The following is a 40,482-nucleotide window of genomic DNA, read 5'->3' as shown; positions in this document are numbered from 1 at the left end:
TGGTTCGGGTTCAGGTTCTGGCTCTGGTTCGGGTTCAGGTTCTGGCTCTGGTTCGGGTTCAGGCTGAGGTGTTGGTTCGGGTTCTGGTGCACTAATTACTTGCTCTCCACCAACATAATTTATCGTCACATCACCCTTAGTTGGGCCAAAATTAAAATCAACAGTATATTCTCCAGCTAGTTTCCATAGAGGACCACCAGCAACTATACTTTTTTCAAATGAACCATCAGAATTTACAGAAATTTGACCTATGCCCACAATATTGTTATCGGGAGATGTAATCACAAATGTGAGTCCATGTCCTGCTGTAGCATCATAATCTGCAATAGTTCCAGATAGTTTGACTGTGCCACCATTTCCAATAATTTCTAGGTCTGTAGAGGCCTCAATGAATGAATTTGCTGCAAAGGCAGAACCACTTATACTATAAGATAGAATTGAAATTGACAATAATGCAAACGCTAGGATACTTGCTAGTCTCATTTTCATTTTGATTCATGGGTTGTCAGTATTTATGTATTCAATGAAAGAAAAATTGACCAGATTATATTCGAATTATACCTTTTTTGACCAAGTATTGAATCGATTTTATAAAATCCTCTTCAGAAATTTCATCATTGGCCCACCAACGGGCATTGTTTTTAATCCAATCAGGAATTTCTTGTTCCAGGGTAATTTTTTGAGAAGATTCAACGGAAATTATCCCAGTTTCAATCAGATGTTCTAGTCCGCCAATAAACTCATCATCAGAAATACTATTAGAAGACCACCAACGGGCATTGTTTTTAATCCAATCAGGAACAGTTTCAGAAATTACATGAAATGAGAGGATATCAATATTTTTTCCATCATAAGAAAGATTAACAAAATACATTCCAGGCAAAGCATCATCATTTACAGTAAAAATGGAACGATATTTTCCACTGCTAGTAAGTGTTGCGCCAAAGTTTTGTTTTGTCCCATCAGGATTTGTCAGTTCTATGGATAATGGCACTCCCCGCTTATGATGTTCAATACTTCCTGTCAAAACTATTTCTGTAGAAGAACCATCTGTTGGAAGTAAGACTTTTTCTTTACTAAGTTGAGCAGTAATGTAATAAGATGTGGATGGTTTTGAATCTAGCAAGCTGAAAATATTCTCATTTCCAGAATCATCACGCGAATCATAATATCTTACATCAAGGCTGCCACCAGCAGTATAGATCAATTTTGAGCCCGTTTTATCACAAATTTGAGATGGCATTTTGAAAACTCCTGTAAATATTCCAGTGCTAGGTCCAGTTTCTACTAGTGTAAACCCAGTAGATGCTAAACCCCCATGTTCAACTCCATTAATAGTACATCGCTTGTAACGAATATCTTTGAGTTTTATCTCTAACAAAATTTCCCCGTCTTTTCCAACAGTATCAACATTGTCAGAGTTTGGATCATTTACCACTTGGTAAATTTCAATGGTATCACTTTTCAAATTAAGATCAGAGTCACTTAGGGTAATTGTTACTGGTTGACCAAATCGGAATGTAGTTGATGCAGTTGAAACAATCCCTGAATGAGTTGGAACATTAGATTTACTTGAAGTTTTAGTTGTTACACCAACTGAATCTAAATCAGCGTAAGAGATTGCCACGCCTTCTTCATCGATTAATTTATCAGTAATGATAATTTTTATTTCATCATTGATTGTTTGTATGGTTTGAATAAAATCAGGGTCGAAAATATTTAGTTGGTTTGCAACTGCATATTCAAAAGTGCCTTCAAAAACAGATGAGTTATCTTGAGTTTCTTCTAATTCAAAACGATAAATAGAATTATTTATGCTGTTGCCATTATCTAATCCAAAAGAAAAGAAGTCAAAAACTATTGGTAGTTTATTTGTCTCATCAGAAACAGTTACTGTATCAGAAGTAGAAAAATCAATTATTAGAAAAACACTGCCAGTTTTTCCTTTAATGGCTGTTACATCATCATTATCTATCTGAATAAATCCTTGAGATGAAGATACATCACCATTATCAGATATCACAATTTGAGGGGCTGAATCACGGGTTCCAAAAGAAAGGGCAAAAGTTGTACTGCTAAAATCAGAGATCCCCAAGTTCTTTTCAAGTGATCTTAAATCATAATTTATCCAGTTTGTCCCATCAACACCAGATTCTGAAGAATCAAGTAAAGATGCTGCCAATGAAGATGCAGATATGCCCAAATTTATTGAGATCATCTCATATGCAGCATTAGATACATTTGATGTATCAATTAGCAATATGTCAGAATTTGAATCAACCACGGCAGACTTGGAATCATCTCCGCTAGTCAATGTGGGTGAAGATGAATGAAATTCAACACTATGTGCCTGTTCGAGTGTGACAGGATTGCCAATAGTAATCGTAGGAATAAGTGCAGTATCTCTAAAAACATTCAGATGGTCTCTAGCACCAGTGTTAAGGTTTTGATCTGGATCCTCCAAAATAACAGGGTACTCTGTGCCAGGTCTTAATGATTGACCATTTCCAATCCTCAAAACAGGTTCGCTACCAAAAGAAACAGAAGCAGTAGAAAATCCAGTTAAAACTGAAATAGATTCATTGTTGTATGTGATTTTTCCTGTTTGACCTCTTGGCGCATCATCCAGTATTCCAATTACAGATTGATCATTAGAGTCATAACTGGTAAACATTCCAGAGTTTGGTTCTTGTTCAACTAGAGTAACAATTTTAGAAAAAGTGTTTGAAACTCCATCAGCATCAACAGAAGAATCAGGTTGATCATTGTTTGTTTTTAACTCCATAATATTGCCTAGAGTTAATGATAATTTGCCGTTATCTTCAAAACCTAAATTGGATAAATGTGGAACAAGATTCACTAATCCTGCATTTCCATTAGCATCATTATTTCCAGCACTATCAAATGCTTGATAGAATGTACTTTGAGAATCAACATTAAATGTCCATGAATCTTCATCGGTTGGATCTTGATTTAATTGGATATCATGTATAGTTAGAAAGACTTCAGAGTTTTCAGGATATGTTTCTCTATCAATTTCTAATGTAATGTTTTGAATTTCATCATAGTCAAGACGTACCTGTTGTGAAGAACCACCAGGATTGTATTGTATTGTTACATCATCAAAAGAAAATAGTTGAATTATTGGCCATGCATCAGCATCTAATCCAATTTGACCAACTGGAACATTAGAATTAGAATTGATTGATTTTGCTTTTCGAACAACATTGTTTAGATTTGCAGAATCAGTTGGGGAACCAGTACATGCACTAAATGAGGAATCACCATTTACAAAACCAGTCAAACCAGCTGAACGTGGAACTGCAATCCCATCAGTTTCAGAAAAGGAAGTACCAAAAACAGAAGACGAGGTATCTCTACCACAAAAGACTCCAAAATCTAATCCCTTTCCAGATAAACCAACTGTAGCATCTGCAATTTTTGCCTTGTCAATATTTGCAAAATAGGCATACCAATTTCCATCTGTTGCTTGAACCATACGAAGTGTTTTTCCATTAATAGTGACATCAGGTTCACCTTTTCCTTCACCCGTATCAGAAATATTGGAATCTCTGATAACAACTTCAATTACCATAGAACCTGCAAAATGGTTATCAAATTCTGAATTTTCAGCAGAGACAAACAAATTAGGATTACTGGAAGCATGAGCATCCATTGCTGGAATAAACATAATTGAGAAAAATCCTAATAAAAATAACCAATTTTTATTCAATATTAAAAATCACGGTCCTTTACAAATAATGTTATCGTAGGACTTCTTCTTAGAAACCTGTAATACATGATAAAAATTATTAAAAATAAGAAAATGTTTGTACAAAGAACCAAGGTTTTACAGATTTCACTGGTAGCTATTTTTTCTGCATTTTTAGTGGAGTTAATCTTTGGTCTTGTCTCCAATAGTTTAGCACTTATCACAGACAGCATTCATGCATTATTGGATAGTGTAGTTACCCTTGTTTTGTTGCTAGCGGCAAGAATGGCAATTAAACCTCCAGATGCAGAACACACCTATGGACATGGAAAAATAGAATCACTGGGAGGATTAATTGGCGGAATAGCAATTTTTTTGATTGCATGTTTTTTCATATACGAATCAATTCACAGAATTCAAAGTCCTCCACCAAGTATACTTCCCGGAATGTTTGCAATAATTGGAGGGTTGTACACAATAGGAGTAGACATTTTTAGAATAATTCTTTTGAGAAGATCGATTCAAAAAATAGGGGGGACAACTCTCAAAGCAGATTTCTATCATGCGTTTATGGATCTTGGTTCAACCCTAGTTGCAATCATTGGAATTGTTTTGGTATCTTATGGTTTGTATCATGGAGATTTTGTTGCAGCACTAATCTTAGGTGGTCTATTAGCTGTACTTAGTGTAAAACTAGTTTACAAAACAGCTCTTGATTTAACGGATATCATTTCACCAGAACTTGTTAAAAACGTCAGAGATATTGCTGCATCAACTCAGGGGGTAATTGATGCAGACCCCATACTAATGAGGCGCTCAGGGGATACAATATTTGCAGATGTTACAATATCATTGAGAGGGGATACAAGCTTTGACAAGGCACATGAGATAAGCAGTAATGTTGAAAAAAATATCAAAAAAAAGATTTCAAATGCTTCTATTACAATTCATTTTGAGCCTGATTGGGAAGATGTCCCACTAGATGCCAAAATTTTAGACATTGCTAAAAGTGTTGAAGGAGTAAAAGGAGTACACAATGTGAATACACATAGAACAAAAGGAAAGACATTTTCTAATTTGCATGTAATGGTAGATAGAGAGAAGAATCTTTCATCAGCTCACAAAATCTCCGAAATTATTGAGCAGAAAATTTATGATAATATTCCCGAAATTGAACATGCAACAATTCATTTAGAGCCATTTGTAACAGTACCAGAAAATTTTAACCTAGAAGACAAAGTAACTGAAGAAAAAATAAAAAGAATCTTAGAAAAATATCCTGAAATTAAAGAAATAGGAAGAATAGTATCCTTGAATTTTGAAAATATACTCAAAATCGACATTGATTGTTCATTTGATAAAAAATTATCAATTGAAAAAGTTCATGACTTAACATCAGAAATAGAGCACATCATAAGATCAGAAATTAAAAATGCAGTTATTACAATTCATCCAGAGCCCATATAACAAAAAAATTCTAAATGCATAGATCAATGAGGCGAGTAAGACTTTACTTTTTTATTCCCACTTGCAGTAAGATGTAGATTTTGTTGCTCATCTACTTCTATTAATTTTCTATCTTGTACAGATTTACATATTTTTTTAGAGTATTCAGTTGTCCAACCCAAAGCATCAGACATACTTGAAAGAGTCACAGAATGTTTTGATTCAATTTCATTGTAAATATGGGTTATCAAAATACCAACATCTATTTCAAATCGTTGTTTGGATATCCTTCTCCATCTGCTAATCAAACCACGATTTGGTGCAAACACCCAGATTAACCCAAACACAGCACCTGCAACTGCAGCCATTGAACCAGCTATCGATACATCAAAAAATATTGCAAGCATATATCCTGCAATAGCACTAATCATACCTAATGTAACAGATAGAATAATCATATGAGATAATTTATCAGTTAGTAAGTAAGCCCCAGATGCAGGAACTATAAAAAATGCAATCACAAGTACCGCTCCAACAGATTCAAAAGCAACAACTGCTGTTGTAGCAACCATTATCATCAACAAATAATGAATAAGCATAGGCATTAATCCAACACTAACTGCAACTGACGCATCAAAAGTGCTAATTTTTAGTTCCTTGTACAAAATTGCTATAAAAGAGATATTTGCAATTGCCAAAATTCCAAGAACCCAAAGAGATTTGGATCCTATGTTAATTTCATCAACATACAAAGTATCAAATGGAACAAATTCAATCGAACCGTACAAAACATGTTGTGCATCTATGTGTACGTTACCAGCTTGTGTAACAAGTATCACACCAATAGCAAAAAGAAATGGAAAGACTATACCGATAGAGCTATCCTGTTTTAGTTTACCTGTACGATAAAGCATCTCTACAATTGACACAGTCAATATACCAGACAAGACACCACCTACAATTACTGAAACAGTTTCTCTACCTCCAACCATAAACACAGCAATTACTATACCTAACAGCACGGCATGACTTATGGCATCAGACATCATTGCCATCTGTCTCAATACTAGAAATGCGCCAATCGAAGCACAGTTTGCTGCAACTAACACAGCAGTTCCAATAATTATTAGATCACTAGATATTTCTATCAATTTCTTAGATTTGCTCCTGAAATAGTACTAATTTCATCTAGATTTCTTTGACGTTGCCTTTTCCTACGAATGTACTGGAAAAGATATCCTTGTTTTGGAGAAAAGAATAAAGAAATACCCAATATAGTAGTAATTGTAATTACAATTACAGGACCAGTAGACATTCCTTCTGTTGTACTACTTATCATGGAACCAATTACGCCACTTATACCCCCAAATATTGCAGAAAGAATCAACATGCTTTTCAAACTAGAGATCCATTGTCTAGCTGCAGCTGCTGGAGCTATTAGCATTGAAACCATTAGAACTACACCAACTGTATGTAATCCAATAACAACAGCTACAACGATTACTGACGTTAATAATGCACTAAGATATTTTGTTGGAAAACCTAAACTTTGTCCAAATGCACTATCAAATGTTGCTATTTTGAACTCTTTAAAGAATAATATCAAAACCACAAAACAACCAGAGGCTAAAATTCCTAGGTTTATGACATCTTTTTCTATTAAAGCTGCAGCCTGCCCGAAAAGAAATCGATCTAATCCGCCCTGACTTGCACCTCCAATACTCTGTAGGTATGTAAGGAAAACTATTCCTAGTCCAAAGAAAACTGAAAGAGTTATTCCAAGTGCTGCATCTTGCTTAATTCTTGTGGTACTTGTGATAGCTAATGTAATAATGCCTCCAAACCATGCAAACACCGCAGCACCCAACATCAAGAACATAGAGTCTTTTGTTCCAGCAAAAAGATACGCCAAACCAATTCCAGGCAATGCAGCATGAGACAAAGCATCTCCAAACAAGCTCTGTTTTCGTAGAACAGTAAAACACCCCAACGCACCACTAGTTATTCCTAAAATAGCAGAACCAAGTGCAACATACCTTAGAGTGTAATCAGTAAAGATTCCAATAAAGGTAGTCAGTATTTCTTCAAGAACCATATTTACATCTGTTTTATGTTATTGAAGAGATACACGCTGTTTTTCTCGATATGCAATATCCAAATTTTCTTTAGTAAATACTTCTTTTATTGGTCCAGCAGATATCAGGCTTCTGTTTAGCATTACAACCCAATCAAAATATTTATCCACAGTTTGCAAATCATGATGAACCATCACAATTGTTTTCCCTTCTTTTCTCAGATCTTCAAGTATGGAAAGTATTGTCTCTTCAGTTACTGCATCAACTCCATTTAGAGGTTCATCCATAAGGTAAATTTGAGGATCTTGTGCAAGAGCTCTTGCAACAAATACTCTTTGTTGTTGACCTCCAGATAACTGACCAATTTGTCTGTCAGCATAGTCACCCAATCCAACTTTTGTCAGACAATCTCTTGCTTTTTCTCTTGTTTGGGAATTGGGACGCCGTAACCATCCAAGTTTTCCATAAAGGCCCATCTCTACAACATCTAATGCATCAGTAGGAAAATCCCAATCAACTGATCCGCGTTGCGGAACATAAGCAACTTTGTTTCTCTGTTTTGAATATTGTTTTCCATAAATGCTCACTTTGCCGGCAGTTATTGGAACCAATCCCATTACTGCCTTTATGAGAGTAGATTTACCTGCTCCGTTTGGGCCAACAATTGCAATTAGTTTACCCTCTGGAAAACTCAGATCTATATTCCACAATGCAGGTTCAGTACGATATGTAACAGATAGATTTTTGATTTCAATTGGAGGAAGGTGTACACCATCTAGATTTGTATGGTTTGATTTTTGTTCCATCATTTTAGTGCATTAACAATTGTTTCAACGTTATGTGTAAATGCTCCAACATAGGTTCCTTTACTAGTTCCTTTTTCACCTATTGCGTCTGAAAATAATTTACCGCCAATTACAACATTATGGCCTTTATCTTGAACTGCAGCTGTCAAAGCTTCAATTGTTGCAGGAGAGATTGAAGTTTCTACAAATACAGCTTTTATCTTTCTCTCAGTTATTTCGTCAGCTAAATTCTGAATCTCCCTAATTCCAGCCTCACTATCAGTACTCCAACCCTGAATTGCCATCTCTTCTAAACCATAAGCATGACCAAAGTATTGAAATGCATCATGAGCAGTTACAAGCACTCGTTGTTCCTGAGGAATAGAATTCATCTTCTCTAAGCTAGTCTGATGAAGATCCTCTAAATGAGTCATATACTCTTTAAGATTTGATTCATATGTTTTAGAATTTTCAGGATCATATTCACTCAATCCTGTTGCAACAACTTTAGCTGCTTCCATCCACAGTTCTGCATCCCACCAAATATGGGGATCAAAATGGCCTGCATCATCAAGACTCAATAATGATTCTTGGGGAATGTTTTCAGAAACTGCCCATACTGCAGTGCCTTCTCGTCCAATTTTTACAAAAATATCACCCATCTTACCTTCCAAATCCAAACCATTGTAAAATACAATATCTGCATCCTGAAGTTTTTTGACATCACTTGCGCTAGGTCGATACAAGTGAGGATCCACTCCAGACCCCATCAATCCTGTTACATGAACATGCTCACCCCCAATATTTTCAACTAGATCAGTTACAACATTAGTGGTAGTTGTAACCATGATTTTTTCAGAGTTGTCTGAAGATTGTTTTATGTCGTTGAGAATAATTTCATCAGTATTATTATTTTGAACAATAGTCGAGGATAACCCTGCCACTATTACCACAATTGCTACAATTACAGCAGATGCCATAATGATGGATTTTTTCATTTCTAAAAACATGTGCAATTAGCTTTATTTAAAGTTAGCATAAGCTAACTTTCTTGCATCAGTCTAACTTTGTTAAATCAAGTTAAAATCTAAAATTGAAAAAAATTAGGTTTAAAGTAAAGAAAGAAAAATTCAAAATATGCAAAAGGCAGGAATTATTCTAGTTGTCTCATGCGCATTAATTGTAATTGGATTAATCTTACTTGCAGTAGGGAATCAGATTATTCTAGAAGGGGTCTTTCAGGGAAATGGAATTGTTAATTCAAACCAAGATCTTATCATTTCAGGTGAATTTGATGCAGAGAGTTCATCTGTAGGTGTTTTTGCAGTACAAATGATGGAGTTTAAAGAAAATACAATTTCTGCCAAAGTATTAGATCCATTTGATATTGAAATAGCATCTAAAAAATTGGATGCTGAAACTATTGAGGAAGAATTTGATATTTTTGATACTGGTGTTTACAAACTAATTATCCAGAGCAATTCCGATGATGATGTTCAAGTATTTGGTGCAATAGGGCCCCTACCAGATGCAGGAAAGAAATCTCTTAGTTTTGTTTCAGCATATGTCTTGATAATTGGAATGGTAGGGTTGGTAGGTTCTGCAATTTATAGAGTCAAAAATAGAAAAAAATCAATTTAGATAACTATCCATTTTTTCAAGACCGCTAATAGTTTCATCGAAGTTATCACCACTTTCAACAATACTACTTAGTTTTTCAGAATTAGCAGATAACATAATTTTGCCATTAGTCTTTTTGATAATGAATTCATGCTCTATCAGATAGGATAGTCTTTCCAATACTTCAGATTCAGGAATGGAAGACTGTTTGGATAGAAAAGAGCATGATTTTTCACCATCTTCTAACTCTGCTAAAATTGAAGAAGTTGTTGGATCAAACATGCAATCTATAACTTTTTCGCGATCAAAAGTATCTGTCATTTCAATAAAGAGATAAATTAGAAAGTTATAACTTTAGCCAATAATATAATTAAGAAAAAAACATACTCAAATTATGCAAAAACTTTGTGGTAATGACCCATCTGGGAAGGGAGTACATTGTTTCTGTATTGAGATTGATGTCCAACGAGGCGTGAAAAAATGTTGTCAGTGTAATCAATGGAATGTTCAGGGTAATGATTGGACAGAAGATGAGGACTTTAGATAAATGCCTTCAACCAGATATTCTGACTAAACATACCAAAAATCACTCAAAATAGTGCCTAGCATGGTTTTTATCGGGGTTTCTTTGAATTTTGGAATACTTGAGCACTCAAGAATATAGACACATTGTTAGGATTGTGGGAAACGATATCCCAGGAGAGAGAAAAATGCTCGTTGGATTGACCCAGATAAAGGGTATTGGTTATAATTTTGCCACAGCAATTCTAGACACACTAAAAATTGATTCAAATGCCAACATAGGTCATCTTACCGATGAAAATGTTCAGGCAATTGAAAAATTAATTTCAAATCCAGTTGAAGGGAATTTTCCAACATGGTTCCTCAACAGAAGAAAAGATATTGAAACTGGAAACGATTTACATTTGTTAACATCTGATATTCCATTTACATTAAGAAATGATATTGAAAGAGAAAGAATTACTGCAAGTTGGAGAGGCTATCGTCATCTTAGTGGTCTTAAGGTAAGAGGTCAGAGAACAAGAACATCTGGTAGAAAAGGTGGAGCAGTCGGTGTTGCAAAAGGTGGCATGGCAGCTCCTGCAAAGAAATCATCAGATGCTCCGGCAGCAGAAGCAGCTCCGGCAGCAGAAGCAGCTCCGGCAGCAGAAGCAGCTCCGGCAGCAGAAGCAGCTCCTGCGGAGAAAAAGGAATAGGTGTATTGAATGGGAGATCCAAAATATCCACGTAGAGTTTGGAGAAAACCAAAGAGACCTCTTAATTATGAATTAAAAATGGAAGAGTTGAAAACTCTTGGTACATTTGGATTAAGAACTAAAAGAGAATTGTGGAAAGCACATACAGAATTATCCAGAGTAAGACATCAAGCAAGATCATTACTTGCTTTAAGACAAGAAGACAGAGAAGAGAAAGAACCAATTCTAATGAAATCTTTAGCCAGAATAGGATTAGTTAGTGCAGATGCGACATTAGATGATGTACTTAACCTGAATGCAAATGATTTGCTTTCAAGAAGATTACAAACTGTTGTTACAAAGAAACTTGGATTCAAAACACCATATCAAGCAAGACAAGCAGTTATTCATGGTCACATTATGATTGGTGAAAGAAAAGTAGACATTCCATCATACACAGTTACAGTAGAAGAAGAAGATAGCATTCATTTTGCACCAGAATCAAAAATTCCAGAAATGCTAGAAAAAACAAAAACTGAAGATCCTGCTGAAGAAGCAACTCCTGAAACTACAGAAATACCTGCTAAAGAAACAACTGAGACTCCTGCTGAAGAAACCAAAGATAAAAGATCTTCAGAATAATATCCTTATCAGTAAAATACTCCCAATTATCAGATAGAATAGTTATGTGTTCAATTATCGGATATTATGGAAAAGATGTTGCAGCACCCATCATTGTAAAGGGATTAAAGAGAATGGAATATCGTGGATATGATAGTGTTGGAGTTGCAACAGAATCAAAAAACCAGATTGAATTAAAAAAAGGAACTGGAAAAGTACATGAAGTAAATTCAAAAGTGCAATTAGAGACATTGCCGGGAAAAGTTGGCATAGGCCATACAAGGTGGGCAACTCATGGAAAAGTTACAGATGCAAATGCACACCCACACCCTAGTAATTCAGGTAAAATTGCAATTGTACATAATGGAATCATAGAAAATTTTGAAGAGTTAAAGAAACAATTAGAAGATGGAGGTTATACTTTCAAAAGTGAAACAGATAGTGAGATAATTGCAAATTTGTTACAAAAAAATTATGAGCAAACAAACAATGTTAAAGAAACAATTCTAAAAACAGTTTCACAACTAAAGGGTCATTATGCATTTGTTGCAATGTTTGAAAACGGACAATTAGCCGCTGCAAGATTTCACGAGCCACTAATTATTGGTGTAGGAAAAGATGACTTCTTTTTGTCAAGCGATGTTTTAGGGTTTATTGAATTCACAGACAATGCAATTTACATGGAAAATGGAACTTTTGTAGTATCAGAGAAAAACAAGTTCCAAATTTTAGATTTTGATGGAGAACATGTAAAATATGAGATTACCAAAGTCTCAAAAGAATTTGCAGATGCATACAAAGGAGATTATGCACATTTTACATTAAAAGAGATTTATGAACAGCCAGAAACAATTTTGAGTGCAGGAGAAAAAACTGCAGATAGTATCGATAAAACAGTAGATTACATCAGACATGCTAAAAATATATACATTACAGGAAGTGGATCTAGCTATAATTCAGCATTAATTGCAAAGCAAATTTTATCAAAATATGTAAAAATCAAGGTTGAGCCAATTATGTCAAGTGAGCTTCAGTTTAACCCGGAGATTATTGAAGAAAATTCAATATTAATTGCAATTTCTCAAAGTGGAGAAAGCGCAGATGTTTTAGAGGCAGTAAAGATTGCAAAAAGTGCAAATTGCAAGATTATTGCAATTGTCAATCTACTGACATCATCACTTGTTCGTAAAGCAGATGTTGTAATAGGATTGAATTGTGGACCAGAAATTGGAGTAGCTGCAACTAAAAGTTTCACATCACAACTTGTAATTCTATACAAAATTGTGCAAAAATTGAGCAATAACAAGTTAACAATTAATTTTGAAAGTTTTGCCAAATCAATTTCAAAGACATTAGACAATCCAACTAGTATTCAAGAAATTGCAAAAGATCTAAAGGAGGTTTCAGATATTTACATTCTAGGGCGTGGAATTAATTTTCCAATTGCAACAGAATCTGCACTCAAACTTAAAGAACTCACATATATTCATGCAGAAGGAATTGCAGGAGGAGAGTTAAAGCATGGACCTCTTGCCCTGATGGATTCTAGTGTATTTGTAATAATTCTCAACCCAAATGATTCAACTTATTCAGATACTCTAACTAGTGCAAGAGAAATCAAAGCTCGTGGCGCAAAAATCATAGGTGTGTCAGATGTAAATAGTGATGTGTATGACTATTGGATTGAAATGCCAAAAATTAGTGAAATACTATATCCAATTTCAGAGATAATTCCAATTCAATTGTTATCTTATTACGCAGCACTTGAAAAAGATACAGATCCTGACTATCCTAGAAATCTTGCAAAATCAGTTACAGTCAAGTAAATAATCGTCGATATTCTTTTTCAGCCAACTCCAAAAATTTTGCAGAATTATTACCAGTTTTTATCATTGAAGAAATAATGGCACCGCCTGCGCCAACACCCTCTTTTGCAAATCCTTCAGAGAATGCCTTGAGGCCAGAAAATTCAGAGTTTTTCATACCGGGATCTACTGAGAGAACAGGAATATCTGCAATGTTTTGAACAAGTTCCTTGAAATTTGCACTTTTATCATTTGTAATATACGATGTAGTTCCAATTGCAGTGCTTTCCTCATTAAATCCAATTTTTGATGCAAATGCTAAAACAGCAGCCATCTGTGTTCCGCCAGCCAACATAACCTTAGATACACTAGAAGCAGAGCTCAGCATTCCTGCAACAAAAGGTATCATTGGATCACCAATTTGCGCAACAATGCTGTACGGATGCTCTGAATTAACTCTTTGAAGAGCTGAAGTTACAATTTGATTTTTTAATTCAACAGGATTATCAGGTATACTTGAACTAACTTTAGCATCATAATCAAATGCCTTTAGCAAAGCTAATGCAGTAGTTGTCCCACCAGGAATGCATTCACCAATTATCAAACAATCAGTTAATGATGCTAAACTTCTTCCAATGATTTGTCCATATTCAACTGCATGAGAAACTATAGAGTCAGTCATGGCATCTTGAATCGAAATATTTTTTCCAAAAGGCAAACCAGATTCAATAAATGGTAATTGGGGAGTAACTTTACTTCCAGCATTAATTGTCAAATGAGAAATACTAGCAGATTCAAGAGCAGTTTTAGTCAACAATCCAGGAGTTGGCTTACCATCTGGAGTCATTGGGATTTTGTCAATAGTTTTACAATACCCATAGTGAAGATATTCTGCATCAGCAGGCGGAGTAAATTGGATTGAATCTCTGTCTGCACCAGCAAAAGTTATACCAGGAATTTCAGATGTTTCAGTATAAGAAATAACAAACGAAAAAAGAAATCTGCCAGGTTTTATAAAATCAATAAAATTTTGAGCCCGATTAACATTTCCATATAATTCAAAATCTTCCAACAAATCACTGACCCATCATATCAAGAAATTGTTGTTCGGTTCTTTTTTGCATTACCATGTTAGTCATTTTTTCTTGTCCTATTGTAGATGTCTCTGAATGACCATAATTGTGCCCAGGATACAGAACCAAATCATCATCTAATGAATAAAGAACATCAAATAAACTATGATAGAGTTCCTTTGCGCTTCCACCAGGCAAGTCAATACGACCACAATTTCCTACAAATAGAGTATCACCTGAGAAAATTTTTCCATCACCTATCAAGCACATACTGTCCTTAGAATGTCCAGGGGTATGAAGAATTTTGAGTTTTGAAGTCCCAAATTCTATAAAATCTCCGTCCTTTACAGAAATATCATGTTTTAATTCTGAATTTTCATGTTGAATAATTGGGGCTTTGGTAGATTCAGCCATTGCCTCATTTCCAATAGTATGATCAAAGTGATGATGAGTGTTTACAATGTATTTTATTTTTAAATTATTTTTTTTAATTAGCATCTCTAGTTCAATAAGATCCCATGATGGATCAATTATGATAGATTCGTGAGTATCTTCATCTTCAACAACATAACAGAAATTTTGCATGTTTCCAACTTGAATTTGATGAACAATCATAGTATTCCCTCCTCTGCTTCTGGTGGGATTCCAATTTTTTCAGCAAATAGTTCACCAGTCAAATCCTTTCTTTTTGGAATTCCTTGTTTCATTTTATGAAATGTGACAGTCATATCACATTTTGTGTAAATATTAGCAGTCTCACCTGTTTGCGGATCCAATCCAGAGGGCACATCTACTGCAAGTTTGTAACAATTTGTTTGATTGATGTAGTTAATTGCAGATGCATATGGTTCTCTAATTTCTCCAGATATACCAGTTCCCAAAATTCCATCAACAATTATGTCTGGGTTGAAATTAAAATCAGTTGAACCGCCAGTCATTAATTTCACAGAAGGCATTTTTTCCAAAATTGACCAATTCCAATTACTTTCTTCGGTTTTGATATTTTCAGGAGTTCCAAGTAGCATAACAGTAACTTTTGCCCCATATCCAGCAAGATGTCTGGCCATTACCAATCCATCACCACCATTATTTCCCATTCCCACAAAAATCAGAATGTTTTTTGATTCTACATTTCCAAATTTTTCAACCAGTCTTCTTACTGCAGCGGCACCTGCATTTTCCATCATGAATTTTTTTAAAAAGCCCATATCATGACCTTTATTTTCAATATTGTACATTTGTTCAACTGTAATTTCCATAATTTACGTGAAAATCATATCCAAAATAAGAGCTTTGAAAGTACGAATTATGGCTAAAATGGACCCAAATTAATCAATCATGGCATAAAAAACCATAGTGACACAATTTTCAACTGGATAAAGTTCAATGTCTTTGAGATCGGGATATTGTTCCAAAGTTAATTCAGCACATCTGTTTGCCAAATCACCAAAGTAATTTGCACTTGGTTGAGTAGTTTGCATAGCAGTAATTGCATTATCCAATACTGACAAAGTAAATTCTTTATTGAATTTTAGATGTTCAGGAGTTCCCAAGATGGGTTCATGTCCTGAAATTATTATTTCCCAGTCCATTGCTAAGAGTTTGTCATGTGCTGCAAGATGTTCACCCACATCCCTTGCAATTCCCATGAATTGAAATGGAGCAGCGTTTGGATGAAACAAGTCTACTGCCATAATGACTTTGTGTACAGGAGAGGAAATCACAATATCTCCTTTAGAGTGAAATGCTCCAATATAGTATAATTCCAGAACTTGATCATCAACTATCAAAGTGTATTGATCTTCAAAAGTAACTGTTGGAACAGGTCTTTGAGGATCATTTTTCATTGCAAGATGTTTGGCAGTGTCAATGTGGGAGATGTATACAGTATCTTGTGGAAGCAAGCTAGCCGAGCCAACATGATCTTTGTGAATATGCGTGTAAATGAAATGGGTTATTTTTTCTGAAGTTACTTCAGATACTGCTTGCTGAATTTTTGTTCCCATTCCCATAGGGGCATCTACTAAGATTACACCCTCGCCTGTAGTCAGAAACATTATTTGATACATTCCATCAGTAACCCAGTAAAGACCATCACCAATTTCGATTACAGCATATCCCTTTTCAGGATTAATTTCAGGTCCAGTTACAGTATAATCCATTGTAGATGGGAATAATCCTTTTTGAGAAGTCATTATTGTAGATTTGTTAATTTCTTTTTTATTATCAGTAATTTCTGAACATAGTTTATCTCCACAAACCTTCTTTGAATTTATCTCTGTCAAAGAATTTCCTTTAGATTTTACTGCTTCAGCATTAGGAATCATCTCTGTTTGTAAGGCTGGAGTTATTCCAAGGGATAAAACAATAGGAATTAGCACAATAGTAAACCAATAATTCATAGAATCACTAAGTTGTGATTTTATTTAAAAATGAATACAAAAATCCTATTTTGGGAATAGGTTTTGTAACATTCCTAAGAGTTTAGAAAACGGCTTTATCCGGGTTATTATGAAGACCACACATGACATTAAAAAATGTTAAATCATCATTGAATAAAATTTCAAAAACTTTGGCAGATACTCAAGATTCAAGAGAATTTTTATTAAAAAATACTAGAGAGATAATTGTTCTTTGCAGTAGAGCAATAATTGCAGTTCACAAAAACGACACAAAGGCAGGAAAAGATAATCTAAAAAAAGCAGAATTACTCTTAAAAAAATACAAGAAAAAAGCCACAGGAGATCTTAGAAGATACATGATTACTCCTGAACAAGAATTTGTAGAGGCTGCATGTCTAATTGCAGTTGTAGAAAAAAAAGACATTCCATCAGATAAAAAATTGTCAATAATGCCAGAATCGTACGTTCTAGGTTTGTTAGATTGTATAGGAGAGTTGAAGAGAATGGTATTTGATAAGATCAGAACTGATGAAATTGAAGAAGCTACAAGAATTTTTGAAGTAATGGAGAGTTTGTATCTTCAATTGTATACTTTTTCGTTGTATGATAAAGTTGTAAAAGAAGCTAGAAGAAAAATTGATGTAAATAGAATTTTAGTAGATGATGTCAGATCAGCAATTACTGAAGAAAAGAGACGAAATGAGTTGATCAAAACCCTACGAAAATTAGAGAAATAGCTTTCAAATTTTGTATGCGGGCGATGGGATTTGAACCCACGAACTCCTGAGAGACTAGCCCCTCAAGCTAGCGCCTTTGGCCAGGCTGGGCGACGCCCGCAACGGATTTTCCATGTATGGTTTTTATAATCCTTGATTACTTTTTCGTTCGTATGTTAATTCCTATTAGATGTTTTACATGTGGAAATCTAATTGCTGATAAGTTTGAGGATTATCAAAATAAAATCAAAGCTGGAGAAGATCCAGAAAAAACTCTAGATTCTGTTGGAGTAGAGAGATATTGTTGTAGAAGAATGTTATTGACTACTGTTGAAACAATTCAGCAAGTAATTCCATTCTATGAAGCAATTCAGAGAAGAAAACAAGAAGTTCAATCTGAGTTAGAATAACTTGGCTAAGATCACTTCAATTGAAGGACGTATTCTATACAATAGTAGAGGAAGTAAAACAATCGAAGTTGATGTTAAATCAGATGGTAAATTTTTAGGAAGAGTTTGTGCTCCATCTGGTGCAAGTGTAGGAAAATATGAAGCAGTTAGTTTCCGTAATGGAAAGCCTGAAGATAGTCTAGAGATTTTAAAAGAAAACTCTCAAAAATTTATTGGATTAGATTCATCAGACCTAAAAGGAATTCATGATACTCTGAAAAGTTTTGATAACTCATCTAATTATTCAGGAATTGGAGGTGCACTTGCTTTTGCAGTAACAATCGCATCTATGGAATCAGCATCAAAAGCACTTGAACAACCGCTGTTCAAGACACTATCAAATGAATCATCATTCAAATTTCCATTCCCATTAGGAAATATCTTAGGAGGTGGAGCACATGCAGGGCCAGGCACGCCAGACATACAAGAAATTTTGATTTGTGCAACAGGTGCTAAGACTATTGAAGAAGCAATTGAAACTAACTTAGCCGTACATAAAGAATTGCGAAGTGTTTTAGAAAAGGAAGATCCTCACTTTACTAACGGACGTGGTGATGAAGGGGGGTGGGCACCAAAGTTAGAAAATCAAAAGGCATTAGAAATTTCTGCAATGGCTTGTGAGAACTTGGGATTCACTTTAGGAAAAGAAGTGTCATTAGGAGTAGACTTTGCATCATCAACACAATGGAATGAAGAAAAATCAAAGTATGTGTATGATAGGGCAGGATTTGAAAATACATCATCTGAACAAATTGATTTTGCAGCAGATATTATTGAAAAATTCAAATTAATTTATGCAGAAGATGCAGTGCATGAAGAAGCATTTGAAGACATGTCAGAATTAACAGCTAAATTTCCAAATACCTTGATTACAGGAGATGATTTGACAGTTACAAATAAAGACATTCTTGTAAAAGCTATTGATATGAAATCATGTAATGCAGCAATTTTGAAAGTTAATCAAGCAGGAAGTCTTTTTGATGCTCTAGAATTTGCAAATCTCGCAAATGAAAATAATATAAGATTAATCACATCACATAGATCAGGCGAGTCGACTGATTCACAAATTTCTCATATTGGTCTTGCAACAAAGTCAAAAATGCTCAAAGTTGGCGTTGTAGGAGGAGAAAGAGTGGCAAAATTAAATGAATTATTACGCCTATCAGAGCATGATTTAATACGCGGTATGGCAGAGATTTAAAATCGCTATGAGCCAACAAGCAGAAACAACAGACATCAAGAAGAAGATCCTATCTACAGGAATTAGGGTAGGAACTCAAGTTAAGACAAAATTCATGAGACCATTCATCACAAAAGCTAGCCCAGAAGGACTCTACATGCTTGATTTAGATATCACATTAGAGAAGATCAAAACTGCAGCCAAATTCATCAACAGATTAGGTGTAGAAAATCTCATTGTTTGTTCAGGTAGACAATATGCAGAAACCCCGATTGAAAAATTCTGTGACATATTAGGTTCAAAGAAATTGCTTGGAAGATTCATGCCAGGAACACTAACTAATCCATCATTACCATATTACATAGAACCAAAATTAGTATTGATTTCAGATCCTCAAGTTGATGAACAGGCAATTACTGAAGCAACTAATGCAGGCATTCCTGTAATAGGAATTGCAAATACAGATAACATCACATCAAATCTTGATGTAATTATTCCTGCAAACAATAGAGGAAGAAAAGCATTAGCTACAGTTTACTGGTTGCTGGTACGTCAAATCCTCATTGAAAAGGGGGAACTTAAAGAAGACGATCCAATGAAGATGGAAATCGATGATTTTGAAACAAAGATTACCGAAGAGGAAATCGAATAAATAAATCAGAATCTTAAAGTGTTTACTTGAAATCTAAAGCATCTGCTCCAGGCAAAGTCATTCTTTTTGGAGAACATTTTGTAGTTTACGGAGTTAAAGCAATTCTTTGTGCAATTGATAAACGAATCACAGTTACTGCTGAAAAAATTAGTGAAAGAAAGATTTTCATAAAATCTAACATAGGAGAACTTGAAATACAACCAAACAAATTAATTTCAGAAATTAATTCTCCGCTAAAGCCATTTTATTATTTGGCAAATAAAATAATTCAAAATAAAAATTTTGGACTCAAAATTAATGTTGACTCAGAAATTCCATTAGGTGTAGGTTTAGGTTCATCATCTGCATGTTGTGTAGCAGGGGCTGCAGCAATTTCAAAATTGGTTGGAGATATCTCAAAAGAGGAAATTCTAAAACTTGCAATAGAGGCTGAAAAAACAATTTTTGAAAATACATCTGGTGCAGACTGTACTGTATGCACTTTTGGAGGCTTGATGGAATATGACAAGAAAAATGGATTCTCCAAAATAGAGTCTGAACCTAATTTTCATCTAGTTATTGTAAATTCAAATGTAGAACACTCAACAGAAAGTGTTGTTGGAGAAGTAAAAAAATACAAAGAGAATAACAAAGAAAAATTTTCAAAATTGTGTGAAGATGAATCAATTCTTGTTGAAAATGTTTTAGAAATGTTAAAAGAAAATAATGTCAAAGGGTTAGGTCAAAAAATAATTCAAAATCAAAAATTTCTAGAGACAATTGGAATTTCAAACAATAAACTCAGAGATATGATTCAAATTGGAAATAAATCATCATTTGGGGCAAAAATTACAGGAGCAGGTGGGGGTGGATGTATTTTTGCACTTACAGATGAATCAAACTTAGAAGATACCATAAAAAAGTTCAAAGGAAAAAAATACGAATGTTTTTCTGTGAAGATTGATTTCAAAGGACTGGATACTTTTTAATTATATAGGTAGTTTGGAACAATATGATTCTCATAAAATTAGGCGGTTCAATTATCACAAATAAAGAAAAACCACTATCACCAAGAAAAAAAACAATAGATAATCTTGCAAAGAACCTAAAAAAAATCAAAGAACCCATAGTGATTGTTCATGGAGGAGGATCCTATGGGCATTATTGGTCTGTAAAATATGATATGCACACTAAAGAAAAGAAATACGATTTGAAAGGAGTTGCAATTGTAAAAAACTCCATGATAGAACTAAACAAAATAATTTTAGATTCATTTTTAAAAAATAAATTAAATCCATATTGTCTTCCACCTACTGATTTTATGACAGGAAACAAACCTATTATAAAAAAGGTAAGAGAGATTGAAAAAATTGCAAAATCAGGCTTGATTCCAGTGACTTTTGGGGATGCATTATGGTATGGCCAAAACAAGACATTCATTTTATCAGGAGATAAAATAATGACACATCTTGCAAAAACTCTAAAACCTAAGATTTGTATTTTTGCATTAAATGAAGACGGAGTGTATTCAGATCTAAAATCTAAGAAATTAATTCATGAATTAAAAGGAGAACACCCATCAATTTCAGAAAATAAGATGGACGTAACAGGCGGAATGACTAGAAAGATACAAGAAGCATCCAAGATTTCAAAAATGGGAATGAATGTATTTTTTGTTAACGGGAACAAACCTAAAAGAATAGTGAAAGCGGTTAAAAATAGGAAATTTGAAGGGACATTGTTTAGAGGAAAATAATGGCTGAAGAATTTGTTATCTTAGTTGATGAAAACGATAATCCAATTGGAAAAGAAGAGAAAGTAAAATGTCATTTACCAAAGGGAAAACTACACAGAGCATTTACTGCATTACTATTTGATGATGAAGGAAGATTGGTTCTTACAAGAAGAGCGAAGGAAAAAATGTTATGGCCAGGAGATTGGGATGGAACATTTGCAAGTCATCCTAGAGAATCTGAAACATATGTCTCATCTGGAGAGAGAAGAATGCCAGAAGAATTAGGAATTGAAGGTAAATTAGATTATTTACACAAATTTGAGTATCATGTACCCTACAAGGATGTAGGTTCAGAAAATGAAATCTGTGGAACCCTGATTGCAATTATTGATAAATCCACAGAATTAAAAAAAATTGAAGGAGAGATAGATGAAATAAAATGGATTTCATCTACTGAATTACTCTCGGAAATTAAGAAAAACCCTCAGATTTATTGTCCATGGATGCTAATCGCATTAGAGTTACTTGACAAATCGGATAAATCCATGCTAGAAAAGCATGCAAATATTTTATCTACATGGATGACTAGTGATGTTCATGAGGGGTTGCAAAGTGCAATCAAAACTCATTTGCCACAAGAAAAATGGAGATTAGTAAATGCAAAAAACTAAGCAAATTGAAAAAAATGCAAAAATTGTAAACAAATTTCTTAAATCAAAATTAAAAGGAAATCCAAAAAAACTCTATGATGCTGCAGGTCATCTAATTATTCACGGTGGAAAAAGACTCAGACCATACATGGTAATTAGAAGTTGCCAAATTTTAGGTGGGAAAGTAAGTGATGCAATGCCAGCTGCTAGTGCAGTAGAAATGGTTCATAATTTTACTTTAGTCCATGATGACATAATGGACAATGATGAAATGCGTCATGGAGTTCCAACAACACATAGAAAATATGGAATGCCAATTGCAATTCTTGCAGGAGATGTATTATTTTCAAAAGCATATCAGGTAATTTCTGATACAAAATTATCACCTACTGCAACAACACATATTATTTCAAGACTTGCAAAAGCATGCGTTGATGTTTGTGAAGGACAACTGCTAGATGTGAAAATGGCCGAAGAGAAGAAAATCCCAACACAGTCACAATACATTACAATGATTGGAAAGAAAACAGCAGCACTTTTTGATGTCTCGTGTTCAATGGGAGCAATATGTGCAACAAGTAAAGATAAAGATATTTCAAATCTTTCTTCATTTGGAAGGAATTTGGGAATCGCATTTCAAATTACTGATGATCTGATTGGGGTAATGGGAGATCCAAAAATTACTAAAAAACCAGTAGGAAATGATCTAAGGGAAGGCAAAAAATCGCTTCCAATCTTAATGGCAATAAAGTTTGCAAAAGGTAAAGATAAAAAAATTATTTTAAAGGCATTTGGAAATTCTAAAATTTCAAGAAATGATCTCAGTAAGGCAGTAGAGGTAATTCGTTCTCTTGGAATCGAGGAAAGTGTTCGAAAACAGGCACTAAAATACGCTGAAAAAGCTGAAAAATCGCTATCAAAATACTCGGGTTCGGCAAAAAATGAACTTATTGCACTATTAGATTTCGTAGTTAAGAGAAGTGTCTAGACACCATTAGGTAGATTACAATGGATGAAGAAATTAGAAAAGAAATTAGAAAAATGGCGCTCCAAAATGCCTTTGAACACGGAGGTCAAACTCAAGATAAAATAATTTTGGGAAAAATTCTTGGAACAAAACCAGAGTTTAGAACAAAAGTAAAAGAAATCTCAGAAGACATATCAGAGATTGTTGCATCTGTGAATCAATTATCATTAGATAAGCAACAAAAAGAAATGGAAAAAAATTTTCCAGAAGCATTAGCTCCTAAAGAAAAAATAGAAGAAAGGGAAGGATTACCAGAATTAAAAGATGCAGTACAAGGAAAAGTTATTACGCGATTTCCTCCAGAACCAAATGGCTATCCACATATTGGACACGCAAAAGCTGCAATAATTAATTCAGAATATGCAAAGATGTACGGAGGGAAATTCATTCTTAGAATGGATGATACAAATCCAGAAGCTGAGAGAATGGAATATCATGCAGCAATAAAGGTAGGATTAGAATGGCTTGGAATAAAATTTGATCAAGTAAAAAATACTTCAGATGATATGGAATTATTTTATGAAAAAGGAATTGAGTTGATTAATTCTGGAAAAGCATATGTCTGTACTTGTAAAAGAGAAGACATCAGTAAAAACAGAAGAGAAAGAAAAGCTTGTAAATGTAGTATGGAAGATATTGAGAAGAATAATAAAAATTGGGAAAAGATGGAAAATAAATTCAAACCTGGAGAAGCCATAGTAAGATTCCGAGGAGATATGAAAGCAGATAATGCAGTTATGAGAGATCCTGTGCTGTTACGAATTATCGATGAAAAACATTACACAGTAGGGGACAAATACAGAATTTGGCCTAGTTATGATTTTGCAGTAGCAATTGAAGATAGCATTGATGGTGTTACACATGCTTTTCGTTCAAAAGAATTTGAATTAAGAAAAGAGCTAATTGATGCTATTTTAGATGCTTTAGACATGAGAAAACCACAACAAGGCTTTTTTTCCAGGCTCGAATTCAAAGGAATGCCCATATCAAAGAGGATAATCAAGCCTTTGATTGAAGAAGGAAAAGTTTCATGGTATGACGATCCTAGACTACCAACCTTAGAAGCACTAAGAAGAAGAGGAATCAAACCAGAAGCGATTAGAAAATTTATCATGTCTTTAGGACTAACTAAAGCAAATACACTTGCACCATTTGATGCTCTTGAAGCATTTAATCGAAAATTTGTAGACGCAGACAGCATTAGACTGTTTATGATAAAAAATGCCAAGAAATTAAAAATAAAAAATTTACCAATTTCAGCAATTGAGATTCCTAATCATCCAATAAATGATATGGGTAAAAGAAAAATCGAAATTACTGAAGATTTTTACATTTCGGGAGATGATGCACAGACAATTAACGAGCAGACATCGATTAGACTTTTAGGATTAGGTAATGTTTTGATCACAAAAATAAGTGATGAATTTGAAGGGGAATTTGTTGGAGAAGGTGATTCATCTAACATACCAAAAATTCAATGGGTTCCTCAAAAAACAGCTCATGAAATTAAAATGGTTATTCCAAAAATTTTGTTTAATGGTGAAGAGTTCAATGAAAATAGTTTAGAGGAATTAGACGTTTATACAGAACCTCATTATCTACAATTAAAAGAAGGAGAAGAGATTCAGTTTGTTAGATTTGGATATTGTAGAAAAGATTCACAAAATCAAGCAATTTTTACACACAAGTGATCAATGATGAAAATAGCACGATTGTCACATGAAAATAATGAGACATATGGATTTGTCAAAGAGGATAAAGTTGCAACAAAAGATGAGATAACTTACCTTACTGGGGTTCCAATTCCACATAACGTCAAAGATTTTCTTTTTGATGGATGGTTTGATGAAATTAAAAATAAAATTCAAGATTTACCGTATAAAGAAAACCTATCCAAATTCAAATTGCTACCACCAATTCCAAATCCAAATAAAATAATTTGTTTGGCCTTCAATTATGTAGATCATGCTAAAGAACAGGGATTAACTGCGCCTGAAGATCCTGCAATTGTCATAAAACCAAGAACCGCTCTTAGGGGAAATGACTCCTATATTGAATGCCCAGATTTTGTAACACAGCTAGATTATGAGGTAGAATTAGCATTGATAATTGGAAAAAATTGTAAAAATGTAAGTGTAGAAGAGTCATCAAAGGTAATTTTTGGATACATGGTATTCAATGATGTCTCAGCTAGAGATATTCAGTTTAAAGATAAGCAGTTCACAAGAGGAAAGAGTTTTGATTCGTTTGCACCATGTGGACCATGGATTACAACTGTTGATGAGATTCAAGATGTTCAAAATCTAAAACTAACAACAAAAATCAATGGGGAACTAAGACAAAATTCTTCTACAAGCAATATGTTCATAAAGATACCAGAAATAATTTCAAAGATTTCTAAAGTAATGACATTAGAAAAAGGAGATATAATCTCTACAGGTACCCCCGCGGGAGTAATGCTAAACAAACCAAATGCAGTATTTCTAAAAGATGGAGATAAGGTTGAGATGGAAATTGAGGGTTTAGGGGTTTTAAACAATACAATAAAAGTTGTAAAATCAGTCTAGTTGTTTTTTTAGCAAATGAAATGATAATTTATGTTCTAAGAGATTGCAGTTAGATAATTTTTCCCTAGTCAAAATCTGAATTCTACTGTAATTATTTTGTGCAGCAAAATTTTGTAAAAAAAGTATTATTTGTAATGTACTTTTTTTATATCCTGAAAATAAACTGACAATTAGAGTATTATCAAAATGCTCAGAATCAGTTAGAATTGCAGTGGAAACTTTACCATCAATTTTGGATTGAATTATTTTATTTTGTTTAGAAAATTCAGACACCACATCATCATCAATTGGAAACCATCTCCAAGATTTCACATAATGAGTACAGACATTACAATCTAGAGATTTTGCAAAAATAATATCAAAATTTGAGTTTTTTTTAGGCTCAAGTGAGTAAAAATTCCAAGTTTGGTAAATTTTGTATTGTAATGATTTTGCCATAGAGAGTGAAATCAAATTTTCAGTATCAATTAACATTAGGGATAGTAAGAAATTATTCTGTTTACCCAACAATTCAATATGTTGTACTAGTTGAGAGGCAATTTTTTGTTTTCGAGAATCTGGATCTACTCTAATTCCTTCTATCCAAATTTGATCTTTTGAAAATAGTGCATGACAAATGCCAACAGGAGATTGTTTTTCAAAAACAAACAACAATCCTTCAGATAACCAAAAATCCCAAACATGTTCAACATAATCTCCCCAAGAAAAAGTATTTTGGCAAAATTTTAAAACTTGATGTTTATCTGAAGGCTTTGCGTTTCTAATCATGTATACGAAAAAATATTAAGCATTATCAGATAAAAACCTCAATGGGAAAAATTATTGCAGGAAAAACATCAGATATTCCTCCTGGAAAAATGATCAAAGTATCGATTGATGGAAGAGATGTTTTAGTTGCAAATATTGATGGAGAGTATTTTGCTACAGATGATTCATGTACTCATTCGGGTGCAAGTCTTTCAGAAGGCAAATTAGATGGATGTGTCATTACATGTGGATGGCACGCGGCAGAGTTTGATTGTAAGACAGGAAAATTAGTTAAATTCCCAGCAAAAATTAGAGATTTAACATCATACAACGTTGTGGTAGAATCCGATAGCGTATTTGTAGAGATGTAACTATATACTTCTAATTTTTAATAAAAGGTGGAAAAAATGGCTGACGAAAAACAAAATAAAGAATCAATGAAAGAGGCAATTGAAACATTAAATCAGATCATATCAAGTAGTTCAACTCCAAAAACAATAAAGAAATCCATTACTGATCTAATTACTGACTTGAATAATAAAGAATATTCGTTATCAGTAAGAGCTGCAAATACAATTAGTTTGTTAGATGATGTTACGCAGGATCCCAACATGCCTTCTTATGTTAGAACTCAGTTATGGCAAGCAGTTTCAAAATTAGAAAGCATAAGAGAATAAATTCTCGTTTTTAAAATAAATATTATTGAAAATTGACGAATATCTAGAAACACTTCCTGAAAATGTACTTAGTGGGGAAGATGTACAATTACCAGAAAAATCTCTAAAAGATATTTTCAAATTTGTTAAACTCAAAAAAGATGATATTTTTTATCATTTAGGTTGTGGAGATGAAAAAGGAGTAGAAATTGCAGTAAATGAATTTGGAGTAAAAAAAGCAGTTGGCATAGATTATAATTCTGACAAAATTAAAAAGGCTAAAAAAAATCTTGAAGAAAAAAAGATTCAAGTTGAATTAATCTGCCAAGATATTTTAAATGCAGATATCTCAGATGCAACAGTAATTCTATTTTGGTTCACAGATGAAAATGTGACAAACCAGATGTTAAAAAAATTTGAAAATCTGAAACCAGAAACAAAAATAGTTACTATTTGGGGCCCTCTTCCCGATTGTATTCCAGATAAAGTAGAATTTCCATACATCATTAACAAAATTCCATTCAAAAAAGCAAAAAGCATGCAAGAGCAATTACTAGCAATATTTGGTGTGAAATGTGTTGATTTTGTTACAGCATGGGAATTTGCAGAAAGATACACAAAAGCGATTGGATCACCAGAAATCAAAAACGATAGATTTCTTACAATAATTCAGACTCTAGTTATATGGATCAATGCAAAAAAATTGGGAGTTGCTTGTGGAGATGACATTCCAGAATCGATTCAAACATACATCAAGCTCATGAAAATGAATTTTGATATAGATTTTGAACCCATGTTAAAAGAATAATTCCTGTAATCCTTTTATTTTGTTTGCACATAAATCAATCATGGATGGAAGAATGCACATTAATGTATCAGCAGTTGATTATGATAAAACAAGTAAGGCACTTACAAGACAATTATCGCTTTTAGAAGAAATGGTTCATGGGGAAGAAGATTTTGTAATGACAGACTCTGAATTTGCCTTTGGATGGCATTTTTTTGTTCTAAGTGTAAACAAGTCACTTGTTCAAAAATTAGTGGATATGATGGGCCCTGATTTTGAAAAATTAAAGGGAAAAGGCACTGAAAAGAAGTTTTTAACATGGTTGACTAATAATCTAGAAAGCAAATCACCCAGATTCAAACTTGCCATAAAAGAAGAGATGGAATCAAGTAAATTTGGAATATTTTAGTCAGTGTAAGAGATAGTTTTCTCAAATAAGAATATGTTGGCAACAAGACATGATCATATTTTGTAATAGTAAAAACTAATGAAATAATGGAAAGATTATAAGAGTTTTTTAGAATCTTTGATGACATCAAACAAAAATGTGAGATTTTCAGCTATTTGCAATTTAGATGACCAATTATGATTTCAAAAACGTCGTGATGATATTAGACAGCTGTTTTCCTTAGAAGAAACAAAAGAACAATTGAATCATGGAAATCACATGCAGAGATCAAAGACAAGGTTGGTAAACCTCGATACTCAGTTACATCATATGAGAAAATTAGGAGAATGACTTTTCCTATTGATGAGGAACATTTACTCTTCATCAGCATGGATAACAGGGACGAGGAAGTAGAATTATTCAAAAGCATCAATATAAAAAATATCTCAAGATTATTGGATATAGGACCTACAAAATTATAATTGCTGCTAATTGTTAAAACGACTTTTCGACCTTAAAAAGAAATTATGAAAATGATAGAGGACCCTTGAGGTGACTTGTCAAATTAGTTCAAGGCCCTCATTATTTTAGGCGTAAAAATGACTGGATCACATACCAATAATCGTTTTACAAACATCCCCAGAAACTAGCGAAATTACTGTTGTAACACAAATCAATTGACAGATTCATCTGGTTTCTGAAATGATTGAATCACGTTATTAAAAAATACAAATGACAATACTGCTCCCGCACCTGCAAGTATAGATAACATGATTACAAAATCAGTTCCTGCCAATCCTGAAACGCCAGTGTAAGGATCCAGATACGGAGTTCCAGAGCCTGCTCCAGGGTTTGACACCACTGAATCTACCTTTGTCTTTGCCAAGTAAAGCGATTCATCCATAGAGTTTGCAAGGCCAGTTCCAGGGATTTTGATAGGCAAACTAAACTGAGAGTACCAGCTCTGTATTGGCTCTAATAGTCTACTTTCAGCAGACATTACAATTACAGACATTGCAGTTATTGCAGAGGTAACTCCCATTCCAAATACTTTGGATATTGAATGAAAAGAACGCAACAGTAGTTTGCTTTGTTTTGTTTTCTCTGTAATTTTTGAAGGAGTAATTACAATTGCAAGCTTTGATGCCTTGTAGTAGTTCATGTCACGTGCCTTTGAGTTTTTCTCAGTTTTTGATACACATACAAGCTCAATTTGTTGCATTTTTTCTAGATAGTGTTTAACTAGTTGCAATGACATGTTTGTTTTTTGAGCAATCTCATTTGCAGTTAGTTCATCATCAAATAACAAATTCAAAATAGAAATGCTTGACTTGTTTGAAATTACTTTGGCTAGAATTTTCATTTTTTCATCATCTAATGAGAAAATATTTACAGCATCTACAGGCTTTGAAGTCTCATTGCTCATAGGTGTATAATATAGGACATTATAGTATGTAAGGATTAGTAAAACAAAAATTTCATCAAACCCTTTATGCAAAAATCACCTAAGTAATTCAATGAGTGGAAAAAAGATAATCATGACAGGAGTGATGTTAAGTGTTTTGATATTGCCTTCTGTTAGCAGCCTTGCATTTGCACAATACCTGCCATCTTCTGCAAATACTGGACTTGAAGATTACATCAAGCTTTCAGAAGACAGAGTAAGAATTGCAAATGAGAACCCCAGTACAGGTTCTGGGACTCCAATGTTTGCAGCAGACGGAGTGCTTGGTGCTCTTATACTGTCTACAGGCGTGTTTGGCGGAATTGCCACTGCCTTTTTTGTAAGGGGTCGCAAGGGAAAATATGCTGCAATGGGAAGAGGATAATCTCTTCTTCCAATTTTTTTATAGTTAATTCTACATACACAAAGGCTGAAATTCTTTCATCATCTAGCAACTGCCTCATATCCAATACGTCCCATGTTTAATCTAACTTCAACATACGGATCTTGTTCGTAAAAAGATACAAGGTCTTTCATGCTTTGCTCAAATTCATTTTCAAGATTTTTCAACTCATGGATTTTGTTTTTCAGAAGAGTTTCTTTTTGAGATTCATATCTTTCTCTTATCTCGCCAATTTTTATACTAAGTTCTTTTTGTGACATTCCTGAACGCTGAGTATAATCAAGAGTTACGTTTTTTTCATCACGTTTTGATTCAGCTAATGCATCATCATATTTTTTATCATACAGTTTTTTTAGTTCTATCTTCTTTTCTTCATATTCTTTTTTCATTTCCCATATTTGCAAATTTACTTCTTCAGTTCTCTGAGAGTTATCTTTATTCTCAATGCTGGTTGCTACATAGTCATCAACACTGTGAAATTCTGCAAGTCCTTGCTCTATCCAGTTTTTTGCAGTATCATCAAGTATGCAGGAATATTTCTGAGTTTCAATGTTAAATATTACTACAAACCCATCATTACATTTTGTAAGTGGCGTAACAGGTTCTTGATCAAACTGATTTTGTCCATCTCCTGTAATCTCACCCATTCCATGACGTACCCACATCTCTGCAGTAGAACCGCTTACACAAACATAGTCATCTGCATGAAATCTATACACTACAACATGTCCATCCCTACATTTGGTATTAGGATTTGTTTGGCTAAGATCCTCCCAAGACACTACATCATCAGGGTTTGCCTCCAAATAGGCAGGGTTTGTCCTGTAATCCTCATAGTATTTTCGTAGTTGTTCGCCAGTTATAGGAGAGTCAGTGAATTGGCCTTCTTTATCAAAGAGAATTTGTTGTGAATAATATGCCAAGTTATGATTTACATTAAACTGGGAATTTGTTTCGATAAGTTCTATTCTTTTAGTTTCAGCTGCTGTAAAATATGCTTGAAGTGCATCTTGTCTGGAACCTCCATCAGCAAGTACTTCTTTGAATGCATCTCTTCCTGCCTTGACCTTTTGTTCCTTGAATTCAAACTGATCCCAAAAAACATTTTGCACTTGAGAATCAGGAATCTTGTCTACAAATCTATCAAATGCATTGTAAGAGGAAAAATACTCCCATAATTTTTCCCATTCTGCAAGATCTTGATTTAGTATTTGAAGAGAATGTGCTCTTTTTTCCTCCAACTCTTTTTGTGTTTTCAGTTTTTCATAGTTTCTTTGCTCAAGATCAGCAATCCATTTTTTTGTCTGCTCTATCTTTTTTAGAATATCTTGTGCAACAGGATTGTTTTGAAGATCACCTGACAACGTTGTTTGATTATTTGTCGCAACTGATTCCTGTGCAAATGCAGGACTTACTGCAAAAAACAATGCAAACGCAACACTAATGACAAGAATTTTCACGCCCACCATAAAAAAACCGACATGGTTTTTCCTTATAATAGGCACTGATAAATTGTTAGTAAAAATGGCAATTTTTACGCACAAAGTAATGATAAAGTCGGGTCAAAATTGACCCAACCTAGGTTAGGGTATGGTCTGATACAAGATGAATGACTCCCATCAATTGTATAATGATATCAGGCAAATATCACATAAAAGCCAGACGTAGAAATTATTCATACAAATCATAAGAATATCCTAAATATTATTTTACAAAACAATACATAATTGGAACTGTCACCAAGAAACTAAACGTTTTTGGTCTTAAGTTCTAATTATTTTGGAATGATGATATTTTATTTTTGTACATATTTTTCATTTTCTAACTCGGCAAATTCTTTACAGTCGTATTTTCCTATTTTGGATACTAAATCCTCTTGAGGAAGTTCAAACTGGTGAACTTTTTGATAGTAACAATGAAAATCCATATTTTTCATCACATTGTTTTCATCAAAAAATAAATTCATTCTAACAAGATAACCATCCTCACTTCCTGAAAAGTAAGATATGTGATCATCTCTCAGAGAGGTCCGTGCATTTTCATATTGCATATGAAATGCCTTAACCTCAGGAGTGTTTTTGAATAGTTCAATTACTTTATGTTTGTCATTTACTTTTTCTTGTTCATTTATACACTCATGCATTCGGGTTATCCAAGCGTCTGCAACATCCTCACTTGGAAATTCAGGGTAAAAATGATTCAGATTTTTACAATCCATATTAAGAAATTCTTGGGCAGATGGAATGGTAAAAAGAGTGTCATTTATCATCTTAGTTTCTTCGAGTTTTGAGATATCCCCAATTAGATGCATTATACCATAAAATGCAAAGAGAATCAAAACGGCAATACCAACATTTCTTGCAAATTTTTTCTTGTATTCAGGACCAACAGGAGTGAAAAAATAATTAAAATTATTCATACTAATCTAATGCAAAATCACCATAATTAGTTATAATTTTCACTATACTTTTAGACGGAAGGTCAAAAGTGAGGGCCCTCGAGGGGAATCGAACTCCTGTCCGAGGATCCACAATCCTCTATACTAACCACTGTACTACGAAGGCCACAAATTAGAAAAAAAGAGTATCCAGTAATAATCTTTGATTTTTTATGAAAATCAGACTGTAGATTTATTATTAACCATATGAAATTTCTATTATGAGATTTTGGTGGATTGCAATGGCCATTACAATTGGACTAACATATTACGGTGGAATGTATTTACTTCCATACAAGTAATGGAGCCTAAAATTTTAGCATAATTTTCAATTTCAGGGTAATTAGAGATTTCATACAAATTGATAACGATCGCTTTAAATTTGTTGTATCAGGGTATTTTTCGACATGAGAAAGGGATTCATCTCAAATCGATTACGCTCAGGTAGAAAATCCATAGAGAGTTCTATCGAGAAAAAAACTGAGACCATACAAGCAGAGAAATTTGTATGGACTGACTTACAGAATCCAGATCGAAATGATGTGGAAGAACTAGCTGCAAAATACAATTTCAATGCTCTAAACATTGAAGACTGTATGACTAAATTTGAACTCCCAAAATTAGATAGTTATGATGACCATTTCTTCGTAATTCTTCATTTTCCACCACTTAGCCAAAAAGTAGGAATTTCAAAAAATAGTCAATTATCAATATTTGTAGGAAAGGATTTTCTAGTAACAATTCATCAAGGAGATCTCAAACCACTTGTGGAATTAGTAGATATTTGTAAATCAAATTCAGATGAACAAAGAAAAAACAAAATATTACAAAAATCTTCAGGGCTATTACTTCATGAAATTATAGATGTGTTAGTAGATGATCTTTTACACACCTCTAGAAAGATTATTGCTAATTTAGATGAAATTGAAGACAGAGTGTTTGATGAAACAAAACCAGTAGCAAGAAGTATTGCGTTACTTAGGAGAGAGATTAACAGACTAAGAAGAATAGCTAATCCCCTAAAGAAATTTGTTTTAGAGATTACAAAAAATGTAAAAAGGTTTTCTGAAAGAGACGAAGAGAATCTTTCATTATACTTTGATGATGTAATTGATCACATTGACAAAGTAATTGAAACACTAGAAGAATCAAGAGAAACAATGGAGATTTACAAAGATACTGATTTTGTATTAAGTACAGAAAAAACAAACAAAGTACTTGCAGTTTTAACCATCATATTTACACTAGCAATTCCTGCAACAGTTATCGGAACATTTTATGGAATGAATGTAAATTTACCAGGAGGGGTTGGAGATAATCTAATGTTCTTAGGACCATTTACAACTTTCATAATTGTAATTCTTGCATCAGCAATTCCAGCAATTTTGATGTTTACATATTTCAAAAAATTAGGCTGGATCAATAACTAAAACAATAACCTACAATTTTTCATGCAGGTTTACTTTAACCTTAGTTAATGACTGCTCTAAATTGTCAGGGATTATTATTAGAAGACCAGAATTATTTCCCACATTATTACATTCTCCACTAAAACTCTGATAATTCTGGGCAGAACATTCATCACCAGAATAATAATGAAATATTTCAGAATTTAGATAATGTTCTAACTGTTTTTCTGAATTTACAAAATAAACATCAAACCATGAATTTTTATCATTTATTGAAACAGAGAATTCATAGGAAGTAGATTCGTGAGAAGTACAAATTGGTATAAACTGGACATATGATTCAGACGCAGTCTGCTTTTCAATACCCATATTTGGTAAAATTGTGATATACGGATCATCATTTAATTGAGCACCTTTTACAAATTCGATTTTATTACGAAGAGAATCAATTGCTAGTCTATACAACATAGGTTTCCAACTTGATTCACAGTTACTGAATTCATGTTTTAATTCTACGTAAGATTTTCCATTTTGAGATTGTAGTTGATTAGAATTATAGTTAATTAAAGAAGTAATATCAGAAGGATCTGTAGAATACACATTTTGATCAGAATTTGAATTCGACCAAACATTTGTTATATCAAATAAAATATTTCCAGGATAACTATTCCATTCCTCTTGAAGATGTACATAAATTGAATATTTGTTAATATCTTGTTCATAAGGCAATCCAAAAATTAGATGACCAAAAAAGGCATTTGTAAAAATTAAAACAAATGCAAAAATTGGGAGAACAACATAAAGAATTCTTTTCATAAAATCACCAAGGGTTTAAAAAAACAGAGAGTTTGACTCTAATATTTGATTCCAAAAGAATAGAGTTTTAATATGAATTTAAAAAATTTCATAGAATTTGTTGTTGATTGATAAAAATCAGATTAGATAAATACCAGATAATGCCACTATGTTTATGGGCAAAATAAAAATACGAACTGGAAGGGGAACAGGAACTATTGAAGTAGATGACGACCCTAAAAAATGGTCAGGAGATGAATTTAGAAAAATTCAAGAAGCAAGGAAAAAAGCTGCTGCAAACAGAATGGTACATACTGGTAGAGGAACAGGTTCTAGAAAACTTGGGGATATGCCAGAACCAAAAGCTAGACCATCAACAGAAGGAATGACTAGAGTCACAGGTAGAGGAACAGGTTCTAGAAAGAGTAAAAACAAAGGTACATCATAAATTCCTCAAAATTTCATTTTTATGATTTTACATTGAACAATAATGTCAGATTTTGACATCAGGATTTTCAGCTTTGACTTTTTCCCAGTCTTTAAGAAAATTTTCTAAACCAATTTTAGTCAATGGGTGTTGAAGCATCTTATCTAACACTCCAGGAGGTAAAGTGACCACATCAGCCCCAATTTTTGCAGCTTCTACTACATGCATTGGATGGCGTACACTTGCAACTAAAATTTTAGTTCCAAAATTATAATTTGAAAAAATTTCTTTTATTTCTTTAATTAAATGCATTCCATCTTGACCAATATCATCTAATCGTCCAATAAATGGACTGACATATTTTGCACCTGATTTTGCAGCAAGTAAAGCTTGGTTTGGAGAAAACACCAGCGTTACATTTACAGGAATTCCTTCAGATGAAAGTGATTTGCATGCTTTTAGTCCATCAGGAGTCATAGGAACTTTTACAACAACATTTTCTCCATATTCACGTAATCGCTTTCCTTCTTCTAACATTCCAGAAAACTCAGTGCTAACAACTTCTAAACTAACATCACCCTTGATGATTTTTGTAATTTCTGCCATAGAATCTTTTGGATTGCCACTCTCTTTTGACATAAGAGATGGATTTGTAGTAATTCCGTCAAGCAATCCCATGTCATTAAATTTTCGTATGGATTCTAAATTGGCAGTATCAAGAAAAATTTTCATAGTTTTTTGCTCCTAATTTCTTTGACTTGTTTTACCATATTAAAAGATGTTATTCCATGTTTTTCTAAAAGTAAAGGAATTTCGTTATCACGAGCAGATTCACCAAACATGTCTTGAGCCCCAATTCTTTTGATGGGTACAGGATAAGATTCAGAAACAGATTCAGCCACAGCAGAACCCATTCCGCCTATAATATTATGTTCTTCAGCAGTAACAATACACCCAGTTTCACGAGCAGCCTTTTCTAAAATTGCATCATCTATTGGTTTAATGGAAAATATATCTAAGACTCTACAAGAAATCCCTTCTTGCTGAAGTGTTTCAGCAGCTTCTAATGCCATTCTCACAGTTATTCCACATGCAGCAATTGTGCAATCAGAGCCATCCCTCAAAGTTATTCCTTTTCCAATTTCAAAGTTCTGAGAATCTGAATGTACTAATGGAGTCTTTGATCTTGCCATTCGCATGTAAAATGGTCCATACTCATTTGCCATTAAAATTGTCAATTTAGAAACTGCAATGGTGTCAGCAGGAATAAAAACTCGAAAATTTGGAATTACTCTCATAATAGCAATATCTTCAATTTGTTGATGTGAACCACCATCAGGACCAACAGATAAACCGCCATGTGAAACAACGAATTTTACATTAAGGCCTTTTTTTCCTGGAGGTGAAGGATAAGCCACATTATTTCTAATTTGATCAACTGCTCTCCCTGGCAAAAATATGGCATAAGTACTTGCAAAGGGTATTTTTCCAGATACTGCTAATCCAGCAGAAGTTGTTACAAGATTTGCTTCGGCAATCCCAACATTGAAAAATCTATTTGGAAATTCTTTTCCAAAACTAGATGTTTTTAATGAATCAGTAGTGTCAGCGCCCAATACAACAACATTGGGATTTTCTTTTCCAATCTGGATTAAAGATTTTGAGTAGTCGGAACGCATGTCAGTCATTATTGGTTCATTCAAAGATACCCTTTCTCCCCTGCAATTTTTTTAATTTGTTCTTGTTTTTCTCCAACAACATGCAATCCAATCCATTTGTTTACTAATTCAGTTCCACCTAACTCATTAGCTTTATCAAGTAAAATTCCTCTTCTTGATTTCAAAACCTCATTTCTAAAATCTCTAATTGCAACACGAACATCTTGTTGACCAATAATTGCACCACCACCTACAAATGCACGAGCACCATCTGCAAAAACTGAGCCAATATTTTCAAGATTTACTCCACCATCAGCCTCAATATAGCCTGAAAAACTATGTTCTTTTAGGATGGAATTTAATCTAACCATTTTTGCATGTGTTTCTTCAATGTATTTTTGACCAGATTTGCCAGGTACCACAGACATGACAATAAGCTGATCAAGTGAAGGTAAGAATTTGTAAGACCACTCAGGTAATTCAGTATCAGGATTTATTGCAAATCCTACACCTACTTGATTTTGTTTTAGTAAATCATGGATTTCTCCAAAACTAGATTCATCAGTTACTTCTGCATGTACAGTAATGACATCACTACCTGCATCAATGTAATCCCTAACATGTTTTACAGGATCATCAATCATAAGATGAGAATCAAATGGAATTACAGTAAGTGGTCGTAATTCTTTGATTTTAGTATGATCAAAGGTTTTGTTTGGAACAAATTGTCCATCCATCACATCCAAATGAATGTAATCAGATCTGCCTGAAACACATCTTTTAACTTCATTTTCAAGATTGGTCATATCACCTGCAATAATTGAGGGTGCGATCATAAACTGAGAATCTAATTCAAGATTAATGATTGGTACAACATCAGAGTCTGGTGCTTTTCCATGCCATGCAGGATTGTCTTCCATATGTTCTACAGATTTTCCTTTAATTGTTCTTGAGATAATTATTGTTGGTACACCTTTTGTTGTATTAGCTTTAGCAATAGCTGAATCTATCTGTTCAATTCGATGTCCATCAATTTCAATCACATTCCAACCAAATGATCTCCATTTGTCACCAGTCTTCCATCTAGAAGCATCTTTCCACATTTCAGAAAGGTCATCACTTTCTAGTGTTTTGTCAAGAGGCATGATTTTTTCAGTGTAAGAATCCTGTTGAATGAAATTCCTATCAAGAAAAGCAGTAAGATTATCAACTTTGTATTTTGCTGCAGTCATTGCAGCTTCCCAAACTTGACCTTCATCAGACTCACCATCTCCAATAATTGTATAGACGTGATAATCCTTAGAATCAATTTTTCCTGCAAGTGCAATTCCCACAGAATATGACAAACCAGTACCCAAAGAGCCTCCACAAAATTCAACACCAGGGCACTTCAAATCTGGGTGTCCTTGTAATTTACTTCCAAATTTTCTCAAAGTTTCAAGTTCTGATTCTGGAAAATATCCAGCTACTGCCATGTTGGAGAATAGTCCTGGGGCAGCATGTCCTTTTGATAATACCAAACGATCTCGATCTTCCCATTGTGGGTTTTTAGGATCGAATTTCAAATATTTGTTAAATAAACAGCCTAAAATTTCTGCCATTGAAAAGGAACCTCCAGGATGACCCGAACCAGCGGCATTGGTGGCTTTAATTACTAATTTTCGGGCTCTAAGAATATTTTTCTTTATTTGATAATAATTAAGCCCCATATCGTTCGTTTTGACTTCAAATTTAATAAAAATCTACTTCTAAAACATATTCATTAAAAAAATTCCAATTAAACCACATAATATCAAAAATGAAGAGATCCATATAGTAAAAAATCAAAAGAATTTACAATGGTTTAATTACAGCAGAATTTAACAAATTTTGTAAGAAATGTCCTTTGGGGAAGAAAGAGAAATGCACACAGCAACATGTGGCGATTGTGGAAATGAATGTCAAGTTCCATTCAAACCAAAAGAGGACAGACCTGTATATTGTAGAGAATGCTTCCCAAACCATAGACCTGAAAGACGTAGTGGAGACAGGTTTGGGGGAAGATCAAGATTTAACAGACAAAGAGAAATGCACACAGCAACATGTGGCGATTGTGGAAATGAATGTCAAGTTCCATTCAAACCAAAAGAGGACAGACCTGTATATTGTAGAGAATGCTTCCCAAACCATAAGCAAAATACCAATGTTTAGAATTAGGAAAAATTTTTAGTTAATTTCAGAGTAATTATAATATGAAAATTAAAGAGAATTTTCCAATGGTAGTTTTTGATAATCAATGTTATTTATGCGTAAAATTTGCTAAATTTGTGGATTTTTTTGCCAGAGGAAAAATTAGGATGATTGGACATTATACGAAAACAGGTGAAGATATACGACAAAAAATTTTAGATAAATCTGCACTAGACATGTTTTGGTTTATTGATGAAAAAACAGCATATGGAGGGAGAGCAGCTTTGTTACCACTAATAAAAACAATTTTTTCAAAGAGAACAAGAAAATTTAGATCAGAAAGAATAGAAGAACAGTGTTTACAAGATTGTAAATCAGTTAAGGCAGTTTTTGTTAGATCATCGAGTTTAATTTCCAATAGTAGAGTCATAAAAAATCATGATGAAGTTCATATTTAATTACAAGAAATAGATTTTTAACCACAATATTGACTCGATTTTTTATGGCAGAACGTAAAACAATAATGATTGATGAAGATGTTGTTAAAAAAGTAAGAAATCTTCAAGCAAAGAAAATTAAAGAAACAGCTGCAACCGTAAGTTTTTCCTCGGTAATCAATGAAATGCTCAGAGAATGCAGTTAAGTATGTCATAAATCTAAATAAGACTCTAAAAATCAATATTCATATTGAAAGTAAGAGTGCAAAATTCTCCAAAAAAAACTCAACTACTTTGTGGATTTGCTTTAGAAAAATCAGATAAAGTTTTAGGATTACCAAAACTAGATGCAAAAACATCCCAAGTTGTAAAACAATCTCTCAAAGATATAGAGGGAAAATTAGGTAAAATGATAATTATTCCGATTGTAGGAAAAAAACAATTTCAGAGAATTCTGATTGCAGGAATTGGTAAAAAAGAAGATATTACAAAAGATACTTTTAGACAAATTTCAGGAAAAATTGCTCAAAAAGCACGTGAATTAAGATTAAAAGAATTTTCAATAATTTCCCCTCCCAATTTTGTAATTGACCAAACTTCATCATCAACACAAATTGTACAAGGAGTGAAAATGGCACTTTATAAATTTGAGAAATTCAAGGCTGAAAAAGAACAAAATTCTCCAGATCTAACAATAATTGTTTCAAAATCAAACAAGATTTTACAAGCAATAAAGACGGCAGAAATTGTTGCAGATGGTGCAATATTTACAAAGAGTATTGCTAATTTACCTCCAAACGAGTGCACGCCATCCACTTTAGCAAATTTTGCAAGGATAATTTCCAAAAACAAAATGAAATGTAAAATTATTTCAAAACCAGAACTAAAAAAGAAAGGCTTTGGTGGAATTTCAGCTGTAGGGCAAGGAAGTAAGAATGAACCCAAACTAATTGTTCTAGAACATAACAAGGGAGCAAGAAATGAAAAACCTATTGTACTTGTTGGAAAAGCAGTAACATTTGACACTGGTGGAAT

44 protein-coding genes, 2 tRNA genes and 1 pseudogene (1 of these 47 cut by a window edge) are annotated in these 40,482 nt (G+C 33.6%); 26 read left to right on the top strand and 21 right to left on the bottom strand.

Going from position 1 to position 40,482, the window contains the following annotated elements; all coding sequences use genetic code 11:
* Positions 1-483 (bottom strand): annotated as a pseudogene (locus C6989_RS04320) (hypothetical protein); the annotation flags it as partial.
* Between the two features lie 61 nt (positions 484-544).
* Positions 545-3,733: a peptidase gene (locus tag C6989_RS04315; protein ID WP_182126427.1), complete on the bottom strand. Its 3,189-nt coding sequence runs from the start codon at positions 3,731-3,733 to the stop codon at positions 545-547.
* A gap of 93 nt (positions 3,734-3,826) precedes the next feature.
* Here C6989_RS04315 and C6989_RS04310 point away from each other — a divergent pair, with 93 nt between their 5' ends.
* Entirely contained in the window at positions 3,827-5,179 is a 1,353-nt protein-coding gene (locus C6989_RS04310) for a cation-efflux pump (RefSeq protein WP_182126590.1), read from the top strand.
* Between the two features lie 23 nt (positions 5,180-5,202).
* Here the strand turns inward: C6989_RS04310 and C6989_RS04305 are convergent, their stop codons facing one another.
* Genes C6989_RS04305 through C6989_RS04290 form a run of 4 tightly spaced genes read right to left on the bottom strand, consistent with a single transcriptional unit; the run spans position 5,203 to position 9,016 of the window.
* On the bottom strand, positions 5,203-6,309 hold the full coding sequence (locus C6989_RS04305) for a metal ABC transporter permease (RefSeq protein ID WP_182126426.1): 1,107 nt from the start codon (positions 6,307-6,309) through the stop codon (positions 5,203-5,205).
* Positions 6,306-7,253 carry a metal ABC transporter permease gene (locus C6989_RS04300; RefSeq protein ID WP_182126425.1) on the bottom strand — a complete coding sequence of 316 codons (948 nt, stop codon included), beginning with the start codon at positions 7,251-7,253 and terminating at the stop codon, positions 6,306-6,308. The genes C6989_RS04305 and C6989_RS04300 overlap by 4 nt, the downstream gene beginning before the upstream one ends.
* 18 nt (positions 7,254-7,271) lie before the next feature.
* On the bottom strand, positions 7,272-8,039 hold the full coding sequence (locus tag C6989_RS04295; RefSeq protein ID WP_255464633.1) for a metal ABC transporter ATP-binding protein: 768 nt from the start codon (positions 8,037-8,039) through the stop codon (positions 7,272-7,274).
* Positions 8,039-9,016 (bottom strand): metal ABC transporter solute-binding protein, Zn/Mn family, encoded by a 978-nt coding sequence (locus C6989_RS04290; protein ID WP_182126423.1) that lies wholly within the window; start codon positions 9,014-9,016, stop codon positions 8,039-8,041. Before C6989_RS04290 ends, C6989_RS04295 begins: the two co-directional genes overlap by 1 nt.
* Positions 9,017-9,155: 139 nt before the next feature.
* Between C6989_RS04290 and C6989_RS04285 the strand changes: the two genes are divergently transcribed.
* Complete coding sequence (locus tag C6989_RS04285) at positions 9,156-9,659, top strand: hypothetical protein (protein ID WP_182126422.1); 504 nt, start codon at positions 9,156-9,158, stop codon at positions 9,657-9,659.
* On the opposite strand, the gene C6989_RS04280 is transcribed toward C6989_RS04285, so the two are convergent.
* Positions 9,651-9,959, bottom strand: a complete 309-nt coding sequence (locus tag C6989_RS04280; protein ID WP_182126421.1) for a helix-turn-helix domain-containing protein — start codon at positions 9,957-9,959, stop codon at positions 9,651-9,653. The genes C6989_RS04285 and C6989_RS04280 overlap by 9 nt on opposite strands.
* 323 nt (positions 9,960-10,282) lie before the next feature.
* Between C6989_RS04280 and C6989_RS04275 the strand changes: the two genes are divergently transcribed.
* Genes C6989_RS04275 through glmS form a run of 3 tightly spaced genes read left to right on the top strand, consistent with a single transcriptional unit; the run spans position 10,283 to position 13,281 of the window.
* The gene (locus C6989_RS04275) at positions 10,283-10,855 is read left to right on the top strand and encodes a 30S ribosomal protein S13 (RefSeq protein WP_182126420.1); all 573 of its coding nucleotides are present in this window, start codon (positions 10,283-10,285) and stop codon (positions 10,853-10,855) included.
* A 9-nt stretch (positions 10,856-10,864) separates the two neighbouring features.
* Entirely contained in the window at positions 10,865-11,476 is a 612-nt protein-coding gene (locus C6989_RS04270; protein ID WP_182126419.1) for a 30S ribosomal protein S4, read from the top strand.
* Positions 11,477-11,520: 44 nt separating this feature from the next.
* Positions 11,521-13,281 carry a glutamine--fructose-6-phosphate transaminase (isomerizing) gene (glmS, locus tag C6989_RS04265; protein ID WP_148702868.1) on the top strand — a complete coding sequence of 587 codons (1,761 nt, stop codon included), beginning with the start codon at positions 11,521-11,523 and terminating at the stop codon, positions 13,279-13,281.
* Here glmS and cobT read toward each other — a convergent pair.
* From cobT to C6989_RS04245, 4 genes are all read right to left on the bottom strand, one after another.
* Positions 13,274-14,332: a nicotinate mononucleotide-dependent phosphoribosyltransferase CobT gene (gene cobT, locus C6989_RS04260; protein ID WP_148704114.1), complete on the bottom strand. Its 1,059-nt coding sequence runs from the start codon at positions 14,330-14,332 to the stop codon at positions 13,274-13,276. The two genes, glmS and cobT, sit on opposite strands and share 8 nt — an antisense overlap.
* A 4-nt stretch (positions 14,333-14,336) precedes the next feature.
* A complete protein-coding gene (locus tag C6989_RS04255; RefSeq protein WP_148702867.1) occupies positions 14,337-14,948 on the bottom strand; it encodes an MBL fold metallo-hydrolase in 612 nt (203 codons plus the stop codon).
* Positions 14,945-15,592, bottom strand: coding sequence for an NAD(P)H-hydrate epimerase (locus tag C6989_RS04250; protein ID WP_148702866.1), 648 nt, complete (start codon positions 15,590-15,592; stop codon positions 14,945-14,947). Before C6989_RS04250 ends, C6989_RS04255 begins: the two co-directional genes overlap by 4 nt.
* Positions 15,593-15,661: 69 nt before the next feature.
* A complete protein-coding gene (locus tag C6989_RS04245; RefSeq protein ID WP_182126418.1) occupies positions 15,662-16,735 on the bottom strand; it encodes an MBL fold metallo-hydrolase in 1,074 nt (357 codons plus the stop codon).
* A gap of 122 nt (positions 16,736-16,857) precedes the next feature.
* On the opposite strand from C6989_RS04245, the gene C6989_RS04240 reads away from it, so the two are divergent.
* The gene (locus C6989_RS04240) at positions 16,858-17,472 is read left to right on the top strand and encodes a translin family protein (protein ID WP_148702864.1); all 615 of its coding nucleotides are present in this window, start codon (positions 16,858-16,860) and stop codon (positions 17,470-17,472) included.
* A 15-nt stretch (positions 17,473-17,487) separates the two neighbouring features.
* Here the strand turns inward: C6989_RS04240 and C6989_RS04235 are convergent.
* Positions 17,488-17,572, bottom strand: a tRNA-Leu gene (locus tag C6989_RS04235).
* 52 nt (positions 17,573-17,624) lie between these two features.
* On the opposite strand from C6989_RS04235, the gene C6989_RS04230 reads away from it, so the two are divergent.
* From C6989_RS04230 to C6989_RS04190, 9 genes are read left to right on the top strand one after another with little or no spacing between them, the layout of a single operon-like run.
* Positions 17,625-17,861, top strand: a complete 237-nt coding sequence (locus C6989_RS04230; protein ID WP_182126417.1) for a DNA-directed RNA polymerase subunit N — start codon at positions 17,625-17,627, stop codon at positions 17,859-17,861.
* 1 nt (position 17,862) lies between these two features.
* Entirely contained in the window at positions 17,863-19,101 is a 1,239-nt protein-coding gene (locus C6989_RS04225; protein WP_182126416.1) for a phosphopyruvate hydratase, read from the top strand.
* 7 nt (positions 19,102-19,108) lie between these two features.
* Entirely contained in the window at positions 19,109-19,732 is a 624-nt protein-coding gene (gene rpsB, locus C6989_RS04220) for a 30S ribosomal protein S2 (RefSeq protein ID WP_182126415.1), read from the top strand.
* A 26-nt stretch (positions 19,733-19,758) separates the two neighbouring features.
* Positions 19,759-20,700 carry a mevalonate kinase gene (gene mvk, locus C6989_RS04215; protein ID WP_182126414.1) on the top strand — a complete coding sequence of 314 codons (942 nt, stop codon included), beginning with the start codon at positions 19,759-19,761 and terminating at the stop codon, positions 20,698-20,700.
* Positions 20,701-20,723: 23 nt separating this feature from the next.
* Positions 20,724-21,467: an isopentenyl phosphate kinase gene (locus C6989_RS04210; RefSeq protein ID WP_148702859.1), complete on the top strand. Its 744-nt coding sequence runs from the start codon at positions 20,724-20,726 to the stop codon at positions 21,465-21,467.
* Positions 21,467-22,117 carry an isopentenyl-diphosphate Delta-isomerase gene (gene idi, locus C6989_RS04205; protein WP_148702858.1) on the top strand — a complete coding sequence of 217 codons (651 nt, stop codon included), beginning with the start codon at positions 21,467-21,469 and terminating at the stop codon, positions 22,115-22,117. The genes C6989_RS04210 and idi overlap by 1 nt, the downstream gene beginning before the upstream one ends.
* Positions 22,104-23,084 carry a polyprenyl synthetase family protein gene (locus C6989_RS04200; protein ID WP_182126413.1) on the top strand — a complete coding sequence of 327 codons (981 nt, stop codon included), beginning with the start codon at positions 22,104-22,106 and terminating at the stop codon, positions 23,082-23,084. Before idi ends, C6989_RS04200 begins: the two co-directional genes overlap by 14 nt.
* Positions 23,085-23,104: 20 nt before the next feature.
* Entirely contained in the window at positions 23,105-24,814 is a 1,710-nt protein-coding gene (locus C6989_RS04195) for a glutamate--tRNA ligase (protein WP_182126412.1), read from the top strand.
* Positions 24,815-24,820: 6 nt separating this feature from the next.
* On the top strand, positions 24,821-25,690 hold the full coding sequence (locus C6989_RS04190) for a fumarylacetoacetate hydrolase family protein (protein ID WP_182126411.1): 870 nt from the start codon (positions 24,821-24,823) through the stop codon (positions 25,688-25,690).
* Here C6989_RS04190 and C6989_RS04185 read toward each other — a convergent pair.
* A complete protein-coding gene (locus C6989_RS04185) occupies positions 25,682-26,458 on the bottom strand; it encodes a GNAT family N-acetyltransferase (RefSeq protein ID WP_182126410.1) in 777 nt (258 codons plus the stop codon). The two genes, C6989_RS04190 and C6989_RS04185, sit on opposite strands and share 9 nt — an antisense overlap.
* A 41-nt stretch (positions 26,459-26,499) precedes the next feature.
* On the opposite strand from C6989_RS04185, the gene C6989_RS04180 reads away from it, so the two are divergent.
* The 4 genes from C6989_RS04180 to C6989_RS04165 are packed head-to-tail and all read left to right on the top strand — an operon-like array spanning position 26,500 to position 28,289.
* Positions 26,500-26,808: a Rieske (2Fe-2S) protein gene (locus tag C6989_RS04180; RefSeq protein WP_148702853.1), complete on the top strand. Its 309-nt coding sequence runs from the start codon at positions 26,500-26,502 to the stop codon at positions 26,806-26,808.
* Between the two features lie 36 nt (positions 26,809-26,844).
* Positions 26,845-27,114, top strand: coding sequence for a UPF0147 family protein (locus tag C6989_RS04175; protein ID WP_182126409.1), 270 nt, complete (start codon positions 26,845-26,847; stop codon positions 27,112-27,114).
* Positions 27,115-27,139: 25 nt separating this feature from the next.
* The gene (locus C6989_RS04170) at positions 27,140-27,901 is read left to right on the top strand and encodes a methyltransferase domain-containing protein (protein ID WP_182126408.1); all 762 of its coding nucleotides are present in this window, start codon (positions 27,140-27,142) and stop codon (positions 27,899-27,901) included.
* A 40-nt stretch (positions 27,902-27,941) separates the two neighbouring features.
* Positions 27,942-28,289 carry a hypothetical protein gene (locus tag C6989_RS04165; RefSeq protein ID WP_182126407.1) on the top strand — a complete coding sequence of 116 codons (348 nt, stop codon included), beginning with the start codon at positions 27,942-27,944 and terminating at the stop codon, positions 28,287-28,289.
* Between the two features lie 652 nt (positions 28,290-28,941).
* Here C6989_RS04165 and C6989_RS04160 read toward each other — a convergent pair.
* Positions 28,942-29,766, bottom strand: a complete 825-nt coding sequence (locus tag C6989_RS04160; protein WP_255464632.1) for a winged helix-turn-helix domain-containing protein — start codon at positions 29,764-29,766, stop codon at positions 28,942-28,944.
* 19 nt (positions 29,767-29,785) lie between these two features.
* On the opposite strand from C6989_RS04160, the gene C6989_RS04155 reads away from it, so the two are divergent.
* Positions 29,786-30,097: a hypothetical protein gene (locus C6989_RS04155; RefSeq protein ID WP_148702849.1), complete on the top strand. Its 312-nt coding sequence runs from the start codon at positions 29,786-29,788 to the stop codon at positions 30,095-30,097.
* Between the two features lie 59 nt (positions 30,098-30,156).
* Here C6989_RS04155 and C6989_RS04150 read toward each other — a convergent pair whose 3' ends face one another.
* The 3 genes from C6989_RS04150 to C6989_RS04140 form a co-directional block, all read right to left on the bottom strand.
* A complete protein-coding gene (locus C6989_RS04150; RefSeq protein ID WP_182126406.1) occupies positions 30,157-31,584 on the bottom strand; it encodes a hypothetical protein in 1,428 nt (475 codons plus the stop codon).
* 326 nt (positions 31,585-31,910) lie between these two features.
* A complete protein-coding gene (locus C6989_RS04145; RefSeq protein WP_182126405.1) occupies positions 31,911-32,534 on the bottom strand; it encodes a hypothetical protein in 624 nt (207 codons plus the stop codon).
* Between the two features lie 73 nt (positions 32,535-32,607).
* A tRNA-His gene (locus C6989_RS04140) sits at positions 32,608-32,679 on the bottom strand.
* 280 nt (positions 32,680-32,959) lie between these two features.
* Here C6989_RS04140 and C6989_RS04135 point away from each other — a divergent pair.
* Positions 32,960-33,982 carry a magnesium transporter CorA family protein gene (locus tag C6989_RS04135; protein ID WP_182126404.1) on the top strand — a complete coding sequence of 341 codons (1,023 nt, stop codon included), beginning with the start codon at positions 32,960-32,962 and terminating at the stop codon, positions 33,980-33,982.
* A gap of 9 nt (positions 33,983-33,991) precedes the next feature.
* Here the strand turns inward: C6989_RS04135 and C6989_RS04130 are convergent, their stop codons facing one another.
* Positions 33,992-34,777, bottom strand: a complete 786-nt coding sequence (locus C6989_RS04130) for a hypothetical protein (protein WP_182126403.1) — start codon at positions 34,775-34,777, stop codon at positions 33,992-33,994.
* 154 nt (positions 34,778-34,931) lie between these two features.
* Between C6989_RS04130 and C6989_RS04125 the strand changes: the two genes are divergently transcribed.
* Positions 34,932-35,204: a hypothetical protein gene (locus C6989_RS04125; protein ID WP_148702840.1), complete on the top strand. Its 273-nt coding sequence runs from the start codon at positions 34,932-34,934 to the stop codon at positions 35,202-35,204.
* Positions 35,205-35,249: 45 nt separating this feature from the next.
* Here the strand turns inward: C6989_RS04125 and fsa are convergent, their stop codons facing one another.
* Genes fsa through C6989_RS04110 form a run of 3 tightly spaced genes read right to left on the bottom strand, consistent with a single transcriptional unit; the run spans position 35,250 to position 38,550 of the window.
* Positions 35,250-35,915: a fructose-6-phosphate aldolase gene (fsa, locus tag C6989_RS04120; protein WP_182126402.1), complete on the bottom strand. Its 666-nt coding sequence runs from the start codon at positions 35,913-35,915 to the stop codon at positions 35,250-35,252.
* Entirely contained in the window at positions 35,912-36,886 is a 975-nt protein-coding gene (locus C6989_RS04115) for a transketolase family protein (RefSeq protein ID WP_182126401.1), read from the bottom strand. Before C6989_RS04115 ends, fsa begins: the two co-directional genes overlap by 4 nt.
* Complete coding sequence (locus C6989_RS04110; protein ID WP_182126400.1) at positions 36,883-38,550, bottom strand: ribulose-phosphate 3-epimerase; 1,668 nt, start codon at positions 38,548-38,550, stop codon at positions 36,883-36,885. Before C6989_RS04110 ends, C6989_RS04115 begins: the two co-directional genes overlap by 4 nt.
* 193 nt (positions 38,551-38,743) lie before the next feature.
* On the opposite strand from C6989_RS04110, the gene C6989_RS04105 reads away from it, so the two are divergent.
* The 4 genes in view from C6989_RS04105 to C6989_RS04090 are tightly spaced (at most 44 nt apart) and all read left to right on the top strand, a layout consistent with a single transcriptional unit that may run on beyond the window.
* On the top strand, positions 38,744-39,031 hold the full coding sequence (locus tag C6989_RS04105; protein ID WP_237087713.1) for a CxxC-x17-CxxC domain-containing protein: 288 nt from the start codon (positions 38,744-38,746) through the stop codon (positions 39,029-39,031).
* A gap of 41 nt (positions 39,032-39,072) precedes the next feature.
* The gene (locus C6989_RS04100) at positions 39,073-39,468 is read left to right on the top strand and encodes a hypothetical protein (RefSeq protein ID WP_182126399.1); all 396 of its coding nucleotides are present in this window, start codon (positions 39,073-39,075) and stop codon (positions 39,466-39,468) included.
* 44 nt (positions 39,469-39,512) lie between these two features.
* Entirely contained in the window at positions 39,513-39,653 is a 141-nt protein-coding gene (locus C6989_RS04095; protein ID WP_182126398.1) for a hypothetical protein, read from the top strand.
* Positions 39,654-39,697: 44 nt separating this feature from the next.
* On the top strand, positions 39,698-40,482 hold the 5' portion of the coding sequence (locus tag C6989_RS04090; protein WP_182126397.1) for a leucyl aminopeptidase. Its footprint extends 682 nt past the window's final position; the window shows 785 of its 1,467 coding nt (coding positions 1-785); its start codon is at positions 39,698-39,700; its stop codon lies off the right edge, out of view.

Origin of the sequence: Nitrosopumilus sp. b2 (assembly GCF_014078535.1) — an archaeon.
In the GTDB taxonomy this organism is placed as follows: Archaea; Thermoproteota; Nitrososphaeria; order Nitrososphaerales; family Nitrosopumilaceae; genus Nitrosopumilus; species Nitrosopumilus piranensis.
Note: the sequence above shows the minus strand (reverse complement) of the source record. Positions and strands in the feature narration are given on the sequence as shown.

Excerpts from the sequence above, each read along its gene's own strand:
- C6989_RS04270 (WP_182126419.1), top strand. The coding sequence starts at position 10,865 with ATGGGAGATCCAAAATATCCACGTAGAGTTTGGAGAAAACCAAAGAGA.
- C6989_RS04310 (WP_182126590.1), top strand. The coding sequence starts at position 3,827 with ATGTTTGTACAAAGAACCAAGGTTTTACAGATTTCACTGGTAGCTATT.
- C6989_RS04245 (WP_182126418.1), bottom strand. The coding sequence starts at position 16,735 with ATGAATTATTGGTTTACTATTGTGCTAATTCCTATTGTTTTATCCCTT.
- rpsB (WP_182126415.1), top strand. The coding sequence starts at position 19,109 with ATGAGCCAACAAGCAGAAACAACAGACATCAAGAAGAAGATCCTATCT.
- C6989_RS04290 (WP_182126423.1), bottom strand. The coding sequence starts at position 9,016 with ATGAAAAAATCCATCATTATGGCATCTGCTGTAATTGTAGCAATTGTG.
- C6989_RS04175 (WP_182126409.1), top strand. The coding sequence starts at position 26,845 with ATGGCTGACGAAAAACAAAATAAAGAATCAATGAAAGAGGCAATTGAA.
- C6989_RS04250 (WP_148702866.1), bottom strand. The coding sequence starts at position 15,592 with ATGGAAATTACAGTTGAACAAATGTACAATATTGAAAATAAAGGTCAT.
- C6989_RS04145 (WP_182126405.1), bottom strand. The coding sequence starts at position 32,534 with ATGAATAATTTTAATTATTTTTTCACTCCTGTTGGTCCTGAATACAAG.
- C6989_RS04200 (WP_182126413.1), top strand. The coding sequence starts at position 22,104 with ATGCAAAAAACTAAGCAAATTGAAAAAAATGCAAAAATTGTAAACAAA.
- C6989_RS04125 (WP_148702840.1), top strand. The coding sequence starts at position 34,932 with ATGGGCAAAATAAAAATACGAACTGGAAGGGGAACAGGAACTATTGAA.
- idi (WP_148702858.1), top strand. The coding sequence starts at position 21,467 with ATGGCTGAAGAATTTGTTATCTTAGTTGATGAAAACGATAATCCAATT.
- C6989_RS04300 (WP_182126425.1), bottom strand. The coding sequence starts at position 7,253 with ATGGTTCTTGAAGAAATACTGACTACCTTTATTGGAATCTTTACTGAT.
- C6989_RS04195 (WP_182126412.1), top strand. The coding sequence starts at position 23,105 with ATGGATGAAGAAATTAGAAAAGAAATTAGAAAAATGGCGCTCCAAAAT.
- C6989_RS04095 (WP_182126398.1), top strand. The coding sequence starts at position 39,513 with ATGGCAGAACGTAAAACAATAATGATTGATGAAGATGTTGTTAAAAAA.
- glmS (WP_148702868.1), top strand. The coding sequence starts at position 11,521 with ATGTGTTCAATTATCGGATATTATGGAAAAGATGTTGCAGCACCCATC.
- C6989_RS04100 (WP_182126399.1), top strand. The coding sequence starts at position 39,073 with ATGAAAATTAAAGAGAATTTTCCAATGGTAGTTTTTGATAATCAATGT.
- fsa (WP_182126402.1), bottom strand. The coding sequence starts at position 35,915 with ATGAAAATTTTTCTTGATACTGCCAATTTAGAATCCATACGAAAATTT.
- C6989_RS04210 (WP_148702859.1), top strand. The coding sequence starts at position 20,724 with ATGATTCTCATAAAATTAGGCGGTTCAATTATCACAAATAAAGAAAAA.
- C6989_RS04135 (WP_182126404.1), top strand. The coding sequence starts at position 32,960 with ATGAGAAAGGGATTCATCTCAAATCGATTACGCTCAGGTAGAAAATCC.
- C6989_RS04255 (WP_148702867.1), bottom strand. The coding sequence starts at position 14,948 with ATGATTGTTCATCAAATTCAAGTTGGAAACATGCAAAATTTCTGTTAT.
- C6989_RS04180 (WP_148702853.1), top strand. The coding sequence starts at position 26,500 with ATGGGAAAAATTATTGCAGGAAAAACATCAGATATTCCTCCTGGAAAA.
- C6989_RS04130 (WP_182126403.1), bottom strand. The coding sequence starts at position 34,777 with ATGAAAAGAATTCTTTATGTTGTTCTCCCAATTTTTGCATTTGTTTTA.
- C6989_RS04295 (WP_255464633.1), bottom strand. The coding sequence starts at position 8,039 with ATGGAACAAAAATCAAACCATACAAATCTAGATGGTGTACACCTTCCT.
- C6989_RS04285 (WP_182126422.1), top strand. The coding sequence starts at position 9,156 with ATGCAAAAGGCAGGAATTATTCTAGTTGTCTCATGCGCATTAATTGTA.
- C6989_RS04230 (WP_182126417.1), top strand. The coding sequence starts at position 17,625 with ATGTTAATTCCTATTAGATGTTTTACATGTGGAAATCTAATTGCTGAT.
- C6989_RS04280 (WP_182126421.1), bottom strand. The coding sequence starts at position 9,959 with ATGACAGATACTTTTGATCGCGAAAAAGTTATAGATTGCATGTTTGAT.
- C6989_RS04110 (WP_182126400.1), bottom strand. The coding sequence starts at position 38,550 with ATGGGGCTTAATTATTATCAAATAAAGAAAAATATTCTTAGAGCCCGA.
- C6989_RS04165 (WP_182126407.1), top strand. The coding sequence starts at position 27,942 with ATGGATGGAAGAATGCACATTAATGTATCAGCAGTTGATTATGATAAA.
- C6989_RS04150 (WP_182126406.1), bottom strand. The coding sequence starts at position 31,584 with ATGGTGGGCGTGAAAATTCTTGTCATTAGTGTTGCGTTTGCATTGTTT.
- C6989_RS04105 (WP_237087713.1), top strand. The coding sequence starts at position 38,744 with ATGCACACAGCAACATGTGGCGATTGTGGAAATGAATGTCAAGTTCCA.
- C6989_RS04155 (WP_148702849.1), top strand. The coding sequence starts at position 29,786 with ATGAGTGGAAAAAAGATAATCATGACAGGAGTGATGTTAAGTGTTTTG.
- C6989_RS04240 (WP_148702864.1), top strand. The coding sequence starts at position 16,858 with ATGACATTAAAAAATGTTAAATCATCATTGAATAAAATTTCAAAAACT.
- C6989_RS04190 (WP_182126411.1), top strand. The coding sequence starts at position 24,821 with ATGAAAATAGCACGATTGTCACATGAAAATAATGAGACATATGGATTT.
- C6989_RS04185 (WP_182126410.1), bottom strand. The coding sequence starts at position 26,458 with ATGATTAGAAACGCAAAGCCTTCAGATAAACATCAAGTTTTAAAATTT.